50 protein-coding genes (2 of these 50 cut by a window edge) are annotated in these 57671 nt (G+C 60.1%); 23 read left to right on the top strand and 27 right to left on the bottom strand.

Annotated features, from left to right (window positions below):
• Nucleotides 1-1128, bottom strand: the 5' portion of a protein-coding gene (locus DHV10_RS19450; RefSeq protein ID WP_109488052.1) for a M61 family metallopeptidase. 804 nt of this gene lie to the left of the window's left edge; the window shows 1128 of its 1932 coding nt (coding positions 1-1128); the start codon lies at nucleotides 1126-1128; the stop codon falls past the left edge of the window.
• 74 nt (nucleotides 1129-1202) lie between these two features.
• Complete coding sequence (locus DHV10_RS19445) at nucleotides 1203-1664, bottom strand: hypothetical protein (RefSeq protein ID WP_204101476.1); 462 nt, start codon at nucleotides 1662-1664, stop codon at nucleotides 1203-1205.
• A gap of 197 nt (nucleotides 1665-1861) precedes the next feature.
• Between DHV10_RS19445 and DHV10_RS19440 the strand changes: the two genes are divergently transcribed.
• The 4 genes from DHV10_RS19440 to DHV10_RS19425 all read left to right on the top strand — a co-directional run bounded on the left by DHV10_RS19440 (nucleotide 1862) and on the right by DHV10_RS19425 (nucleotide 9349).
• On the top strand, nucleotides 1862-3322 hold the full coding sequence (locus tag DHV10_RS19440; RefSeq protein WP_109488051.1) for a circularly permuted type 2 ATP-grasp protein: 1461 nt from the start codon (nucleotides 1862-1864) through the stop codon (nucleotides 3320-3322).
• Nucleotides 3323-3354: 32 nt separating this feature from the next.
• The gene (locus DHV10_RS19435) at nucleotides 3355-4317 is read left to right on the top strand and encodes an alpha-E domain-containing protein (protein WP_109488292.1); all 963 of its coding nucleotides are present in this window, start codon (nucleotides 3355-3357) and stop codon (nucleotides 4315-4317) included.
• An 11-nt stretch (nucleotides 4318-4328) separates the two neighbouring features.
• Nucleotides 4329-5312 carry a transglutaminase family protein gene (locus DHV10_RS19430; protein ID WP_109488050.1) on the top strand — a complete coding sequence of 328 codons (984 nt, stop codon included), beginning with the start codon at nucleotides 4329-4331 and terminating at the stop codon, nucleotides 5310-5312.
• Nucleotides 5313-5605: 293 nt separating this feature from the next.
• Entirely contained in the window at nucleotides 5606-9349 is a 3744-nt protein-coding gene (locus DHV10_RS19425) for a TonB-dependent receptor (RefSeq protein ID WP_109488049.1), read from the top strand.
• Nucleotides 9350-9430: 81 nt separating this feature from the next.
• Here the strand turns inward: DHV10_RS19425 and DHV10_RS19420 are convergent, their stop codons facing one another.
• From DHV10_RS19420 to DHV10_RS19395, 6 genes are all read right to left on the bottom strand, one after another.
• Nucleotides 9431-11020, bottom strand: coding sequence for a ribulokinase (locus tag DHV10_RS19420; RefSeq protein ID WP_109488048.1), 1590 nt, complete (start codon nucleotides 11018-11020; stop codon nucleotides 9431-9433).
• Nucleotides 11021-11103: 83 nt separating this feature from the next.
• Nucleotides 11104-12048: a flagellar motor protein MotB gene (locus DHV10_RS19415; RefSeq protein ID WP_109488047.1), complete on the bottom strand. Its 945-nt coding sequence runs from the start codon at nucleotides 12046-12048 to the stop codon at nucleotides 11104-11106.
• Nucleotides 12049-12057: 9 nt separating this feature from the next.
• A complete protein-coding gene (gene motA, locus DHV10_RS19410) occupies nucleotides 12058-12936 on the bottom strand; it encodes a flagellar motor stator protein MotA (RefSeq protein WP_109488046.1) in 879 nt (292 codons plus the stop codon).
• Complete coding sequence (locus tag DHV10_RS19405; protein ID WP_109488045.1) at nucleotides 12936-13814, bottom strand: sensor domain-containing diguanylate cyclase; 879 nt, start codon at nucleotides 13812-13814, stop codon at nucleotides 12936-12938. The genes motA and DHV10_RS19405 overlap by 1 nt, the downstream gene beginning before the upstream one ends.
• 167 nt (nucleotides 13815-13981) lie before the next feature.
• Nucleotides 13982-15484 (bottom strand): ATP-binding protein, encoded by a 1503-nt coding sequence (locus DHV10_RS19400; RefSeq protein ID WP_109488044.1) that lies wholly within the window; start codon nucleotides 15482-15484, stop codon nucleotides 13982-13984.
• Nucleotides 15485-17137, bottom strand: coding sequence for a response regulator (locus DHV10_RS19395; protein ID WP_109488043.1), 1653 nt, complete (start codon nucleotides 17135-17137; stop codon nucleotides 15485-15487).
• A gap of 438 nt (nucleotides 17138-17575) precedes the next feature.
• On the opposite strand from DHV10_RS19395, the gene DHV10_RS19390 reads away from it, so the two are divergent.
• Both DHV10_RS19390 and DHV10_RS19385 read left to right on the top strand, forming a co-directional pair.
• Nucleotides 17576-18283 (top strand): response regulator transcription factor, encoded by a 708-nt coding sequence (locus DHV10_RS19390; protein ID WP_109488042.1) that lies wholly within the window; start codon nucleotides 17576-17578, stop codon nucleotides 18281-18283.
• A gap of 104 nt (nucleotides 18284-18387) precedes the next feature.
• On the top strand, nucleotides 18388-18726 hold the full coding sequence (locus tag DHV10_RS19385; protein ID WP_204101475.1) for a DUF309 domain-containing protein: 339 nt from the start codon (nucleotides 18388-18390) through the stop codon (nucleotides 18724-18726).
• A 28-nt stretch (nucleotides 18727-18754) separates the two neighbouring features.
• Here the strand turns inward: DHV10_RS19385 and DHV10_RS19380 are convergent, their stop codons facing one another.
• Entirely contained in the window at nucleotides 18755-19732 is a 978-nt protein-coding gene (locus DHV10_RS19380; protein WP_239461938.1) for a zinc-dependent alcohol dehydrogenase family protein, read from the bottom strand.
• A 165-nt stretch (nucleotides 19733-19897) separates the two neighbouring features.
• Nucleotides 19898-21517 (bottom strand): L-glutamate gamma-semialdehyde dehydrogenase, encoded by a 1620-nt coding sequence (gene pruA / locus DHV10_RS19375; RefSeq protein ID WP_109488040.1) that lies wholly within the window; start codon nucleotides 21515-21517, stop codon nucleotides 19898-19900.
• 441 nt (nucleotides 21518-21958) lie between these two features.
• Here pruA and DHV10_RS19370 point away from each other — a divergent pair, with 441 nt between their 5' ends.
• Nucleotides 21959-24262, top strand: a complete 2304-nt coding sequence (locus DHV10_RS19370) for a DUF3300 domain-containing protein (RefSeq protein ID WP_162601690.1) — start codon at nucleotides 21959-21961, stop codon at nucleotides 24260-24262.
• A gap of 62 nt (nucleotides 24263-24324) precedes the next feature.
• Here DHV10_RS19370 and DHV10_RS19365 read toward each other — a convergent pair whose 3' ends face one another.
• Together DHV10_RS19365 and DHV10_RS19360 are read right to left on the bottom strand one after the other, a co-directional pair.
• Entirely contained in the window at nucleotides 24325-24885 is a 561-nt protein-coding gene (locus tag DHV10_RS19365; RefSeq protein ID WP_239461937.1) for a dihydrofolate reductase family protein, read from the bottom strand.
• A 38-nt stretch (nucleotides 24886-24923) separates the two neighbouring features.
• Entirely contained in the window at nucleotides 24924-26117 is a 1194-nt protein-coding gene (locus tag DHV10_RS19360) for a serine hydrolase domain-containing protein (protein ID WP_204101474.1), read from the bottom strand.
• Between the two features lie 77 nt (nucleotides 26118-26194).
• On the opposite strand from DHV10_RS19360, the gene DHV10_RS19355 reads away from it, so the two are divergent.
• Complete coding sequence (locus tag DHV10_RS19355) at nucleotides 26195-26800, top strand: TetR/AcrR family transcriptional regulator (protein WP_109488037.1); 606 nt, start codon at nucleotides 26195-26197, stop codon at nucleotides 26798-26800.
• A gap of 23 nt (nucleotides 26801-26823) precedes the next feature.
• Here the strand turns inward: DHV10_RS19355 and DHV10_RS19350 are convergent, their stop codons facing one another.
• Nucleotides 26824-27651, bottom strand: a complete 828-nt coding sequence (locus tag DHV10_RS19350) for an isocitrate lyase/PEP mutase family protein (protein ID WP_109488036.1) — start codon at nucleotides 27649-27651, stop codon at nucleotides 26824-26826.
• A gap of 336 nt (nucleotides 27652-27987) precedes the next feature.
• Between DHV10_RS19350 and DHV10_RS19340 the strand changes: the two genes are divergently transcribed.
• Together DHV10_RS19340 and DHV10_RS19335 are read left to right on the top strand one after the other, a co-directional pair.
• Nucleotides 27988-30987: a VWA domain-containing protein gene (locus DHV10_RS19340; protein WP_162601689.1), complete on the top strand. Its 3000-nt coding sequence runs from the start codon at nucleotides 27988-27990 to the stop codon at nucleotides 30985-30987.
• 54 nt (nucleotides 30988-31041) lie between these two features.
• Nucleotides 31042-31407, top strand: a complete 366-nt coding sequence (locus tag DHV10_RS19335) for a hypothetical protein (protein WP_109488033.1) — start codon at nucleotides 31042-31044, stop codon at nucleotides 31405-31407.
• A gap of 27 nt (nucleotides 31408-31434) precedes the next feature.
• Here DHV10_RS19335 and DHV10_RS27290 read toward each other — a convergent pair whose 3' ends face one another.
• From DHV10_RS27290 to DHV10_RS19325, 3 genes are all read right to left on the bottom strand, one after another.
• Nucleotides 31435-31593: a hypothetical protein gene (locus tag DHV10_RS27290; RefSeq protein WP_162601688.1), complete on the bottom strand. Its 159-nt coding sequence runs from the start codon at nucleotides 31591-31593 to the stop codon at nucleotides 31435-31437.
• Entirely contained in the window at nucleotides 31586-32863 is a 1278-nt protein-coding gene (locus tag DHV10_RS19330; RefSeq protein WP_109488032.1) for an ABC transporter permease, read from the bottom strand. The genes DHV10_RS27290 and DHV10_RS19330 overlap by 8 nt, the downstream gene beginning before the upstream one ends.
• 151 nt (nucleotides 32864-33014) lie before the next feature.
• Nucleotides 33015-34199, bottom strand: a complete 1185-nt coding sequence (locus DHV10_RS19325) for an alpha/beta hydrolase family protein (RefSeq protein ID WP_162601687.1) — start codon at nucleotides 34197-34199, stop codon at nucleotides 33015-33017.
• Between the two features lie 6 nt (nucleotides 34200-34205).
• Here DHV10_RS19325 and DHV10_RS27285 point away from each other — a divergent pair, with 6 nt between their 5' ends.
• The 7 genes from DHV10_RS27285 to DHV10_RS19295 all read left to right on the top strand — a co-directional run bounded on the left by DHV10_RS27285 (nucleotide 34206) and on the right by DHV10_RS19295 (nucleotide 41911).
• Nucleotides 34206-34496 carry a hypothetical protein gene (locus DHV10_RS27285; RefSeq protein WP_162601686.1) on the top strand — a complete coding sequence of 97 codons (291 nt, stop codon included), beginning with the start codon at nucleotides 34206-34208 and terminating at the stop codon, nucleotides 34494-34496.
• Nucleotides 34497-35432, top strand: a complete 936-nt coding sequence (locus DHV10_RS19320) for a GntR family transcriptional regulator (RefSeq protein ID WP_109488030.1) — start codon at nucleotides 34497-34499, stop codon at nucleotides 35430-35432.
• 56 nt (nucleotides 35433-35488) lie between these two features.
• Nucleotides 35489-38005: a penicillin acylase family protein gene (locus tag DHV10_RS19315; RefSeq protein WP_109488029.1), complete on the top strand. Its 2517-nt coding sequence runs from the start codon at nucleotides 35489-35491 to the stop codon at nucleotides 38003-38005.
• The gene (locus DHV10_RS19310; protein ID WP_109488028.1) at nucleotides 38002-39897 is read left to right on the top strand and encodes a glycosyltransferase family protein; all 1896 of its coding nucleotides are present in this window, start codon (nucleotides 38002-38004) and stop codon (nucleotides 39895-39897) included. Before DHV10_RS19315 ends, DHV10_RS19310 begins: the two co-directional genes overlap by 4 nt.
• 344 nt (nucleotides 39898-40241) lie before the next feature.
• On the top strand, nucleotides 40242-41120 hold the full coding sequence (locus tag DHV10_RS19305; RefSeq protein ID WP_338042630.1) for a polyprenyl synthetase family protein: 879 nt from the start codon (nucleotides 40242-40244) through the stop codon (nucleotides 41118-41120).
• 90 nt (nucleotides 41121-41210) lie between these two features.
• Nucleotides 41211-41570, top strand: a complete 360-nt coding sequence (gene panD / locus DHV10_RS19300; protein WP_109488026.1) for an aspartate 1-decarboxylase — start codon at nucleotides 41211-41213, stop codon at nucleotides 41568-41570.
• 14 nt (nucleotides 41571-41584) lie between these two features.
• Nucleotides 41585-41911 carry a metal-sulfur cluster assembly factor gene (locus tag DHV10_RS19295; RefSeq protein WP_109488025.1) on the top strand — a complete coding sequence of 109 codons (327 nt, stop codon included), beginning with the start codon at nucleotides 41585-41587 and terminating at the stop codon, nucleotides 41909-41911.
• Between the two features lie 148 nt (nucleotides 41912-42059).
• Here the strand turns inward: DHV10_RS19295 and DHV10_RS19290 are convergent, their stop codons facing one another.
• Nucleotides 42060-42419, bottom strand: coding sequence for a hypothetical protein (locus tag DHV10_RS19290; RefSeq protein WP_109488024.1), 360 nt, complete (start codon nucleotides 42417-42419; stop codon nucleotides 42060-42062).
• Between the two features lie 74 nt (nucleotides 42420-42493).
• Nucleotides 42494-42802: a hypothetical protein gene (locus tag DHV10_RS19285; RefSeq protein ID WP_109488023.1), complete on the bottom strand. Its 309-nt coding sequence runs from the start codon at nucleotides 42800-42802 to the stop codon at nucleotides 42494-42496.
• A 190-nt stretch (nucleotides 42803-42992) separates the two neighbouring features.
• Between DHV10_RS19285 and DHV10_RS19280 the strand changes: the two genes are divergently transcribed.
• Nucleotides 42993-44075 carry a hypothetical protein gene (locus tag DHV10_RS19280; RefSeq protein ID WP_109488022.1) on the top strand — a complete coding sequence of 361 codons (1083 nt, stop codon included), beginning with the start codon at nucleotides 42993-42995 and terminating at the stop codon, nucleotides 44073-44075.
• A 233-nt stretch (nucleotides 44076-44308) separates the two neighbouring features.
• Here DHV10_RS19280 and DHV10_RS19275 read toward each other — a convergent pair whose 3' ends face one another.
• Nucleotides 44309-45805 carry a DUF1593 domain-containing protein gene (locus DHV10_RS19275; protein WP_204101473.1) on the bottom strand — a complete coding sequence of 499 codons (1497 nt, stop codon included), beginning with the start codon at nucleotides 45803-45805 and terminating at the stop codon, nucleotides 44309-44311.
• 143 nt (nucleotides 45806-45948) lie between these two features.
• Between DHV10_RS19275 and DHV10_RS27280 the strand changes: the two genes are divergently transcribed.
• Entirely contained in the window at nucleotides 45949-46593 is a 645-nt protein-coding gene (locus DHV10_RS27280; RefSeq protein ID WP_162601685.1) for a hypothetical protein, read from the top strand.
• A 116-nt stretch (nucleotides 46594-46709) separates the two neighbouring features.
• Nucleotides 46710-46994, top strand: a complete 285-nt coding sequence (locus tag DHV10_RS19260; RefSeq protein WP_109488019.1) for a hypothetical protein — start codon at nucleotides 46710-46712, stop codon at nucleotides 46992-46994.
• Between the two features lie 71 nt (nucleotides 46995-47065).
• On the opposite strand, the gene atpC is transcribed toward DHV10_RS19260, so the two are convergent.
• From atpC to DHV10_RS19225, 7 genes are all read right to left on the bottom strand, one after another.
• The gene (gene atpC, locus DHV10_RS19255; protein ID WP_109488018.1) at nucleotides 47066-47488 is read right to left on the bottom strand and encodes an ATP synthase F1 subunit epsilon; all 423 of its coding nucleotides are present in this window, start codon (nucleotides 47486-47488) and stop codon (nucleotides 47066-47068) included.
• Between the two features lie 83 nt (nucleotides 47489-47571).
• On the bottom strand, nucleotides 47572-49014 hold the full coding sequence (gene atpD, locus DHV10_RS19250; protein ID WP_109488017.1) for a F0F1 ATP synthase subunit beta: 1443 nt from the start codon (nucleotides 49012-49014) through the stop codon (nucleotides 47572-47574).
• Nucleotides 49015-49136: 122 nt separating this feature from the next.
• The gene (locus DHV10_RS19245) at nucleotides 49137-50210 is read right to left on the bottom strand and encodes a F0F1 ATP synthase subunit gamma (protein ID WP_109488016.1); all 1074 of its coding nucleotides are present in this window, start codon (nucleotides 50208-50210) and stop codon (nucleotides 49137-49139) included.
• Between the two features lie 94 nt (nucleotides 50211-50304).
• On the bottom strand, nucleotides 50305-51837 hold the full coding sequence (gene atpA, locus DHV10_RS19240) for a F0F1 ATP synthase subunit alpha (protein WP_109488015.1): 1533 nt from the start codon (nucleotides 51835-51837) through the stop codon (nucleotides 50305-50307).
• Between the two features lie 169 nt (nucleotides 51838-52006).
• Nucleotides 52007-52549 (bottom strand): ATP synthase F1 subunit delta, encoded by a 543-nt coding sequence (atpH, locus tag DHV10_RS19235; protein WP_109488014.1) that lies wholly within the window; start codon nucleotides 52547-52549, stop codon nucleotides 52007-52009.
• Nucleotides 52549-53310 carry a F0F1 ATP synthase subunit B family protein gene (locus tag DHV10_RS19230; protein ID WP_162601684.1) on the bottom strand — a complete coding sequence of 254 codons (762 nt, stop codon included), beginning with the start codon at nucleotides 53308-53310 and terminating at the stop codon, nucleotides 52549-52551. Before DHV10_RS19230 ends, atpH begins: the two co-directional genes overlap by 1 nt.
• Nucleotides 53307-53765: an ATP synthase F0 subunit B gene (locus DHV10_RS19225; protein WP_109488012.1), complete on the bottom strand. Its 459-nt coding sequence runs from the start codon at nucleotides 53763-53765 to the stop codon at nucleotides 53307-53309. Before DHV10_RS19225 ends, DHV10_RS19230 begins: the two co-directional genes overlap by 4 nt.
• 627 nt (nucleotides 53766-54392) lie before the next feature.
• Between DHV10_RS19225 and DHV10_RS27570 the strand changes: the two genes are divergently transcribed.
• Nucleotides 54393-54998: a hypothetical protein gene (locus DHV10_RS27570; RefSeq protein WP_204101472.1), complete on the top strand. Its 606-nt coding sequence runs from the start codon at nucleotides 54393-54395 to the stop codon at nucleotides 54996-54998.
• 228 nt (nucleotides 54999-55226) lie between these two features.
• The gene (locus DHV10_RS19215; protein WP_162601683.1) at nucleotides 55227-55724 is read left to right on the top strand and encodes a hypothetical protein; all 498 of its coding nucleotides are present in this window, start codon (nucleotides 55227-55229) and stop codon (nucleotides 55722-55724) included.
• 55 nt (nucleotides 55725-55779) lie between these two features.
• Here DHV10_RS19215 and DHV10_RS19210 read toward each other — a convergent pair whose 3' ends face one another.
• Complete coding sequence (locus DHV10_RS19210; protein WP_239461936.1) at nucleotides 55780-57375, bottom strand: S10 family peptidase; 1596 nt, start codon at nucleotides 57373-57375, stop codon at nucleotides 55780-55782.
• Nucleotides 57376-57522: 147 nt separating this feature from the next.
• Between DHV10_RS19210 and DHV10_RS19205 the strand changes: the two genes are divergently transcribed.
• Nucleotides 57523-57671 carry the 5' portion of an alkaline phosphatase family protein gene (locus DHV10_RS19205; protein ID WP_162601682.1) on the top strand. 820 nt of this gene lie beyond the right edge of the window, so the window shows 149 of its 969 coding nt (coding positions 1-149); its start codon is at nucleotides 57523-57525; its stop codon lies beyond the right edge, outside the window.

Below are 57671 nucleotides of genomic sequence, written 5' to 3'. Positions count from 1 at the left end.
GCGTGTGTAGTCCAGCTCGGCGGCTGTTGCTGCCAGCACGTCCTTGTATTCCTCAGGCGTTTTCAGTCCCGAACGCGCCGCCAGCACATTGCCCCAGTACTCCGTCATACCTTCGTAGACCCACAGAAGGGCGCCCTGCATGGGTGTCGCGAAGTCCGGCTGGTACAGCCCTACGGGCCGACGATACTTACCGTTCCATGAGTGCGTGAACTCGTGCGAGAGCAGATCCGAGTCCGGCAGCTGATGGACGTCATCGGCATATGCCTTCTCGCCGACGCCGTTGTCCGACGATTGCCCGTGCTCCAGTCCCATTCCGCCGGCTACGTCCGAGAGTGTCAGCAGGAAGTGATAATCGTTGTAGTGGTGCGAGGCATAGAGCGCATCCGCTTCACGCACGAGGTTGGCGACTTCGGCCAGCACCGCCGGGCGCAGATTTGCGTCCTCCGGCGCATCGGCTGCGACGTCGAGATAGTGCTTCGGCGAGATTGTTGGCGCAAGCGGATACTCATGGAAGTAGAGCCCTGTCAGGATGGGCGAGTCCTGAAGCTGTTCTACAGTGGTCGCCGCAAACTTGGTGGTTGCCCCGGCCGTTGGTACCGGGTAATCTCCGCCGCTGACTGGTTTGAGCGCTGTGCCGATACCCCAACCCGCGGGCACCTTCACCGACGGCTGTATCGGTATGTCCTTCACCGGCACGTTAGCCGGATACAGCATCAGCGCCTCCCACTCGAGAGCCGCGAGACGCTGCGAGACCCGTCGGGTGACGATCGAATCGAGATGAGCGTGCAGTGTCGTCACACCCGCCGGAACAGTCAGATGGAATTCGTAGAGATTCACGTCGTCGCGCCGCCACTCGAGTGGCTTGCCGTTGGCAGTGAACACGACGCCCGTAATCGCGTTCGCCGTGCCGGACGGCATGTGGTGCCCAGGGATCCACTCTGGCGAGATCAGAGTGAGCGCCCCCGCGGAGACGGGGAAGTCGATTTCGGCATGAAAGAGCTTGCGTGGGGCATCCGACAGGTCGGCTGTGATTTCGATGGGCGCTTTCTGAGCACTCGCGGTGGAAGCGCCTAGCACCATCAGCAGAAGAACAGGGGATTGCGCAACAAATCGCTTCAACGAGAGCATCAGGGCGGGGACCTCCTCAAAAGATCAGGTTATCCCACTCTAGGGAAGTAGCCCTCATCGCCCGCGGTGCACCGTCAGTCAAAGTTGAGAAAGCTTTTGATTCTGCCGGCGATTGTCGGCGGCTCTTTGTCATGTGCCAGCGCCATGCGTCCGCCTGCGGGGAGCCAGACTTCTTCGCCAGTTGAGCTGGCATTGAAGAGCCCCAGTTGGTGCTTCTCCGCAAGCCGAGCTACCGTCATATAGGCGGCCTCAGACTTCGAATAGGAGAACGACGCAAAGATGAAGTCCCTGCCGATTGCATAGTCAGTGCTGGAACCGTCGTCGCGGGGGCGATCATCCAACGAGATCGGCCTGTTCATGGGGGGAAATGACTGAGCCATGTCCTTGAACCATGCCTGTAGATGCGGAGAGGCGATGGCCGGATCATCGTATCCGTGGTCTTCGTTCCACTTGGTCTGCCGCGAGTACCATTCCAGGAACTCGTCGTGTCCCGTTGGAACGGCTTCCGGCTCGAAGACCATCAGATCGTAACTCATATTCAGATGCTATCCCTTCGTCCTGCCGCTGGCTCTCTCGTTCGGCAGAAATAGCCCCACAATCGCAGCAAAATATTTCCCTGATTGTGCCCTTATGCTCCGCGTGTTACAAGCAGAAGAACAATGGCAACATATCCGGGCTGGGGAATGAGCAATAGCCGTTACTTAGAAGCGGGATCAAGAAAGACGAAAGACGCATGAGTTCCGGGCCTGTCGCAGAACTGCAGGAACTCTACGGAGATTATCCCCTCGACCACGCATACGACGAGATGCGTGAGCCGGCCGGTGAAGTGCGCCCTGCGTACCGGGCACTGGCTGAAACGCTCGCCCGTCTGCCGCAGCAGGAACTGCAGCGAAGGAAGCAGTCTGCGGAGTTATCCTTTCTAACCCAGGGGATCACCTTCACCGTTTACGGCCGCGACGAAGGCACCGAGAAGATCTTTCCCTACGATCTGCTTCCACGGCTTATCACGTCGCAGGAATGGGATCGTGTCGAACGGGGACTTACTCAGCGCATCACAGCGCTGAACCTGTTTCTGCGCGACGTCTACTCTGAGGCGAAGATTCTCAACGATCAGGTCGTGCCGCGCGAACTGATCTACAGTTGCAAGCACTATCGACGCCAGATGAGGGGACTGCAGGTCCCGCGTAACGTATACATCTCCGTTGTCGGATCCGATCTTCTTCGGCTCGACAGCGGCGAATTTGTGGTTCTTGAAGACAATCTGCGGGTGCCCTCGGGCGTGAGCTACATGCTCACCAACCGGCGCGTGATGAAGCGTACGTTCCCGCAGCTCTTCCACAGCTACGGTGTTCGTCCCATCGAGCACTATCCGCAAGTCCTGCTTTCGACGCTTCGCTCGCTTGCTCCAGAGGGCCGTCCTGAGCCGAATATCGTCCTGCTCACGCCGGGCGTGTTTAATTCTGCCTATTTCGAACACACATATCTTGCGCGCCAGATGGGCATCGACCTGGTGGAAGGTCGCGATCTCGTCACCCACGACAACATCGTCTACATGCGGACGACCGATGGCCTTAAGCGTGTTGATGTTATCTACCGCCGCGTGGACGATGACTTCAGCGATCCGCTGATCTTCCGCAGTGATTCCATCCTTGGATGTGCCGGGCTGTTCAATGCTTACCGCGCCGGCAATGTTACTGTGACCAATGCTTTCGGGACCGGGCTGGCTGACGACAAGGCCCTCTATGCCTACGTGCCCCGCATCATTCGCTACTACCTGAACGAAGACCCGATCATCAACAACGTCGAAACCTACCTTCTGACAGAAGACAGCGAGCGCCAGCACGTGCTTGCCAATCTAGACAAACTTGTCGTCAAGGCGGTCGGCGAGAGTGGCGGGTACGGTATGCTCATCGGTCCGCACTCCACGGCGAAGCAGCGTGAAGAATTCGCGGAGCGTATCCAAGCCAATCCGCGCAACTATATCGCCCAGCCGACTCTCGATTTCTCACGCGCGCCCTGCCTGATCGGCGATCGTCTCGAGCCGCGGCACGTCGATCTGCGGCCTTACATCCTCTACGGCGACAAGATCAATATCGTGCCCGGGGGCTTGACCCGAGTTGCGCTCGAAAAGGGCTCGCTCGTCGTCAACTCATCCCAGGGCGGCGGAAGCAAGGACACATGGGTGCTGGAGTAATCGTCATTCATCGATCACCGGAGGCGACAAAGATGCTTTCTCGCGTTGCGGACAGCCTCTATTGGATGAGCCGCTACCTCGAGCGTGGGGAAAACACCGTGCGCCAACTCGACGTTGCGATGAGCCTGATGCTCGACTCCGGCGGAGCCAGCGCCGAAACGCACTGGAACCGCCTGTTTTCGGCCCTTGGTAAGCCTGCCGGTTTTGAGTGGAATGGCGACGTAAACTCCAACGCGCAAAAACTCGTGTTCGACAAGCATCACCCGGCATCCGTCGCCTGCTGCATCGATGCGGCTCGCGAGAATGCCCGTCAGATTCGCGAAGAGATCTCCACCGAACAATGGCAGCGGCTGAACCGCCTCTACCACCAGATGCATGCGCCCAGTACGGAGACTCAGTTCCGGGCGAACCAGAATGACGTGCTGGGCTCCATCATCGATGCCATCCACCTATTCAAAGGCGTCAGCGATACGACAATGATTCACGGCCAGGGATGGCACTTCATTCGGCTGGGCCGTTATCTCGAGCGCGCTTACGCAATCGCGACGCTCCTCGAGGTTTATCAACCGCACCTTTTTCACAGCTCAGGCGGAGAGATCTCGGGCTATCAGTACCTCGAACTCGTTGGCCTGCTGCGATGCTGCACAGCCTTCGAGGCCTACTGTCAGGTCTACACGGCGGACCTGAGCCCCGATCGCATTCTCGAATTTCTGCTCCTCAATCGCGATTTCCCCCACGCCATTCGCTACTCGGTCGATGGCGTGAGGCAGGCCATTCAGTCGATCCAGCACACCGGCGGTCGGCGTCCGCCTGACGAACTCACCGCGAACATCGGCCGCCTCCACGCCATGTTGAGCTTCACCTCCATCAACGAAATCCTGAACGGAGACGCCGCCGCGTTTCTCCATACCATTCGCCAGCAGTGCATGAGCATTCACGAGCTCATGTACCGCTTCTACATCCAGTATTCGATCCAATCAGCCCTGGCAATCTAGAGCCCTTCGCGATGAACTTCTACTCCATTCGCCATTTGACGCGCTATCGCTATTCGCAGGCGGTAAGCGAGAGCATCATGGAAACGCGTATGCATCCGCGGTCCGACTCGCAGCAGCATTGCCTGGCCTTTTCGCTTTCCGTCAGCCCCCGCTGCCGCGTCTTCACCTATCGCGATCACTTCGGCAACAACGTCCATCATTTCGACATCCCGGGGGAGCACAGCCAACTGGTCATCGTGGCCGAGTCTGTTGTGGAACAGCAGACGGTTCCAGACGTCCCGGCGTTCCTCTCGTTCGATGCGTGGCAGGCTTTGGACTCTATGGTCAGCTCTGGCGATTATTGGGAGATGCTGTTACCCAGCCAGTTTGCCGCTGAGACTCCCGCTCTGCTCGACCTCGCCGCGCAACTGGATGTTACCCGGCGGGATGACCCTCTCATGCTGGTTCACGAATTGAATCAACGCCTCTTCGAATTTTTCGAATATGTGCCGCGCTCGACGCGGGTGGACTCGCCGATCGATGAGGCAATTACGAACAGGCGCGGGGTCTGCCAGGACTTTGCGCACACGATGATTGCGCTCCTTCGCCATGTCCGCATTCCGGCCCGTTACGTTTCCGGGTACCTTTACCGTTCCCGGGAAGATCATGACCGATCCACTCCGGACGCCAGCCACGCCTGGCTCGACGTCCTGATGCCGCACCTCGGCTGGGTCGGATTTGATCCTACAAACAATCTGGTGGCGCATCATCGGCATATTCGTACAGCCGTGGGACGTGACTATGCGGATGTTCCGCCCACGCACGGCATCTACCGCGGCAAGACCTCGAGCGAGCTTTACGTCGCCGTTCACGTGGACGCCAGAGAAACTGCCCCGGCGCTCGACAGCAAAATGCCCATTCCTGAGGACTGGTCGGTCCTCGTGGAGCGCGCCCAACAGGCGCCCGATTCCCCCGCTCCTTTAATCGATTTGCAGCAAATGCAGCAACAACAATGAGACAAAACCCGCTTTTCGCGTGACGAAATCTGGGCCTGCAAGGGAAGCAGGAATTCTTATTGAATCTTGATCGGTCGAGCGAATAAATTAAGGTGAAATCCCCCGACGCGGCGATCGGTGCCTGCGTCCGCAGTGAAAGTACCAAAGCGACAAATCTGATCCCGCGGCCTGTTCTCGAAAGAAAGAGAGCGAAGATTCTCCAGTTTCACTCAGGCATTTGCGCGGGTACGGGTCCAGCGGTCCATTGCAGAGAACAACAACGAATAAGCACGTCCCTTTTTGGAGGAACAGCCGTGAAGAAACCCCTCGCGGGATGGATACTTCTCTGTATCCTTTCCACCGCCACTCTTTGTTTCGGCCAACTCGCTACCACCTCACTCCGCGGAACAATCAAGGATCCTTCCGGAGCGCTCGTTCCGGGCGCCAAGGTCACCCTCACCGACAAGGCAACTGGCAAAACCATCTCGGCAATGGCCGACAACGCCGGGCAATACGCCTTTGCGCAAATCGCACCATCCCACTACAACATCACCGTCGCTGCGGTAGGTTTTGGAGAGCAGACGAAGTCTGCTGAACTCCTGGTAAACCAGCCGGCAACAATCGACTTCGCACTCACCGTGCAATCGAGTACGGTCACGGTGGACGTGTCTGCTGAAGCGCAGACCCTGAATACCAGCGACGCTTCGCTTGGAAACTCCGCTAACAACGAGCTCATCCAGGCGCTTCCCAGCGAGACACGCAATGTTCCGGACCTGCTCTCATTGCAACCGGGTGTTCTGTACCTCCCCAACTCTTCTGACAGCCGCACCGGTGCAGTGAACGGCGGAAGAGCCGACCAGGGCAACGTGACCATTGATGGTGTTGACGACAACGATCAGGTTAATGGCTACGCGTTTCAGGGTGTCTTGCGTGAGACGCAGGACTCCATCGAAGAATTCCGCGTAACTACCAGTAACGCCAACGCAGACGCGGGCCGCTCGTCGGGCGCGCAGGTCAGCATGGTCACCAAGTCCGGTACCAATAAATTCCACGGAGCGGCATACGAGTATTATCGGCCACCGCTGACGGCTGCGAACAACTGGTTTAACAAGCAGGCTCAGGTGAATGAGGGTTTGCCGAACGTGCCGACCAAGGTCCTTCGCAACATCTTTGGAGCATCATTCGGGGGCCCGATCAAGAAAGACAAGCTCTTCTTCTTTGGGAACTTTGAAGCTACCCGGCAGGCGGAAGATGCGCAGGAAGTGAGGACCGTCGCAACCTCAAGCTATGCGGCCGGAAACCTCACCTTCGTTGATGCAAACGGAAATGTGCAGACACTCAGTAGTGCCGCCGTTACTGCACTCGATGCAAATTGCCAGATCTGCAACAGTCCGGATTATCCAAACCCTCCTGGACCGAATCCCAATTCGCTGGCCTACTTCAATTCAATGCCGAAGGCGAATGGGACGCTCACCGGCGACGGATATAACCGCGGTTCATTTTCGTTTGCCTCTCCCAATCCGGTCCGCAACAACACGTCGATCGCGCGTCTGGACTTCACTCCGAACGATCGCCATCGCATTTTCGTCCGCGGCAACCTGCAGAAAGATACAGTCCTCCAGCCGGAGCAGTTTCCGGGACAGGGTCCGTCTTCGACCGACAAGAGCAATAACAAAGGAATTGTTTTTGGCGACACCTGGACCATTACGTCCAACCTGATCAACGACATTCGTTATGGCTATGTTCGTCAGGGGAACAGCGCGACGGGCGTGGGTAAGGGCGATTATGTCGATTTCCGGTTCATGGATTCTCCGACCGCTGAGACTCGCTCGACGTTCACCACGGTTCCGGTCAATAACATTGTCGACAACCTGAGCTGGACGAAATCTAAACACAGCATCCAACTCGGCGGGAACTGGCGGCTCATCCATCAGAATCACAGGTCGGACTCAACGACCTGGCAGCACGCGACCACGAATCCGTATTGGCTTGGCGGGAATCCGCCTTCGCCGGCAGCAGGGGTTTCGGACGGATTCGCAAATTCCTACGAGATCGCATTTGCCAATCTCGTGGGCACCGTTCCTGAACTGGACAATTCGTTCAACTACCATGTCGACAGCGCGACAACTGGAACTCTTCTGGCTGATGGATCATTCCTCAATCGTCACTTCAAGGCGAATGAGTTCGAGTGGTACATACAGGATGCCTGGCGCATAAAACCGAACCTTACGCTCACCTTTGGTGTTCGCCATACGCTGCTGCAGACTCCGTATGAGAGCAGCGGCCAGCAGGTGGCGCCCACCATCGACACGCACTCCTGGTACCTGCAGCGCGAATCAGCCGCACTGAAGGGGCAGGTGTATGAGCCCGACATGCAGTTCTCGCCCAGCGGTCCCAATTACGGCAAACCCGGGTTCTGGCCGAAGTCTAAGAACAACTTCGCGCCGCGTCTTTCGGTGGCCTACTCGCCGGATTCGAAGACCTCAATCCGCGCCGGAGCTGGTATCTACTACGACCACTACGGCGAATCACTGGTCAACATCTTTGATCGTGAGGGCTCGTTCGGAATCAGTTCGTCGGTTACCAACTCGGCCGGCGTATATGGGATCGAGGGAAATGCAAAGCACCCACCATCGCCTCGCTTCACCGGCAGGAACACTCTACCCAACATCGACAATGGCGGGGCGGCGCAGACCCAGACGTATCCCTTCACTGCTCCTCAGGGCAACTTCGCAATCACCTGGGGTCTCGACAACAAGCTGAAGACGCCGTATTCCGAAAGCCTGGATTTCTCAATTCAGCGTCAGACTGTCGGCGGGTTCACGATTGAAGCTTCCTATGTTGGCCGCCTGGGTCGGCACCTGCTACAGAACCTCGACCTGACTGAGCCGGTCGACTTCGTCGATCCTCAAGGCGGTGGGGATTACTATGCAGCCGGCACGGCATTGTCCAAGGCTGTCGATCAAAACGGAGGCGCCGCTTCGGTCACCTATGACGACAACGGCAATGCCGTTTCTTACCCAGCAGTTTCGACTATTCCCTACTTCGAAGACATCTTCCCGTTCATGAAAGATTTCGACTTTGTCGGGGAGAGCGCAACCCAGGCGATCTACAACTATGAATGGGCCCCGTATCGCGCTCAGTACGGTGCAACGACCGCGCTTGCGGACCTGGACTTTTTCTGCGTCTACCTCAGCTCGGCACAATGCTCGAACTATCAGTCCAAGTTCTGGCAGGATCAGTTCTCGTCGCTATATGCACTCTCCACCATCGGGAGAAGTTCCTATCACGCGGGCCAGATCACCCTTCGTCATCCGATGAGCCACGGGCTCCAGTTCGACTTCAGCTACACGATGTCCAAGTCGATTGACTGGGGATCGGATGCTGAGCGCGACACGGAGTTCACCGGCGAGTACAACTTCGACAACATCATCAACACCTGGAAACCCTACCTGAATCGAGGTGTTTCAGCGTTCGACACGAAGCATCTGATCACGGCCGACTGGGTTTATCAGCTGCCGTTCGGTAGAGGGCGGCAAGTGCTCGGGAACAGCAGCACCCTTCTGGATACGTTCATCGGTGGGTGGCAGTGGTCCGGCATCAATCGGTGGTCGAGCGGGCTGCCCTTCTCAGTCTTTGAGCCTGGCTGGTCAACCGACTGGCAGATCGAAAGCTATGGCGTAAACGTAGGGAACGCCAAGATCCACAAACACATCGACAAGAACGGTAATCCTCAGTTCTTCGGAGATGCCGCCGGGATCAACGCAGGCACTTCAACTGGCGGTCCGATTCGTTTGCCGTATCCTGGTGAAACCGGTCAGCGCAACAACTTCCGCGGCGATGGCTACTTCAACATCGACTCGGGCCTGGCCAAGACCTGGAAAATTCGCGAGTTTGGAACTTTGAAATTTGCGTGGGAAGTCTACAACGTGACGAACGCTGTTCGATTCGATCCCAAGTCGATCGACAACGGTCTCACGAACGGTAGCCTCGGTATCGCAAGCTCGCTGTTGACGGCGCCGCGCCGGCAGCAGTTCAGCCTGCGCTACGACTTCTAAGCAGCACCAAAACGGAAATGCCGGAGGAGCATTGCTCTTCCGGCATTCTTCTTTTTGAGGTGTTGTCGCGGATACGTCGAGTCAGGCCTCTGCGCTCCGGGCTGCTGCGGCGATCTCGCGCAGCTCGGGTAGAACGCGCCCAAGTGGCATGGCAGCCGCCTCGCGCCGCCGCCCAAGGGCGAAGTACACGTCCTTGTAGAGCGTGTAGAGTCGGTCGTACGTTGCCGCCGCTTGGCGGTCCGGATCAACTGTGCGGAAAGGCAGGCAGACTGCGGCCTGCGCCTCTTCCACTGTCTTGTAGATCCCCGCGGCAAGCAGGGCCATGATGCCCGATCCAAGGCTGGTGGGGATGCCTGCAGGAACCAGCACTGGCTTGTTCAGCACGTTGGCATAGATTTGGTTGAGGACTTCATTCTTCTGCGGAATTCCGCCGGCGTTGATTACGCGGTCGACGCGCACTCCGTGCTCCGCCATGCGCTCGAGGATAATGCGCGTGTGAAATGCCGTTCCTTCGATGGCCGCGAAGAGTTCGTCCTGAGCAGTGCTCACCATGTTCCAGCCGAGGGTGACGCCGCCAAGCTCCGGATTAACGAGCACCGTGCGGTCTCCGTTATCCCAACTCAGGCGCAGCAAGCCTGTCTGTCCGGCTTTGAACGACTCAAGTCCTTTCGACAGATCGTGTACCCGCGTTCCAGCGCGTTGCGCGATAGCCTCGAAGATGTCTCCGGTTGCGGAGAGTCCGGCCTCAATGCCGATGTAGTCGGGATGAACGCTGCCCGGCACCACTCCGCACACACCGGGTACGAGTTGAGCATCACGGGCAATGCCGATGATGCAGGTCGAAGTTCCTACTACGTTGACCACATCGCCTTCACGAATGTTCGATCCGATGGCATCCCAGTGGGCATCAAAGGCGCCGACCGGGATGGGAATCCCGGCGCGAAGCCCGAGTTTCTCAGCCCATTCAGGCGATAAATGTCCGGCGATTTTGTTGCTGGTCTGATAGTCGCCGCCGAGTTTGGCGCGGACGCCCTTAAGCAGGGGGTCGACCGCAACCAGGAAATCTTCGGGTGGCAGTCCGCCCCATTTCGGATTCCACATCCACTTGTGGCCCATCGCGCAGATACTGCGTTTTACGTCGTGCGCGTTCTTCACGCCGCTCAGCGTGGCCGCCACCATGTCGCAGTGCTCGAGTGCCGTGGCAAACGCTTCGCGCTTACCGGGGTTATGGCGCAGCCAGTGCAGCAGTTTGGCAAAGCCCCATTCATGCGAGTAGATTCCGCCGCACCAGTCGATCGCCTCGAGTCCCATCTCGTGCGCCTTGCGCGTGATCTCTTCGGCTTCAGCGTGCGCACGGTGATCGCACCACAGGTAGTACTCGTCCAAGGGCTCGAGATGCTCGTCTACTGGAATGACGCTCGATCCTGTTGTATCCAGAGCGATCGCCTGTACGGCGTCGCCACTGATTCCCGTATTCGCGAGCACGTCCCGGGTGGCCACTGCCAATGCTGCCATCTGGTCAGCGTGCGATTGAGTTGCAAAATCTGGATCCTCACGCCGACGGTGCAGCGGGTAGGATGCCGACGCCGTTCCCGCAGGACCACATTCACTGTCTACTAATGTCACGCGCACGCTTAACGTGCCGAAATCCACTCCGGCTACTACAGCCATTTCCTGCTCCTGCGGTAAACGCTTTCCTGCTTGTCGACCAGACTACACCAAGCACCGGGGCGCGCAAGGAGCCTCCATTTTGCTCACTTGTCTCCGAATTTGGGCAGCATGCTCCGAACGCGCCCCAGCCATCCTTTCTGACCAGGAGCGGGCTTTGACTGGGCGTTGGGAGCGGGTTCTGCGGAACGAGATGCCGAGCCTCCGCCTGATTCGGATGTGCCTTTGATCTCCTCCGGCGCAGCAGGAGAGGATGGCTGCACGCCGGACAGATCGTGGATCGGCTTGTTCTGTTCGACCGGCACGCCTGGCTGGTTCTTAACCAGAATGGAGATGCGGCGGTTCGATGCATCGTACGGATTTCCTTTCACCCGCAGCAACTGATCAGCGTAGCCGCGCACCTGCGTGACCTGATCTGTTCGGACTCCATCCTGCTGCATAAGGCGTCGCGCCGCGTTGGCGCGGTCCGCGGATAACTCCCAGTTCGAGTAAGTGGCAGCCTCCAGGTAAGGTGCTGCATCGGTGTGTCCCTCGATAAGAAGGGAATTTGGCAGGGTCTTCAGTTCGCTGGCAAGAAGGGCCAGCAGTTCCTGTCCGCTGTCGCTCAGACGCGCACTGCCGCTCTGGTAAAACGTTCCGTTTCGATCCTCCAGCAACTCAACGCGCAGCCCTTCAGGGGTGATGGTGATCTCAATCTGCTTTGAAAGCTTCTCGAGATCCTTCTTTGCTTTGATCTGCTGTTCGAGCTTCTCTTTCAGCTTCTGCATGTCCCTGGCAGCTGCCGCACTGACGGCTTCGCCTGTTCCCGTCATTGTGGTTCCCATCAGCGATGCCGTTCCCTTTGGATCGTTGAAATAGCCGGCGACTGCTTTCTTGATTTTTTCGCTCGAATTCATCAGCCAGAGCACGATGAAGAGCGACATCATCGCCGTGACAAAATCGGCGTAGGCCACCTTCCAAGCTCCGCCATGATGCCCTGCGTGCTTGCTCTTCTTCTTGATGACGATGATGGGCGCTGTCTTTGAAGCCATGCCGCGCCCTCAGGCTGCCTTCGTTGCAGGCGCTTCGCCCTGCTGCTTGCAGAACTTCTCCATCTCGTCGAAGGTTGGCCGCACACGCGCAGGGATGGCGCGCCTCGCCATCTCGACGGCGATGATAGGCGCCGAACCCTTCAGAAAAGCCAGCAGCAAGACGCGCAGCACATGCAAATACTCATTGTGCTCCTCTGCAGCTTTCGTCATGTTGGCGCTGAGCGGCCCGACGAGCCCGTAGCACAGCAGCACGCCAAGAAAGGTTCCCACCAGTGCTGCCGCCACCTTGTGTCCGATCTCTTCGGGCGGTCCTCCCAAGGCACCCATCGTGATCACCACGCCGAGCACTGCCGCGACGATTCCAAGTCCGGGCAAAGCATCTGCCACGGTGGTGAGCGCGTTGACCGGCTCCGTCGCCTCGTGGTGATGGACCTCCATATCCAGCTCCATCATTTGGTCCATGTCAAACGGATCGACGCCACCGGTGATCGCCATGCGCAGCGTATCGCAAACGAAACTCAACGCGTGATGATCACCGAGAAAGTCAGGAAAAGCCTTGAAGATCGCACTCTCATTGGGCTTCTCCACGTCGCTCTCCACACTCAGCAGGCCTTCCTTGCGGACCTTGTTCAGGAAGAGGTACATCATCTTCAGCAGGTTCAGGTAGCGATCTTTCGTGAGTTTGGAACCTTTCAGAACGCCCATCAAGCTCGAGACGATCCCTTTCAGGATGTGCATGGGATTGGCGATCAGCAAACTGCCCAGTGCGGCGCCGCCTATGATCAGCAGTTCAGCCGGTTGCACGAGAACGGGCAGGTGTCCCTTCTCCATCAGGAACCCTCCGACCACCGCGCCGAACACAAGAACAATGCCGATGATTGCGAACATTACCCTCTCCCCTGTGCACATGAAACATGGTTTCCGCCTGAATGAATGCTGTTCAGCATGGCGGATTGCGCTCGTTCCAGAAGCGAAGAGAGGGGCACACCCGATTCAGCCTGTGCCGCACCGATGCTCACGGTAAGGGAAACGCGATCGCCCCACCAGCGGAACTCCGCAGTTCGGGCCAGGCCTGCGAGCGTCTGTGCGTGACTTGCAAGGGCGGCTGCATTGCGCTCGTGCGAGAGCACCAGGAAATCACTTGAGCCCCACCGGCCGATCTCCTCAGTCGGCTTGAGCCCGCTGGCAAGCGTGCGTTCGATGCTCTCAAGCATTGCCTCACACGCGCGCAAACCATGGGTACGGCGCAGTTCAGCAGCCTGGTCAACGGCGATCCATATCACGCCAAGCGGCAAATCTCCGCGATCGAAGTCCTCGTGCAGGCGCGTCAGACGGTCTTCCAGCTGCATCTGGCTTTCGCTGATCCTTGCGTCGTTTGAGTCTCCGTGCGGGAGGGAATCAATGTTGTCCGCCGGATGGAACAACACAGCCGAGCCGATTCGGCTTCCCATCCCGTCTCGGAGCGTCATCACGCGCGCGAAAACCTGCAGTTCGTAACCCAGTGCGTGCCGCATCCGGACCATACTTCCGCGATCATGCGATGCTTCGATATCTGTAGCACGGACCCACCGGCTGGCCCCACCAACCACCATCAGGTCGAGCAGGTCACGAACCGGCCTGCCCATCACATCTGCGCTGCCATACCCGGTAATCGTCTCCGCCGCACGATTCCAGTACGCCAAGCCCCCACCGATGTCGGCCAACACAGCTCCCTCGGCCAGAGCGTCGAGAGCTGATTCGAGTAGAGTGGTGCGATCGGCAGGCACGGGTTCCTTCCACTCCGTTCATCGGCGCAGGAGAAAAGGGAATTAGCACGATAGAGATCGGAACGGCGATTAGAGTAGGGGTCGAGGAATCAGTTGAGAACCGAGGATGGGGAGTGAATCTGAGGTCAAAACTGAAAGCCCAACGAACATCCGGGTATTCGTAGCAGCTACTTACCGTTGACGGAGGCAATGCCTTTCATGGGCAGACGCACCTCGAATCGCGTATTGCCCGGCTCGGACTTCACATCGATCTTGCCGCCGAACTTCTGCGTCACGATGCGGTGTACGATTTCGAGTCCCAGGCCAGTTCCAGCCCCCTGCGGCTTGGTTGTAAAGAACGCCTCGAAGATTCTTGGCAGAACATTTGCAGGAATCCCAGGCCCATGATCGGTCACGCTTACGGCCAGCCAGCCGGGGTCATTGGCCTTCCCGGTTGCTGGCTCGGTCCAAGTGGCGATTTCGATGCGCCCCTGTGCCGGAGAGGCGTCGGCGGCGTTGTCGATGAGATTCGTCCAAACCTGACTTAGTGCCGATCCCCGCGTTTGAATCACGGATGGAAATGCCTCGAAAGTCTTCTCGACTGTAATTTGCTTTACGCGCAGTTTGTGTCCCAGGATCGTGATCGTGCTCTGCAGGCTGTCGTGTACATCCAGTTCTTTTAACGGAGAACGGTCATCGTACGCAAACTTCTTCACAGCCATTGCCAAGTCGGAGATGCGTGAAATGCTTTCCTCGATCGAGCACACGAGCGACACGCTCGACACCAGCGCGCCCAGCCAATTCAGAGTGTCTGAAAAGCTCTGCGCATCGAAGAACTCCCGCGCACACTTCAGCTCCTCCTGTTCAAATCCCATGGATACGAGCGCGGGAGCAATGTTGAAAGCATTCTCGACGCCGGACTCCTGAAGCCACTCGCCGAGCCTTTCTTCTTCATCGGCCTGCTCGATAGAACTGAGCGCTCTGCACTGGCAGCCTTTCACCGCATGTGTGAGCAGCCTGTGCATGCAGTCGAGTTGTTCGGGGGTTTTGGATCTCTTGGAGGAGCGCAGGCTGAGGTCTTGCAGCTTCAACATGTTCTCGCGCAACTGCGATGCCGCTCGTTTTGCTGCCGAGCCGGGATTGTGCAACTCGTGCATCAGTCCTGCTGCCAGTGTGCCGAGCGATACGAGTTTCTCGCGATGCAGTGCCTCTGCCTGATAAGCGGACAGGCGGGCTGCCATGTCCGCAAGGATTACCTTGCGCGCTCCGGGGCAGCACGACATCAGTTGCCAGAACTGCTCGCCGCTGAAGCGCACCAGGGTCGAATCTTCAATGGCGGTGATCAGGAAGGCGGCATGCGATTTGCCGGTCAGAAACGGAGTCTCACCGAAGCCTTCGCCGCTCTGCGCTGTTCCGACAGTCGTTCGCGAGCCATCCGGCTCCACGCGATCAGCCTGGCACTTTCCGTGTAATAGCAACCAGTAGAACATCGACGTGTTGCCGGGCTCTGTCAGCGTCGCTCCGGCCTTCGCTGTGATGCGTTCTACGGCGTCGATTCCCTGGAGCGCATCGATCGAGGTCGAAGAAAAGGGACGGGTCTTCGTCAGTTCTCCTGCGATTTGCCGAAAGGCAATCGAGTCGACAATGATGCTCTTTCCGCCCTCGTTCATGTTTGCTGCTTCGTTCTCCATCTAGAATCCAGCGAGGTATTGATGCGCGAACTGCACCGCGATCGATCCCTCCCCCACGGCCGACGCCACTCGCTTGACAGAGCCGTGCCGGACATCCCCGGCCACGAAAACTCCGGGAACGCTGGTCTCGAGCAGGAACGGACCGCGATTTTCCTTCCATCCGCCGACCGTTTTGCCGTCCTGCATCAGATCGGGTCCGGCCAAAACAAACCCCTTTTCGTCGCGCAGGATACTGTCAGGTAGCCATTCCACACCCGGCTCCGCACCGATAAATACAAATAATGAGTTGGTGTTTACGCAATACTCGCCTTTCGGCCCCCGCAAGCGCAAGGCCTCAAGCCGCTCTTCGCCCTCTGCCGCGATTACCTGGGTTTGCGTCTCCACCGAGATATTGGATGTGCGCTCGATCTCATCGATTAAGTATTTCGACATAGTCGCCGAAAGACCGGTTCCCCGGACGAGCATCGTGACTTTCCGGGCAAATTTGGCGAAGTGCAGAGCCGCCTGCCCCGCGGAGTTGGCGCCGCCAACGACAAAGACCTCTTCGTCCCTGCAGGAGGTGGCCTCAACCAGCGCCGCTCCATAGTAGATTCCCCTGCCGGTGAGCCGGTCGGAGCCGGGAATTCCAAGCTTTCGCCACTGAACTCCGGGGGCCAGCAGCACCACGTGCGAGGAAACCTCGCGTCCGTCCGCGAGTTGAATGAACCTGTATTGACCGTCGATGCGCAGCCCGACCGCCCGCTGGGTGACGAATTCGGCCCCGAACCGCGCAGCCTGTACATGAGCGCGGCGGCCGAGATCGGCGCCGGTGATGCCGGAGGGGAAACCCAGATAGTTTTCAATCCGGGAACTCGACCCGGCTTGTCCGCCAGGCGCCTCGGGCTCGATAACCAGTGTTTTGAGGCCTTCGCTTGCGCCGTAGACAGCCGCGGCGAGTCCCGCGGGACCGGCACCCACCACGACCATGTCGTAGAACTCCTGCGTGGCATGCGTGCTCAGGCCAACCTTGGCAGCCACAGCGTCAGGGTTGGCCTCCGACAGGGCACTGCCGTCACCGAACAGAACCACGGGCAACTGATCCGTCTTGAGTTGCCTGTCGCTCAGGACCTTCTGCGCCTCCTCTGACGTGGCCGCATCCATCCAGCGGTAGGGCACGTGGTTGCGCGAGAGAAAGTTGCGCAACTTGTAGTCGGCGAGAGCCCACCGATTCCCGATGACACGCAATCCTTCAAAAGGCGGGCGGTACCCGGCCTTCCAGTCATCCAGTAGGTCGTTCAGAACCGGATAGAGCTTTTCCTCCGGCGGATCCCAGGGCTTGTTGAGGTAGTAGTGAATCCGGGCGGTATTGATCGCCTGGATAGCTGCCTCTGTATCCGCGTATGCGGTCAGCAGGACTCGCTTCGCCTCCGGATAGACCTCCCGGGCACGTTCGAGGAACTCTACGCCCGGCATTCCCGGCATCCTCTGGTCGCTCAGCAGGAGCGCAACGGGCTCCTCGCGAGCTTTCAACTGGCTGAGGGTGTCCAACGCAGCCTGCCCGCTCGCCGCCCGCATCACGCGGTAATCTGCGCCATATTGCCGCCGGAGGTCCTGGACAACGGCCTCCAGCACGCTTACGTCATCGTCAACTGCCAGTAGATTCGGCCTCGCCATCTTCTTCCCAGTCTAATGTTTCAGCCGAACTCAATCGGCTTTTGTTCCGATCAAAGCTGCCGCGCTGGACGCGATCAAAACGGTCGCAATTTAGCTTTCAATAAACCACACTACAGGTACCTTGTGCCAAAACGGTAAACAGGATGAGCGGGCAACCCGGAAGGATTCTCCGTGACGATTTGTCACTTGGGCGGTACTCTAAGTTTCGGGGTATTACTAAGGTGCAGGTACCCTTGAGCAAAGAGAGTGACGAAAGTCCTGTGTATGATTTCCACTGCACCTAGTGGGAGTTTTCCCCGACGTTTTGAGGGGCGTCTGCCGATAACCGAAGTGAGGCAGAAGAAGCACCGCCCGATGTTTGGCAGCACCCGGCCCGTGAGAGAAGGGAAGCCGGTTTCGGCCCAAAGTTGACGTTCTACAGGCGATGAGGCGCAAAACATGAACAAAGTCATTCTCGCGGATTCACAGGCAATTTTCAGAGCGGGGACAGCCAAGGTCCTCGCAATGGACGAAGATCTCCGGATCATCGCCCAGTGCACCGACCTTGACAGGATGATGCATGCGATTACCACGTTCCCTGGCTCCATCGTGGTGTTTGCCGCATCGCTCCGACCCGATATGGCCCGTCTGCGTACGCTTCTGGAAGCCTCCAACAGCCGCGGCATCGTGATCGCAGAGAACACCGAGGCGGCGTCCAGCTACCTGCAGCAGGGCTTCCGCGGCGTGGTCTTCCGCAATGTAACCGGACAGGCCCTCGTTGAGTGCGTTCGCCGTGTGGCAGCGGGCGATACCTGGGCTCCCCCGCAGCTTCAGCTCCCCGATTCCCCCGAAGAAGATATGGTGGGTACACGCGTTCGCGACCGTCTTACGCCCAAGGAAATGCGCATCGTGGCGCTCATCGTTCAGGGCTGCAAGAACCGCGAAATCGCCTTGCGCCTCAAGACGACCGAGCAGGTCATCAAGAACTACCTCCGCTCCATCTACGACAAGACCGGCGTCAGCGACCGTCTCGAACTGGCTCTGTTTACCATTCATCACCGCGTGCTCGCCCAGGCGGCGGCGGAAGTGGGAAGCAAGCTCGAGGCCGAGATGCAGCAGGCTCCGGCTCCCGTAGCGTCAAACTCGCCCGCGCTCGCTCAGTCGTAGTCAACCTACGTCAAGTTGCATCGACCTAAAAGAGGCCGCTGATCCACTCAGCGGCCTCGCTGTTTTCTCCTATGAGCACCTATTTTGACTGGAACTCGGGCTCGTTGGCCGAGGGGCTACACTGCTACCGGACAGGGCAGTTCTTTGAAGCTCACGAACACTGGGAGCTTGTATGGCTCACCCTGGCTGAGCCGGAGAAGAGCTTCCTGCAGGCCCTGGTGCAGATCTCCGCCGCGTTTCATCATCTCGGCCGTGAAAACCGTATCGGCGCGATTTCGCTGCTGGCGCGTTCACTGCGGCGTCTCGACGCAAGCCCGGCTGCCTTCTGCTACATCGACGTCGAGTCTCTTCGTGAGCAGGTGCGGAACTGGCTCGGAGCACTGCGCGAGGGAGAAGAACTCCCGGGCGCAGTGCCGGACTTCCGGGTCATTTCAGGCAGCTGAGATCTTTCCAGGCCTTACGGAATGGTGATCACAACCTTACCGACCTGCTGATTCGACTCGAGGTATCGGTATGCCTCGACGTATCCTTGTACGCGAACGACTTCGCAATCTTTGGAACGAAGCGGCCGTCGGCGAGTCTATCGTAGACGTACTTCCTGGCGATTTCGAGGCGCTCGGGGACTGACGTGATCGCCATGAGCGTGTAGGCCCGCAAGATGCATGCGTTCCGGAAGGACTCGCGAATCGGGAAGGGTGTTGGCTGCATGGAGAGATTGCCGTAGACGAAGATCTGTCCCTCATTGGCTGCGGCCGCGGCGAGCTTCTCGACGAACGGTCCAGCGACTGGATCGAAGGTGATCCGCACGCCTTTGCCGCCGGTGATGTCCATGACGCGCGATACGTAATCCTCTTCTTCGCTGGCGATCACGTGATGAGCTCCGAGTTCGAGCAACTCGGCTTTCTTTGTCGAGCGGCGCGTGACCGCGATGGCTGTGGCTCCAGCATCGCGAACAATCTGGATTGCGGCGAGTCCGACGCTTGAAGACGCCGCGGGTATGGCGACGTAGTCTCCCTTCGTCACGTTCCCGTAGAGCACCAGTGCGCCATAGGCGGTGAGGTATTGCATCCACACCGAAGTTGCCTGCTCTGCGGTCAGGTTGGACGGATACTCGGTGACGGCGCGGAGCGGCACGAGTGCCTGCTCGCCCAGCGTACCGTACTGGTTCATCGAGAATCCGGGGATTGTTGCAGCTTTTTTACCGACCCAGGCCTGATCCACGCCTTCGCCAACGGCATCTACAACGCCGGCAACTTCGTACCCGATCCGGGCCGGCAACTTCGGCTGCTCCAGATACTGCCCGCGCGTAAATAATGCCTCTGCGCGGTTCAGTCCCGCCGCCTGCACACGCAACCGCAACTCGCCTTTTCCGGGCTGCTGGGGCGCGGCATCTTCGATCTTCAGGACTTCAGGTCCACCAAGTTCATGAAAGCGAACAACTGTCGGCATTCTTCTTCCTTCCTCCGCGCCTTGGATGAAGCAGAGAGGCGGAGGGTGCGGTTCATTCATGAATTCTTCGATGAAATGGTGGTTGTCCCGCGGTGGCGTTGAGCAACGTAACAAAAAGGTCCCGAGCTAAGCGGGACCTTCACGAACAATTGCTTTCCCTGGGCTCTAGATTCCTACCCGTGACGGCGCCGAGCCGAGTTTTTCAGCGACGCTTTTGGCCTGTGTAAACAGCAGCAGGTAATCCGGGCCGCCGGCCTTTGAATCCGTGCCGCTCATATTGAATCCGCCGAATGGATGGGCGCCCACCATCGCCCCTGTGCACTTGCGGTTCAGGTACAGGTTGCCGACATGGTATTCGCGCGTCGCCACATCCAGAGCCTCACGAGAACCTGTATAGATGGCGCCTGTGAGTCCGTACTCCGTATTGTTCGCGACCTTAAGAGCCTCTTCGAATCCATTCACCTTGATGATCGCCAGCACCGGTCCGAATATTTCTTCCTGCGCGATCACTGCATCGGGAGCGATATCTGCAATCACAGTCGGCTCGATGAAGAAGCCGCCCTCGGCGTTCTCGACGGCTTTTCCACCCGCGACCAGGCGGCCTTCCCTCGTGCCGATCTCGATGTAATTGAGAATCGAATCCATCGCCGCTTTGTTGATGACTGGCCCCATGTTCGGGTTGATAGCAGGATCGCCGACCTTCAGCGCTGCGACCTTCTCTCTCACTCGTTCGACGAAGACGTCATAGACCGGAGCGTCCACGATCGCACGCGAGCAGGCGGAGCACTTCTGACCGCTAAACCCGAAAGCACCCGCGACGACGCCATCAACCGCTGCATCGAGATCTGAATCCGCCATCACGACAGTTGAATCCTTGCCGCCCATTTCCAAAATGGTGCGCTTGATCCAGATCTGTCCCTTCTGGTGCTTCGCCGCGCGCTGGTGGATTTCGAGCCCCACATCACGCGAGCCTGTGAAGGCGATGAACCGCGTCTTGGCGTGCTCGACAATTGCGTTCCCGAAGCTTGCTCCAGATCCAGGGCAGAAGTTGACGACGCCGCCGGGCATTCCTGCTTCTTCCAACACCTCGATGAACTTCGCTGCGATTGTGGGCGAGTCGCTCGATGGCTTCAGGATGGCCGTATTCCCCGTAACCACAGAAGCCACAGTCATACCGGCCATGATCGCGAACGGAAAATTCCAGGGCGGAATGACCGCGCCCACTCCCAATGGAATGTACATCAGCTGGTCGTGTTCGCCCGGAAGTTGAATCGGGGTCTCAGATTTGGCAAGCCGATGCGCCTCGCGCGCGTAGAACTCGAGAAAGTCGATTGTCTCTCCAACGTCGGCATCCGCTTCCACCCAGTTCTTGCCTACTTCGTAGGTGAGCCAGGCGCAAAACTCAAACTTCCGATCCCGGATGATCGACGCAGCGTTTAGCAGCAATGAGGCACGCGTCTCGACGGAAGTCCGGCTCCACGTCTCGAACGCCTCCAAGGCCGCCTGCATTGCCTTCTCGGCGTGCTCGGCTCCCGCCTTCTGGTGGATCCCAACGACCTGCGAGGGGCGGGCGGGGTTCAACGACCTGATCTTCCCGTCGGTTCTCAGGCGGTGTCCGCCGATGATGAGGTCGTACTCGTGTCCTAGACGGCTCGCCACAAGATCCAGCGCGGCCTTCATTTCGCGGGCTGTCTCAGGATCTTTAAAGTTGGTAAACGGCTCATTGCGGAACTCGCCCTTGGGCGAGCGCGGCTGTATCTGGGTGGGGAGAGTCACAGTTGCCATAGCGAAAACGATTGTAGTCCTTCTGGGTGGGGGTCGGTGCGGCCGGAGCCGCCTGTCATTGGACTCACCAACTCGCAGTGGAGAGGCTTTTTCTAGAGCCCGCCGACGCTGCGTCCAGGTACGTATGGCTCGTGCCAGAGCCTCGGGCGGAACAAAGCGTCCCGGTTCGGTGTGTGTCGGAACTGATCGCCCATGATCTGCCCTGCCGCCTGCCGCGCGAACAAAATTGTTACATTCGCGAAACTAACTCTCCCGGCCAGGGTTGCTAGTTAGGTACCTCGTCCGGTTTGAGTTCGCTGTAACCGAGTCTTGGCACAAGAGCATTCGGCGACGACAATGCTGGCGGTCCGGTCGATCTAGAACCAGCGCATCGCGCGAATTCTGTGAGGGAAAATGTCACCCCTGTCGGTTTTGAGCTCTCCGCGCACGGTCTCCTGCTCTTTGATTTCACGTACTCAGCAACTGGCTCAAAGCCGCCGATGGAAGTCGAGCAGCTCGGCGCTCGCTGCCCTCGCCCTGGTTCTCGCCTCTTCGTACGGCAGTGGTCAACAACCATCACCCATTCCCAACTGGACCCCGTCCTCTCCGGGCACTTCGACAGGCCAGTACAACCCCAACCAGGCGTACGGCTACGCCAAGCAGCCGTCGGATCAGGCTCAGGTGGAGCAGCCGCCCGCGTACGAGCAGCCGCCCGATTATCCTCAGCAAAACGAACAGCCGCAGTACCAGCAGGCGCCGAGTGATCAGCAGCAGTATGCGTACGCGCCTGCTCCAGACCCGAATTCGGACCAGACCTGGGGAGTTCCCGACCAAGGCCCCGCTCCGAACTATCAGCCACAGCAGGCCCTCACTCCCGATCGTCTCGAACAGTTGCTCGCGCCGATCGCCCTGTACCCGGACAACCTTGTCTCGATGGTGCTGGCGGCTTCCACATATCCTGCAGAGGTGTCATCGGCAGATCAGTGGCTGCACATGCAGGGTGGAGCGCCCCCGGAGCAGATCGCAGCCGGGGCAAACGCCCAGACCGGGTGGGATCCCAGTGTTAAGGCCCTGACAGCTTTTCCCCAGGTTCTCGACATGCTCGCGGAGAACCTGCAGTGGACGACGGACCTTGGCAACGCTTATTACAACCAGCCCCAGGACGTAATGCAGAGTATCCAGGTCCTGCGTGGTCGCGCTCAGGCTGCCGGTAATCTGCAGCAAACACCTCAGCAGGAAGTTGTTGTCGACCAGGGCGAGATCCAGATCGCGCCGCCAACTCCGGAAGTAGTCTACGTTCCGCAGTACGACCCATGGGTCGTGTATGGCCGTCCGCTAAACCCATATCCCAGCTTCGCTTGGGTAGGTGGATTTGGTGGCCCTTACATTGGCTGGAGTTCCGGTGTTTACCTTGATGCGTTCGCGGCGCTTCCCTTCGGCTGGCTCGGCTGGGGTCTCGACTGGACCGCTCACGCAATTTTCTTCGGCGGCGATGTCTGGTGTCCGCACGGTTTTGTCGGCCGTGATTGGGGCTTTGAGCACGGTGGTGCTCGCTACTGGGGCTATCACGGCGAAATGGCCCGGTGGCGCGAGCGCGGCGGTTGGGGCCGGCGCGATGGATGGGGTGGCCGCGGATGGGAAGGGCACACCTTCCGCTCCGGTCTGGACCGCGAGCGTCTGGGTCACGGCGGTTACGACGGCGGTCGTTGGGGACGAAACGGGGGGCACGACGGAGGCAGTGGCTGGGGTAATCGCGGCGGCTATGGCGGCCAGGGCGGCTCATGGGGCCACACCGGCGGCGGGGGCGATGGAGGGTCGTGGGGCCACAACGGCGGTGGCCAGGGCGGCTATGGCCATAACGGCAACGGTGGGCAGGGCGGATCCGGCGGCCAGAATGGCGGCGGCTCGTGGGGCCATAATGGCGGCGGCCAAGGCGGGAACGGCGGTCAGAACGGCGGAAGCTGGGGCCGAAACGGAGGCGGTCAGAATGGAGGCTCCGGACGCGGCGGATATGGGATGCCGAGCGGAGGCTCTTACAGCCACGGCGGAGTAGAGAGCCGAGTGCCCAATGGCAGGACTCTAGGGTTCGGAAATGGTTCCAACGACGGGTACGGCCAACACGGCTACAATCACGGGCCTCAGCCGATCGGGCGTCCCCAGCAACCGTATGGGGCATACGGTCAGCAAGCCTGGAATCACGCTCCCCAAGTCATCGGGCGTCCGCAGCAGCCGCAATATGGGAGTGGCCAGTCCGTCGGACATCAAGGTTATGGCTACTCGGCTCCGCAGCATGTCTACGGCGGCAACTATGGGCGGCAGAGTGGCGCCTATCCAGGGATGTATGGCTCGCGTCCCAGCATGGGTGGCGGCCAGCAGTACCGGATTCCGGGTTCCGGCTACAACTACGGCGGACGCTCGAATGGGTACGGCGGATCATCGAGCATAGCTCGAGCACCGTCCAGCGGCGGCTTTTTCGGCGGCGGCGGACACTCCTCGGGCAGCTTCGGGGGAGGCGGTTTCAGAGCGCCCAAAGCCCCAAGCTACAGCAGCCACTCCTGGGGTGGAGGCGGTTCACCCTTTGGCGGCGGTGGCGGACGCTCGTGGGGTGGTGGCGGTGGTTCGCACTTCGGAGGCGGCAGCAGCCATTCCTTCGGTGGTGGCGGAGGCCACTCTTTTGGAGGCGGCGGTGGAGGCCATTCTTTCGGGGGTGGCGGAGGACATTCGTCCGGCGGCGGCGGTCACTCCGGCGGCGGTCATCACCACTAATCAAAAACTCCTTCGCACAAGAGCGGCAGATCGATCTAAGTCTGCCGCTCTTCTCTTTTTGATTAGCCGCGCGCGGAATAGTGAAGATCGACGAAGCCGTTCCGGTACGCTCTGACGTTTTGCAAATCCAACCTCTGCTCGTTGACGAGATTTCCGACAAATCTCAGGCCGCTGCCCAGCAACACCGGTGCTATGGTCAGCCTGACCTCGTCTACAAGGCCGCGTCCCAGAAAGCTCTGCGACAGTATTGCTCCGCCCACGATCCAGACATTTCGGAACCTTGGTGCGACCTCGGTGTCGAGAAAGGCCTTCACGTCTCCTGAATGGAACTCCACGCTCGGTCTGGCCGGCTGCAGTCGTCGCCTTGTGAGCACCAGGCAGGGAGTATCGCCGTAAGGCCAGCCCAATTCCAACGCGTGTTCGTAGGTACGTGAACCCATGACGTAGCAGTCCACGCCTTTCACAAAGGCGGCTATCTCCTCCTCCGCGATCGAGACACCCGCCTCATACACGCCTGAGCTGTCTTCGAGCCAGGACACGCTGTTGTCTTCCCGCGCAATGAATCCGTCCAGGCTCGAGACAATATGCAGCGTCACCTCGGGGCGAGCTTGGTTCTCTGTCACAGTTCGTGCACCTCTAAGCGATATAGGCTCTCCGGATCTTACGACTGGGCGATCGCCCTCTGCACATCATCAATCAGCGCCCACACTCCGATTCCGATCCCGCGGGCCATCTGCGCGAGATCGGCCATATTGTGCGCGAGGAACACAAATGCCGATTGGTCAGTCGGGTCAGCCTCCCACCATCCTCCATAAGCGCCGGGCCAGGTTACGGTTCCAGGATTGCCGCGCCGAAACATGTCCGACTCGTCCTGCTCGAGCACGACAGAGACCCCTAACCCGAACCCGCGACCAACCGCAAACGGTTTGCGTCCAAGGAACACCGAGTTCGCGCGCTGCTCGTGCGTCAGCTGGTTGGTCATCATCTTCCGCAACGTCGCAGGCCGAAGCAGGCGAACTCCATCCACTGCGCCATCACCCAGAAAAAGCCGCGCGAACTTCAAGTAGTCGTCGAGCGTAGACCACAGCCCCACCCCGCCCGACTCGTACGCCATTTCTTTTGGCCGCTCCTCGACTACCACGCCGCCCCACGTTGCACGTTTCATCAGCCGACCCTGCTCGTCGAAACCGTACGCTGAGGCGCGGCGTTCCCGCTTCTCCGGAGGGACCCAGAAGCCAGTGTCCGTCATTCCGAGCGGCTCAAAGATGCGATGTAGCAGTACCTCGCCGAGATGAAGGCCCTCGATCCGCGCAACCAGCAGACCCAGCAGGTCAGTGGAATTCCCGTAGTACATGGCGCTTCCCGGCTGCGCAACAAGGGGCAGCTCTGCAAGGCGGCGGATCCACTCGTCGGGCTCAACGTGACTGTCGATGTCTCCGCCGAGCCTCTCACGATAAGCAGCTGATAGGGGGCTGCGGTGTGGATCTCCGTACGTCAGCCCCGAGCGATGCGTCAGCAGATCGTCAAACGTGATCTGCCGATTTGCCTCAACTGTCTGGTCCAACGGACCGTCGGGCCTCAGGAGCACCCGCATTTTCGCGAACTCGGGCGCAACGCGCGCGATTGGCTCATCGAGGGCAATGCGCCCCTCCTCCACCAGAATCAACGCCGCAACCGAAGTGATCGGCTTGGTCATGGAGGCGATCCGGAAGATCGTGCCCCGTTCGATCGGCAGCTTTCTCTCAATGTCGCGCCAGCCGGCAGCGGCAAAGTGCGTCTGTCCCGCGCGCAGTACCAGCAGAGAGGCTCCCGCAACCTGACCCTCGGCGACACTTTTGCACAGAATTTGTTCCAACTTAGAATCTCGTTGCATTGTGATCGTTCCTTTTTATAGATTACATATAAAATAATTCTATTATAAAATCAAGCGAAATGACCGAACCCGAGCAAACGCCCCCTCAGCCGCCCAGAACTAAAGGTGATAAGCGGGAGCGCACTCGCGCTACCCTCCTCGAAGCCGCTCGCCAGCTGATCCGGGAAAAAGGCCACGACGGCGCAACCCTCGAAGCTATAGCCGAGCGCGCTGGAATGACTACTGGCGCTATCTACGGCAATTTCAAGAATCGCGAAGACCTCTTCATCGCCCTCGCGCAGGCCTATTGGGCGCCTATCAAGCCGAAGGTAAAACCAGGAGCGACGCTTGCCGACCTGATGCGCGCCGTTGCCGACGCCACAATTGCGGCAATCTCCGAGCGCGAGTCTGTCGTTGTCGGTCGACTCACCGGCATGGCCTACGCCATAAGCAACGAAGAGATGCGCCAGCGCGTACTCGCCGTTACGCGCGAAAGCTACGCGTTCGGCGAAGAGTGGATATCCTCTGTCTTGGCGCCTGACCAGCTTCCCATGTCGGCTGGCCAGTTTGTGCGCGTGCTGCACGTCATGATCGAAGGCTTTACCTTTCAGCGGCTCCTGACTCCCGAGCTCATCTCCGACAAGGTGATCCGAGCGGCCTTCGAGGCTCTTGCGAAGACTTTATGAGGCTGTTCCCGGAAGTAGGTTGATTACCGGAACATTGTCATCAACTCGGATATGTACATCGCATCATCCGCAAAGGTGAACGTTCCCTCATCGATCACTTCGCGAGCAGCATGCAGAAATGCGGTAAGCGCAGCTCTGCTGAATCCCGATCCAATGCTGATCCGGCGCGCGCCTAGCTCTCCCAACTCCGACACGGTAAGAAGATTTGCACCTTTCAATCCCATGAGCACATTCACCGGCTTCGTCACGGATGAGCAGGCAGTTCTGATGTCCTCCGCCGATGTCAGGCCCGGCGCATACAGCACGTCGGCACCTGCCTTCTCGTATGCCTGAAGCCGTCGAATCGTGTCGTCCAGGTCTGGCCGGCCGTGCAGGTAATTCTCAGCGCGCGCGACGAACATAAACGGGAAGGGAAGCGCACGCGCCGCCTGCGCTGCTGCGGCAACCCGCTCAACAGCATGATCGAAATCGTAGATCGGATCCGTCCCGGTTCCCGTGGCATCTTCAATCGATCCGCCGACGAGTCCTGCTTCTGCCGCAAGCCGAATCGTCTCTGCCGCATCCTCTGGGCGGTGTCCATATCCGTTTTCCAGGTCAGCCGCCACCGGCAGATCGGTAGCCTCTACGATGCACCTTGCGTTGCTCAGCGCCTCAGCCCTGCTCACCGCCCCGGTTCCATCCTTTCGCCCGAGAGAGAAGGCCAGCCCAGCGCTTGTGGTCGAAAGCGCTTCGTACTTCAGACTTGTGAGAATACGCGCCGATCCCGCATCCCACGGATTACCAACGACAAACGGCTTATTACGCTCATGAAGCTTCTGGAAGAGAACCGCCTTTTCGGCCTGGCTGATCATGGGAACTCCGGGATCGAAATTGGATAGAGCACGCTTTTCGGAATCATAGCTTCGAAACCTGCGCCAAACGGAAACGCAAATCCGGAAACCAAGTGCTGCAGATCGTCTCGCATCTTTTGCGCGTGAAAAGCCTTTGCTGATCGGCATACAATTGCAGGCCAAGGCACGATCTGGAACCCGTTCGCGCGTTCTGCGTACAAAGACCCCGCCAGACCGGCAATTCGATTTCGATATCTTTGCAGTCTTTTGCGCTTCTGGAGGCACGGGATGATCCGCACCGGAGCACTACTCTTACTCGCTCTCTCTTTGACTCCTGCTGCTCAAGCAGGCGAACGCGTGAGTGTGTCGCAGCTCGAAACCATTCTCGCGAAAGCAGGCGCGGAACCAGACAATGGTTTGGCCTCGCGTCTTTCAGCGCTTGAGCTGACTGAGCGCTTCAGCACCACGCGTCTTCAGCACTGGACGCCATCACTTCCCGGCGCTCGTTCCGTGCGGGCTCTTATCGGACTGGCGGATCGCTCCGCTTTTCTTTCGCCGCCACAGGAAGAGCTTGCCGCGACCGCCGTGCCCGACATTGCCGAACAGCGCCGCATCATGAATTTGGTCGCAAAGTACGTCGGCAAATCCATTCCCCAGCTGCCCCGGTTCTATGCCTCAAGAACGGTCACGCACTTCGAGGATGATCCGTCCGCTACCCGCTCTGGTTCCTGGGCAGATACTGATTCCCTGCGCCCTGTTCGCATCTCCAGAAATGCTGTTCTGTATCGTAACGGCGAAGAGGTTGTCGAGCCCGGCCTCTTCAAAGTGAACGCTCAGATTCCGGAAGCCGCCAAGTCCAATGAAGCCGGACTTCGCACCTGGGGAACATTCGGGCCGATCCTCGGTCTCGTCCTCGTTGACGCGGCCCAGAACAAGCTTTCGTTCGCCCGGTGGGAACGCGCTGGATCGGGCAATGCAGCCGTCTTCCGTTACGAAGTGCCCAAAGCGCGATCGCATTATGAGGTCCGCTACTGTTGTGTAGCGTCTTCGTTCGGCCTGGAGAGCAAACCCTTCTCTGAGATGAGCGCCTACCGCGGCGAGATCGCGGTCGATCCCGCTACGGGCGTGATCGAGCGCCTCAGCATCGAGGCGGAACTTGAAAAGGGCGAGCCAATCTCTCGCGCGGCTCTTGTTGTCGAGTACGGTCCAGTCGAGCTCGGCGGCTCTATCTACGTCTGTCCGACGCGTAGCGTGTCGATATCGCTCGCACAAACTCTACGCAAAACCCAGGATTCTACCGGCCGATCGTGGACGGTGATGGGACCCGAGCAACTCCTGCTTAACGATGTTAGCTTCTCGCAATACCATCTCTTCCGCTCCGACGCGCGTCTTCTCAGCGCCGATGAGGAGCGCGCTGCGGGACTTGCTCCGGACGCAACTTTGCCTCAGCCTGATCCTGCCGAGATGCTGCCAGCGGAAGAAGAACTTTCAGACAGCGCGAAACCTTCGGCTGCGGTGGTGGCCGCGAGTTCCGATCAGGCAACTCCAGCACCCGAGGGCGATACGCAGGAGATCTCGACTGCAAAAGCCGCACGTCTACCCGACCGTCCGGAGCAGATACCCGATCCAAATGCGGACGGGCCTCAGTCAGCCGAAGCTACCCTCCGCGTGAATACACGTCTGGTCGATGTGAATGTCGTTGCACTCGACAAGAAAGGCCATCCAATTACCGATCTCAGGCCGCAGGACTTCGAGGTCTACGACAACGGCGTGACGCAGGACGTGCGGTCATTCATGCAGACCACTGCAGAAGCGGTCCCGAAACAAGCCGCAGCTAGTTCAACTCCTTTCAAGGCCGAGTTTTCAAATCACGCTGCGCCGGATCTGCAGGCGCGAACCCAGGAAAGCTCTGTTGTCCTTCTCATCGATCCGAGCAACCTCAGCTTTGGTGACTTCACTGACGCACGCCAGCAGATGCTGCGTTTTTTGCGGACCGTCGCGCCGAGCGAACGGGTAGCTCTTTACGTGATGCGGTACCACAGTTACCTGGTTCTCCACGAAGCGACCACCGATCACGAGGCACTGGCTGAGCAACTCGCGCACTGGAAACCTGATGGACAGGACGTAGCCAATGCGCAGGATGAAGAGAAGCGCAACCGGCAGCAGATCGAAACGGTGCGGAGTCCGGAAGATCACTTGAGCGTGAATGGAAACTACACGATGGATTCGGCTACGCAGCAGGAGGCGCAGGACCCCAAGCTGCGTGAGCTCGGCAGCCGCCCTGGCCCGAATGCGCTCGGGCTTCTCGTCGAAGTGGCGCACCATCTCGCCGCGGTACCAGGCCACAAGAATCTGATCTGGGTCACGAGCGACAACGCGCTCGCGGACTGGAACAAGCTTTCCTACAACATCGACAAGGGCAGCAAATACATCGAACCCATCGCTCTGCGCGCGCAGGAGGCTCTGAACAACGCGCACGTGAGCATCTATCCGCTCGATGCTTCGCGGCTTGAAGCAAACGTCGTGACCGCCGACATTGGTCGCCGAAACGTTGAACTCACGCCAACGTATCAACGTCCTCCCTTTCTTGAACGCGAATTGGAGGGAACGGAGGAAAAGGCTGGAGTTGACACAAATCCCCTTATCCAGAACCGCAACTTTGGCAACGGCAGTCGGCTCGCCGCCTCGCTCGAGCAGGACATTCATTCCATCCAGGGCGTTTTTCGCGAAGTAGCCGATGCAACCGGTGGCCATACGTTCCGACGCTCCGGTAACATCATCGGCGAACTCAATGCCGTTGTGGCAGACGGCCACGCGACGTATCTGCTCGGCTTCTCCCCAAGCCAGCCCGCGGATAATCAGTACCACATGCTAACTGTGAAATTGGTCGGCCATCGCGATGCGACACTCCGGTTCCGCTCCGGTTATCAATACGACAGGGAGGCCGCCAATCTCAAGGAACGATTCGCGCAAACGGTCTGGCAGCCGGTCGATGCGAGCGAAATCGGAGTGACAGCAAAGCTCGTCAGCGACACCGAAGGCGAAGCCCTCCGGGTCACAGTCGCCGGGTCGGATCTGGCGCTCAAGCAGCAGAACGCGGTCTGGGCCGGCAAACTCGATATCTTCCTCGTGCAGAGAGACCAGGAATCTCTTCGCGCCAAGGTCTCCGGCCTCACAGTCGGGCTTCACCTCAAGCCCAACACGTATCAACGCGCAATGACGCAGGGGCTCACGTTCGACCAACGGATCGAGTCTAAGCAGATGGAGGGCTCACTACGCGTGGTGGTGGTTGACGTCACCTCCGGCCGCATAGGGTCCATTACGGTGCCGTCTCGCGCGCTTGTAGCTGCTCGCTGAAGTGGCATTGCATGTCAGAAAGGCCGATAATCGAGGAGTGGAGGTCTCGCTGCCATGGTCGCAGTAGAAACAGGTGGAATCACAGTCTCCTCGGGAATGAAGATGCGCGCAGCGATGGCCCTTGCCGTCGTTGCCGATATTCTGCAAATGGCCCTCTTCCCACTCTTCATTGAAGGCGGGGTCTCTCCAGTCGACGATGTCCTTGATCTGGCGATGGCTGGAATTCTGACGTATCTGCTTGGCTGGCATTGGGAGTTTGCGCCTTCCTTCATTGGCAAACTCGTGCCCGGCGTAGATTTCGTCCCGCTCTGGAGTCTGGCGGTGGGCAACGTTTGGCGGAAGTCGAAGCACATCGAAGCGAACGAGCCGTCCCGGTATCCGGCTCCCGTCATCGAAGGCGAACCGGTCCGCAGGAAGTGAAGGACTCCGTTCCGAACAGGCACGGGCCTAGTGGCGGTAGAACGGCAGCACAATGAGAAACGCTACTGCAATTGCCGCCAGGATTGCGAGCGCAATCAGGCTGTAAATCAGCTTCAAATTGACGCCTTGCATTGGTGCTTCGGGATCGTTGCTCTGGCCGGGTTTCGGTCTTTTCTCATCACTCATACTTCAAGGACTCCACCGGGTCCATCTGTGCCGCGCGTGTTGCGGGCACAGTTCCGAATACGACACCTACCGCTGTCGCAGCTGCCAACGCGATCACTACCGACCACATCGAGATCGGCAGGGGATAATCCGAGAACAACCGGATGGCGAGCGGCACTGCTAAGCCAACGAAACAGCCGACCAGGCCACCCGCGAGCGAGATGATAACCGCCTCCGCCAGGAACTGGAGCTTGATCTCGCGATACGTTGCGCCGAGCGCCTTGCGTATACCGATCTCGCGGATGCGCGAGCGCACGTTGGCAAGCATGATGTTCATGATGCCAACACCGCCTACCGCAAGCGTGACGGCAGCGACCATCACCAGTACGGCGATCAGGGCAATTGAGATTCGATCCGCCATGGCAAGCAATTCGCGGAGGTCGAAGGTTTTGTAGACGGAATTCGGACGGTGCCGTGACTGAATGATGCTCTGTATCTCTCGCGTAGCGTCGGGCACCTCATCCATGCTGCGGATCGTGAAGTAGATCTGCTTCACGTTGTCGGTTCCGGTAATGTAGCGCGCCACAGAGAACGGAATCAGAATCGTCTGGTCGGCGATCTCCGTTTCGCCGAACGTATCGACGCTCTCCTTGAAGGTTCCGATGATCGTGAACGGAATTCCCTGGATCGCGAACTGCTTTCCGACTGCCTCTTCGGAACTGCCGAACATCTCCCGCGCAAATGGAACGGTCACAACCGCGCACTTGATGTGTGCATTTTCGTCCTGCTCGTCGAAGAAGCGACCGGTAAGCACGATGAGATTGCGTACGTCGCGGTACTGCGGGCTCACGCCAAGCACCAGTGTGTCCTTGACCACGCCCCCGCCGAAGCTGATGCGATCGTGTGATTCCAACACCGGGGATGAGGCCACCACACTCGGAACCTGAGCAAGAACGGCTCTTTCGTCGTCGCGAGTGAGGAAGTCGTTGTATGACACTTTCTCCGCGCCTACCGCTCCCCCGCCGGAGTATTCGACTTCGACCTGATTTGTGCCGATCTTCTGAATCTCATTCAGAATGAACTGTCGCCCCGTGAGCCCGATCGTTACCACCAGGATGACCGAAGCCGTGCCGATTACCATGCCCAGAGCTGTCAACGCAAAACGCAGCTTGCTGGCAGCGAAGCTGTCAATCGCGAGCTTCAGGATCTCGCTCAGCATCATGGTGCGGCGAGCGCTCAGCAGCGTTTCCTGGAACGAGTTGTGACGAGCCTGGTCGAGGACTGGATTCATTCTTTCCTACAGGATAGGATGCGCTCCTCAGCAACTCAGCTTCAACAGAATCGACGGTTGGCGCGTGGGCGCAGCCGCATACCCGGTTGTGCGATGCGCCTGCATGGCCGCAGTTTGCTTTCGCTTGGCGTTGGCCAAAGTTGTCATAGCCCTACTGCTTATCGTACTTGTCCAGCCACTTCAGCTCTTCACGTACCTTGATGTACCCATGCCAGGGATTCTTGCCCAGGCCGTGCCCCTCGCCCGGCAGGACCAGGAACGTGTGCGGAATTCCAAGCGACTGCAGTGCGCGCTCCATTGTCTCGCCCTCGACGTACGAAACGCGAATATCCGCGCCGCCCTGGACCAGGTGCGTTGGCGTTCTAACTTTATTGAACTGGAACAAAGCGGCCTCAGACTGGTAGAGCTGCGGATTCTCCCAGGGCCGTCCGCCCAGGTACCACGCGTCGTCCCAGGTCATGTCGTCGTTGCCCCAGTTGGCCGCGTGCTCGACGGCTCCTGCGCCGGTCACAGCCGACTTGAAGCGCGTGGTCTGCGTGATCAGCCAGTTCGTCATGTACCCGCCATAGCTGTACCCGCCAATCGAAAGATGGTTCGGATCGGCATACCCGTCCTTCACAAGTGCATCGACTCCGGCGAGAATGTCGCGTCCCGGCTTCGACACGAGATGCGGAGCGATCCCGAGCATGAATTCGTCTCCATACCCGCTCGATCCCCGATAGTTCGGCCGAAACACGAGCCAGCCATCAGAGGCGGCCAGCGTCGCCCAGTCATACCAGTTGGCGCCGAAGCGGTTGCCATCCGCATCCGCCGGACCTCCATGTATGAAGGTGAACATCCGCAGATGCTTCGCGCCCTTCTCGCCGGGAGGGAAGATCAGCACGCCCTCGACACTCTGGCCGTCATCCGCTTTCCATGTGTAGGGCTGCCATTCCGGCTGCGCGCGCTCTGCAAACAGAGGATTGAAGTCGGTCAGCTTCTTCAAGTTGAATGGCTGCTGCGGATCGGTCATCAGGTAGACCTGTTGGGGATTGTTGATCGTCGAAAATTGAACGAGCAGGGAGTTCGCTCCCTTGGCCGAAACCAGTCCCGCGTAGGTACCAGCGAGCCCAGCCAGTTTGGTGGCCCTGTCTCCCTCAATGAGGTATAGCTGCGCCTCTGTGCCCTTCAGACCCACTGCCACTTCGCGTCCGTCCGCCAGCAGCACATACTGATCGAAAGATCCGTCGAACGACGATCCCAGCCGCTCGATTTTTCCGGACTCCGGGTTCATCCGGTACAGCCTTCCTTGCACGTCACGATAGTTGCCCTCGATCGAGCCATTCGCGGCGTTCACTGCGAAGTGGATCCAGCGTCCATCCGGGCCATCGGCTGCCACGCCGCCTGGGACTGGGCCGAAACCTACTTCTATGGCACTGCCGATAGCGGATTTGTCGCTCCCGGCCATCTCTTCTCCACCAAGCCCATGGGCAACCCCCTCTGGAGCGGCGGAGCAGACGGCCCCGAAGGCAGCCTCCTCGTCATCCCTGTGGTGCTGCTGCTTCTCGCCTGGCTGTTGTTCCTCCATAGCCGGCGCCCCAGGGAGATCAAAATGTCTACAGCTGAGGCTATGCAGATGATGTCGCGTTGGTAGATGATGCGCCTTTGGCTCAACCGCACCGCCGAAGTCTCCCTGCGCGAGCAGCTCATCACGCAGGTGGTGCTCGGCATTCTTTCGAAGGAACTCGCCCCCGGCCAGCGCCTGCCCAGCACCCGCGATCTTTCCCGTCGCTTCGGCATTCACGCCAACACCGCCAGCGTCGCCTACAAACAACTTGAAGACGAGGGCTGGGTCGAGATGCGCCACGGCAGCGGAGTTTTCGTCCGCTCCACGCGGCCGGAAGCGCCGCTCACCCCCGAGATCGCCATCGATCAGATGATTGGCGATCTCGCCGCACGCGCCCGCAAGCTCGGCGCCTCTGAAGCCCTGATCAAATCGCGCCTCCGCCGCTGGCTCGCGCTCGAACCGCCGGCGCGCTGGCTGCTCATCGAACCCGACCCCGAACTGCGCCGCATCGTCCTCTGCGAAATGGAACAGGCCCTCTCACTGCCCGTCCTCGGCTGTGGGCTCGATGAGTGCGCAACGCCGACGATCCTTGACGGCTCCATGCCTACGGTCCTTCCCAGCAAGGCCGCCCAGGTCCGCAAGCTGCTGCCCGCGGGAAAAGAACTCGCGACCCTTCAGATTCATCCTGTCTCCCCCGAACTGCAGTCGTACCTGCAGCGCTACATGCCCGCACACTCAAGTGACCTCATCGGCATCGCCTCGCGGTGGTCAGACTTCCAGCGCATCGCGCAAACCATGCTCGTCGCCGCCGGCTTCTCGACTGAGTGCCTCCTTGTTCGAGACGCCGCAAAGCCCGGCTGGAAACGCGGCCTCAACACCGCCCGAGCTGTCGTGTGCGACGCGGCCATCGAACACGATCTGCCCGAAGGCTCGCACCCAATCGTCTTCCGCCTTCTCCGCGACACTGCCATCGCGGAACTCCGCAAACGCGAAGAAGTGCTGATGACCTCGCCCACCGAGTAGCACATGTGGCTCCTTCAGACGACACAATTGGGGTCAGCGTTATCCTGTTCTAGATCATGCCTCCGCCTGCCGATCGGGAACAAGTTCTTGAACCGACGGATCGCCGATCCGCACGTCGCCGCTGGCCGCGCATCGTCCTCATCGGCGGCTTCTGGTTTCTGACCACACTTGTTCTCCTCGTTGCCATCTTCGTCGTCTGGCTTCGCAGCGCCGCGAAGGCAGCCCTGCCCCAACTCGATGGCGAAATCCATCTCGCCGCGCAGGGCATTCAGGGCCCTGCCGCTCCCGTCATCGTCCAACGCGATCAGCATGGCGTTCCCCACATCAGTGCCGCATCGCAGGAGGACATGTTCGTCGCCCAGGGCTACATCACCGCGCAGGACCGCCTCTGGCAGATGGACGCCTACCGCCGCACCGCGAACGGCGAGCTCGCCGAACTCATGGGCCCCTCCCTCGTGCGCCACGACAAGATGCAGCGCGTCCTTCAGTTCCGCAACGTCGCGCACCGCATCTATGGAAACCTCCCGCCCGACGAGCGCGCCCGTCTCGACGCCTACGCGCGCGGCGTCAACATCTACATCGCGCAGCATCAGGACTCGCTCCCCCCCGAGTTCCGCATGCTCCACTACAAACCCCAGCCGTGGTCCGGCGTCGACTCCATCTCCATCGGCATGATGATGGTCGACATGCTCGACACCCACTGGTACACAAAGCTCGCTCGCGGCCGAATCTCCGCGCAGCTAAACAACCCGAAGCTCGAGTCGGACCTCTACCCCGTCGGCTCCTGGCGTGATCATCCGCCAACCGGAGAACTGATCAACAGCGCCGAGCCGCATCCACAACCCGCAGCCAGCGCGGACGATGATGACGAGCGCACAATTGCCGACCTGACAAACTCATCGGATGTCCCAGCGCATGGATGGGAATCCAACATAGCCGACGTCCGCAAACTCTCTTCTCTCCTCGACCACGGCCGCTGCCCCGACTGCACTCCCGGTTCCAACAACTGGGTCATCTCCGGCGCGCACACCGCCAGCGGAAAGCCTCTGCTCTCGAACGACATGCACCTCGGTCTCAACGAGCCGAACATCTGGTACATGGCCGACCTGCGCGCCCCCGGCTTTCACGCAGCCGGCGTCACGCTCCCCGGCATGCCCTTCGTCATTGCCGGACACAACGAACACGTCGCCTGGGGATTCACCGCTCTCTACGCCGACGTGCAGGACCTCTATATCGAGAATGTCCAGACCGACAAATACGAAGGCGCAGACGCACAGTGGCATCCGCTCACCATCGATCGCGAACTCATCCGCGTACGTGGCGCTCGAGACGTCCACTACGATGTGCGCCTTACTGACCATGGCCCACTGATCGATCCCATTTTCACCAAAGACCCACGTCCCATCGCGCTCAAATGGAACCTCTATGATCCGTCTCTGAATTCGATCCCGCTCTACGCCATCAACACCGCATCCAACTGGACCGACTTCAGCGCCGCACTCAAGCAGTGGTCCTGGCCCTCGCAGAACGTCGTCTACTCTGACGACCAGGGCCACATCGGCTATCACGCAATCGGAAGGTTGCCTATCCGCCCCGCAGACATCTCCAGCGTTCCCATCGGCGATGCGAAGCACGAGTGGCAAGGCTACATGCCGTTTGACGACCTGCCCAACGCCTTCGACCCGCCCTCCGGCTTTCTCGCCACCGCCAATTCGCGTGTCACGTCCGTCAAATCGAAGTACCCGCTCACAAACGAGTGGGCCGATCCCTACCGGGCCGAGCGCATCTACAAACTTCTCCAGGGCCGTGATCACCTAACTCCCGCCGACATGCTCGCCGTGCAAACCGACATCTACAGCGAAGCGGACCAGCAACTCGCGCACCGTCTCGCCACCGCCATCGATCACTCATCAGAGGCCGACGCGCGGCTCCGCCAGGCCGCCGACCTGCTGCGCAACTGGGATGGACGCCTCACCACCGACTCCGTCGCCGCATCGATCGAAGTCAACACGCGCTACGCCCTGCGCCCTATGCTGCTCGAACCGAAGCTCGGCAAAGATCTCTCCAAGCTCTACCAGTGGTCCGAATCGAACTTCGCCTTTGAAGAAATCGTGATGCACGCCAGCCCCGACTGGCTCCCGCCCGACTACAAGGACTGGGACGCACTCCTTACTTACGCACTCCGCCGCGTTCTCAAAGACAACAACGTTCCCTCTGACCTCGGCAAGTGGACCTACGGCAGCTGGCACGTCGTCGACATCGAACATCCGCTCGCAGGTTTCCTACCCTTCATCGGCCGCACCGCCGGCACAGGCCGCCAGCCGCTCAGCGGAGACACCATCACCGTGAAGCAGGTCGGCGAGTCCTTCGGTCCGTCGCAGCGCTTCACCATGGATTGGAGCAACATCGACGGCTCAACCGAGAACATCGTCCTCGGCGAAAGCGGCAACGTCTACAGCCCCTACTATCGCGATCAGTGGAGCGACTACTACAACGGCCGCACCTTCGCGCTCCCCTTCACGCCCGCGGCCGTCACCGCCGACACCCAACACACTCTGCGCCTTCTTCCATGAACACGCCGGGATCAGACCCCACCAACGACCGGGTGCCCCAGGTCCCTCGCACTTGGGGACCTGGGAGAGATTTCAATGGTCGGAATGTCGTTCAGCGTTTCCTCGGCCCCCTCATCATCTGTTTCGCGGCCTTTATCGCCACCACCCCCGACCTCATCTGGGGCAACTCCTGCGGCCACGACTTCGACTTCCACCTAGCCTCGTGGATAGACGCACAGGCCGCATGGCGTCACGGCCTCTTCTACCCGCACTGGGCTCCCAGCCCTAACTGGGGCGCAGGAGAACCGCGCTTCGTCTTCTATCCGCCGCTCACGTGGATGCTCGGCGCTGCATTCGGCACCATCTTCCCCTGGAAAGGCGTCCAACTCGCGATCCTCTGCTCCTTCCTCGCGCTTACTGGACTCGCCACCCGCGCACTGGCCCGCCAGTTCGGCCTCTCCGACGGCCCCGCCACGCTCGCCGGCTGCGCCGCACTCTTTTCCGGCTACTCAATGTTCACCGCCTACGAGCGCTCCGCCTTCGGCGAACTCGCCGGCGGCTTCTGGATCCCGCTGCTTCTCCTCCTCATCCTCCGCGACGGCAACTCGCAGGCACCCGTATTCCGCCGCGCTCTCAATGGCTCCGGTTTCCTTCTCGCGCTCGTCGTTGCCGGCGCATGGCTCTCCAATGCTCCACTCGGTGTGATGGCCAGCTATCTGCTCGCCGCCATCGCACTCGTCCTCGCACTGATCCGCCGCTCCTGGTCTCCAATCCTCCGCGCCACCATCGCAGCAGCACTGGGCATCGGTCTCTTCGCGCTCTATCTCGTTCCCGCAGCCGTCGAGCAGCGCTGGGTGCAAATCCGCCAGGCAGTTGACGACCCCGGCCTCGCCATTGAAAACAGCTTCCTCTTCGCGCGCCACGCCAACCCAAATCTAGAACTGCACGATGTCGAGCTCATGCGCGTCTCCATCATCGCCGTCATCATGCTCGCCATCACCCTGCTCGGTGTCTTCATCGCAGGGCGCCGCGGCAAGCTGCCTAAAGACCGAACTCTCTGGATCCCCCTCGCTCTCATCCCCGTCGCCATCCTCTTTCTCCAGCTCCCCGTCTCGCTGCCCATCTGGAACGCCCTACCCAAGCTCCGCTTCCTTCAATTCCCCTGGCGGTGGCTCGTCGCTCTCGAAGCCCCAACCGGCATCTTCTTTGCCGCCGCACTCTGGCCAACGCGTCTCCTCTTTCGCAACCTCGTGGTTGCGGGTTGCACGCTGCTGTTTCTCGGTACCACCGCGGCATCGCTCCAGATCTTTCACCAGGGCTGCGACGCAGAAGATCGAGTCTCCGGCATGCTCTCCGCCTACCGCAGCGGCCAGGGTTTCGAAGGTGTCGACGAGTACGCCCCTCCGCGCGCCGACAACTCCATTGTTCCCATTGGCGTTCCGGACGCATGCCTGGTTGCGAACGCAACAACTGTCCTCGCACCGGCTTCGCAGGACGGCACCGTACCCGAGTGGGATCCGGCGAACGGCCACTGCGACGCGACTTACTCGTGGTTTCGCAATGAGGGCTCGGTTGACCCCGAACATCGCAAGATTGTCGCCGACATTCCCCACGCCGGCTTCCTGATCCTGCACCTCCGCGACTACGCCGCCTGGCAGGTCCGCGTCAACGACCGACTGCTCGCGTTCGGCGCCAACCCAACCCTCACGCCCCTGCCGCAACGCGATGACGGCATGATGGCCGTCCCCGTCCCGCAAGGTCATGTAGACCTCGCCATCGACTGGACCACGACGCGCGACGTCATCATTGGCCGCTGGCTCAGCCTCCTCTCACTCCTGCTCCTCGCCGCGCTTTACATCGCAGAGCGAAGAGCTTCCTCACCCAGCGCTCCGCCTCCCAAGGTCTCCCTGTGAACTTGAATGAGCCACTATTTTGAAAGGCACGACTTTACAGCTTTCTGCAAAAGTCCGAAACGGCTGGGTTTTGAAAGGGCACAGATTTATCTGTGCCGATAAGGGGGGTGCAAATAGAGCGCGGTTTTAGCCGCTGAGGGACGGTTTCGATGAGTCCTGGCAAGACCGGCGCATCTTTCAGCAAGCTGTTCAGTCGTCCGCTCATGCCCGGCAAGAACGCGGGCTTTAGTCCCTGAGGGATGCTTCTACTCCCACGAAAGCAGTTCTCTCGCGCGCTCCGCAGTTCTTGTCACAGCCTTAGCAATCCGTCACTCAGTTAAAATGAATGCAGGATGCCGACAGATGTGAAATCCCTCATTCAGGAAGGCGCTGATCTCACCGATCGTGCGCTCGAGTCCCTGATCCCCTCCACCGACACCGTCCCGGCCTCCATCCACGGCGCCATGCGCCACAGCGTCTTCGCAGGCGGCAAGCGCCTCCGCCCTGTGCTTGCCATGCAGGCCGCCGCAACCATCTCCGGCTCCGTTCCCGCGGGTATAGAACGGCTCGGTGCAGCCATCGAAATGCTGCATACGTATTCGCTTATCCACGACGATCTACCCGCCCTCGACAACGACGACCTTCGCCGCGGCAAGCCCACCTGCCACGTCGCATTCGGCGAAGCCATCGCCATCCTCGCCGGAGACGCGCTCCAGACCCGCGCCTTCGAAATTCTCGCCGGCCTCGATTCCCCACCCGCCGCTACGGTTCAGATCATCGGCCTCATCGCCCACGCCATCGGCACCGTCGACGGCATGATCGGCGGCCAGGTCCTCGACATTGAAAGCGAACATCAGAAGCCCACGCCCGAGCTCGTCGAAGCCATCCATCGCGCCAAAACCGGCGCACTCATTCGCGTCAGCGTCGTCACCGGCGGCGTCTATGCCGGCGCCACTCCCGACGACGTCGCCCGCCTCGACACCTTCGGACGCAAGGCCGGCCTCGCCTTCCAGATCGTCGACGACGTCCTCGACATGACTGTCGACTCCGCCCACCTCGGCAAGACTGCCGGCAAAGATTTAGCCACCGAAAAAGCCACGTGGCCCGCCGTCTACGGCATCGAGCAGAGCCAGCGCGACGCCGCAGCCCTCATCGATGAAGCCTTTGCCGCTCTCGCTCCTTATGGCTCCCGCGCCGACGGCCTCAAAGCCGTCGCTCGCTACCTGGTGGATCGAAAGAACTGACCCCACATCTAATCAACCACAGAGGACTGCAGGCCCAACGGCCGCGGTACCAGCTGAGGACGCGACGAGAGTCGCGGCCGGGAGCAGTAGATGTTTCGCAAGCTGTTGAAGTCAAAGATTCACCGCGCCACCGTAACCAAATCGGACCTGAACTACGAAGGCAGCATCGCGGTAGACGCAACGCTGCTGGAAGCGGCCGATATTCAGCCCTTTGAAGCCGTTCACGTGTGGAATGTCACCAACGGCAGCCGCCTTCAGACCTACGCGCTGCCCGTCGAAAAAGACGGAGGCGAAATCTGCCTCAACGGCGCCGCCGCCCGCCTTGCTCAGGCCGGAGACCTCGTCATTATCGCCAGCTTCGCCTGGCTCGACGAGAAAGAAGCCGCCGCCGCAAAGCCGAAGCTCGTTTTCGTGGACGCGAAGAACAAGATCGTCGAGGTAAAGTCTTAAGCGTACGGCCAACTATGCTGACCGAAGACCAGATCCTCGCCGCGCTCCGCGACTGCTTCGATCCCGAAGTCAAGCTGAACCTCGTCGACCTCGGCCTCATCTACCGCGTCGAGACGGAACCCGACCCTGACTCCGCGCCCGCATGGCCGCGCCAGCGAGTCAAAATCACCATGACGCTCACCACTGAGTACTGCCCCGCCTCAGGCCTCATCATCGAGCAGGTACACAATCGCCTCGCCACCATTCCCGACATCAGCAAAGTGGAAGTGGATCTTGTCTGGGAACCACGCTGGACTCCCCATCGCATCAGCGAAGCCGGCCGCAAGCAGCTCGGCCTCTGAGAATTCGGATGCTCATCCACGCCGGGTGCCCCATGTCTCCTGCCTTTGGAGACATGGGAGACTACACCCCTCCCCGAAACCTGCAGCTGTGCTCCACCTGTCACGCCGAAGCCTTGGTTAGGGGTGGGATCGGACAAACCAGACAAACCTAAACCGGGATATGCGTCTCCGCGGCTCTTCCCATAGCCCGCCTCAGGGCCTCGCCCTTCTCCGCCACGCCTTCCATCACGTCGCGAACCTGCTCGAACATATTCTGCGCGCGGTCCACATACCCCGGCAGCGCCTCCCACCAGCGCTTCAGCGTCTCCTCGTGATCCATCAGCGCGATCGCAGTGCCCGAGGCAGCCATCACCAGCCCGGCCTTCTTGTGCCCTGTAAGCAGCAGCAATCCACCCGCCACCAGCGAACCGCAGGCGGCCACCTTTGCCCAGTCGTACTGTTCGTTGTGCGCCATTGCAGTCATCCTCGAAGTGCGGTTCTCTGGGTTCGGAAAAGAGGCGATATTCATGCAGTCTCCTTGGTTCACTCAGATGCAGGCCTGGTCGAACGGGCAGCTAGAGAACTCCGCCTCCCGCGCCCACGCTAGTCCAGGTCGAAATCGCGCAGCGGCTTGCCCGCCGGAGCATCCTTCGCCTTCTTCAGCGCTTCGGCAAACTTCTTGTCGAACAAGTCCTCCTTGTTCTTCTCCGCGTCAATCGACTGCCGGAAGATCGACTCCTTCCGCTCATCATGCTCGCGCATGGCCTTGGCCGCGGTCTCGAGGTCTTCAAACATCTTCTTGCGCGGAGCGGACGTGTGGCTGATCACGAGCCCCGTCGTCGCATCCACCAGGATCATCGCCCCGCAGTCCGGACAGGCGACTTGGAATGTGTCTGGCTTTTCATTACCCATAACAGAGGGTATTTTAGGCCCTCCGGCTGGGTCAGCCAAGCGCCCGCCACACCGAGGCCCACCCGCCCCATCTGAACCGGCCGGCGGTTCGCAGAAAGCTTGAACATTCCGGCAGCCTCGAGCGTACATTTCTTCAGGATGTCTATTCCTCCCCCATAACCCTGTCCCGGTTCTCGCGATAAGGAGACTCATGAAAGTCGCTTCTCTCCTCAAGCTCTTCGTTCCCGCTTTGTTCGCTCTCACCCTTGCGCCCCTCTCTACCGCGCAGGCCAACCTGGCCGGAGACTGGAACGGCACGCTCGACGCAGGCGGAAATATCGTCCACGTTGCATGGCGCCTCACCATCGCGCCAGACGGCGCCCCGACTTCGACGCTCGACAATATCGACGAAGGTGTCTACGGCATCAAGGTGAAATCGACGACTATCAAGGGCTCTGACGTGGCCCTCTCGGTCGACGACACCGTCCAGGCCAATGGGCAGGATCTCCACCTCCTCGGCTCCTTCGCCGGCAAGGTCTCAGCAGACTCCAAAGAGGTCACAGGCACCTGGACCCAGGTCGAGCCCCAGCAGGGAGAGTTGGAAGTCCGCTTCGTGCACGCCGCTCAAACCGCCGCACCAGCCGCCGCTCCGCCCACAGCCTCATCTTCCCCGCAAGCTTCCGTCCTCGGCGACTGGTCCGGCACGCTCCAGGCTGGCCCCGCCCAGCTTCGCCTCATTCTGCACATCAAGACCAACGCTGACGGTACCCTCACCGGCACTCTCGACAGCATCGACCAGGGAGCCAATGGCATTCCGATCAGCACGGTCAGCTTCAAAGACGGCAAACTCGAGCTCAACGTAGCCGCGGTGAACGGCACCTACGAAGGCACAGTCGACAAAGACGACATCAAGGGAACCTGGACCCAGGGCCAGGCGCTCGAACTCAACTTCAAGCGCGGGGCGCCGCAAGCAGCCGCGGCTTCCAAGCCAGCCGCTCCCATCGACATCGACGGCACCTGGACCGGCAAGCTCAGCACACCCGGCGGCAGCCTCACCATCAACCTGAAAGTCGCCAACATGGACAGCGGACTTACCGCGCAGATCCAGAGCCCCGATCAATCTCCAAACTGGGCACCGGCCACCTCCATCAGCCGCGAAGGCAATCAGCTCTCAGTCACCTTCAACGCCTTCGGCGCAACCTACAAAGGCAAGATCGCAGCCGACCACTCCAGCATCGGCGGCCAGTTCACCCAGATGGGCAACGACCTCCCGCTCGTACTGAAAAAGATCTAGTTCCACCATCCATGGGTGCCCTTTTCTTGCGGCGCATTTTGTCGAAGGGGTGGGAAGCGAAGTAGCCGGGGCGCCCCAGGTCCGTGTGTTCGGACCTGGGAAACCACGCACCTCAACTCACGACAGAAGAGACCCTCGCGCGCCGGGTGCCCCACATCTCGCTTCTGAGATGTGGGAGACCACAATCTCCAACGGACGGGTGTCTAAATACCTGTATTGAGACCAGTGGAACTCTACTTCGATCCCGTACCCCGCACACGCAGAATCACTCTTCGATACGACGTCAGCCTCGGCGCCCCCTCATCCGTGACCGCCAGAATGACATGCGCCACCCCATCGCCCTTGCATGGAATCATCGGCAGCCAGAACGGCCTGCATGCCCCATCCGCCCGCACCGTCACGCGGGCTGTGTCAGCTCCGCTCAGCGTCACCGCCGCAAGATTCCCATCCATCAACCCCGCCTCGCCATAGTGAAACCACCGGTAGTGGATCGCTTGCCCATCCGGATCGCTGCTCTGGCTTGCATCCAGCGTGATCGACTGACCAACCTGCATATCCATCTCGATCGACTCCGTCCCCCCCTTCCCATTCACCACCACAGTTGGATTGTGATTCGCATGCTTGTAATCCGCCACCGTCCACCTCATCCGCGCCGCGAAGTCGTTCTGGAATGCCTCGCGCCACCGCCAGATCGTTGCCTGGTCCGACGTATGCTCCTTCCCATCCATGCCCACCACCGTGTCGCGCGAATCCACACGCTTGAACTCGTCTCCGCCCTGCGTCCAGATCTCGTGCGTCTCGCCATACGGCTGGCGATAGACATACCGCCCTCCCCAACCGCCCCAGTCCGGCCGTCGATACGCCTCCAGTCCATTAGCGATCAGATTCAGAAACGAAGGCGTATCGCCCTCCATGATGAACATGAACTTCGGATACTTCTTCCCGAGCGGCCCCTTGTTCCGGATATTCGCCTCCAGCCATTCATTCGTCACCGTCGTCGCATCCGCGCCTTCACCGTTTCGGTAGTACTTGTCGCCGCTGATCCCCGTCCACGTCGCCGCCGCATACTCGCCGCTCGTCGGCGTCGATGGCGACACGATGTAGAACAGCTCCGGAAACTCCTTTCGTATCCACGGCCCCGCATCGTCCTGGTCGCTGATCGAATACACCCGTACCCGCGCCAGCAGCTTCTTCATCTCCTCGGGCGTGTGTGCCGCTTTCGCATCCATCAGCGCCTGCGCCAGAGTTCCCGCGCCTCCCCAGATGCAAGTCCACAACGGCCGCCGATCCTCGCGCTCCATCGCCTGCACAATCGCCTTGGACCCCTCCGACGACTTCCCTTTGCCTGTCGCCCCCATCCCGTACGCGCTCTGGCCCGTATGGACCCTGTCACGCAGCTCCGCCGCTTCCGGCCAGCCCTTCGCATGCAGCAGCAGGTTCGGCCTCACCTCGCCGTACGCGTCAATCAGCTCCCGCATCGTCTCCGGATGTGTCTTCTCCCGCTGCCACGTTGAAGTAGTCGCAATCATCGCCTCGATATCGAACTCATTCGAGTACATCAGCAGCCGCACAAACGACATCTGGTCGTCGGGCTCATTGCCGATATCGCTGATCACCACCACGCGCGGCTTGCCGCTGAAGCTGTCCACCTGTGCAGGCGGAATCGGCTGCGCCATCAGCATCGAGGTTACAAAGCCGGAAAAAGCTACCGCGCCTATGCGCAATCTCATGCTTCGTTCTCCATACAGTTCGTCACAATCATATGCGGCCCCAGCAACTCTTCCGGTATTCCTGTGTCACAGCCCTCGAGAGACAGCCCTTATTCCGCGCTCAGCCGTTCATAATCAAAAGAACATCCGGGGGTGATTTCAAGATGCACCGCCTTCCTTGCAGGCTGACGTCAGCCGCTCTGCTCTCTGCATGCCTGGCTGCCGCTCAGAACAAGTCCGCTGCCACCGATCCGCTCCCCTCGCCGGAATCTGTAATGGCCCGCGTCGCCGCCAACCAGGACGCCTCTGAAGCCGAGCGCACGCGCTACGTCTACGTGCAGCACGCGCGCATGTCCTCGCGCAAAGGCAAAACCATCCTCTGCGAAGAGATCACCGACTACCGCTTCACCCCCTCCACGGGCGACACGCACGAGCAGTTGCTCAAGGTCGACGGCCGCATGCTGAAAAACAACAAGTACGTCACCTACGACAAACTGCTGCTGCGCGATGAAGAAAACGAAAGGCCGCAGAGGAACAGCAGAAGCAGACGAAAGAAGCTCAGGCTTCAAGCCCGGACTCAGATCCTGACAACAGCAAAGATCAGAAATCCGCGGACAAGAAAGAAAAGAAAAAAGACAAAGACAAGGATAAGGATCCAGTTTTCGACCCCGACAGCGACGAAACCATCGACCGCGACCTCGTCGAGAACATCCGCTGGAACCTCATCCACGACAAATCGAAGGACGGCATCAACGCCCATCTCTTCCCGCTCACCTCAAAAGACCAGGCCAACTACACGTTTCGCATAATCGGCCGCGAGCGGCTCAACAATCACGACGTCTTCCACATCACCTTCCGCCCCAAAAACAAGGACGATTTCGGCTGGAGCGGCGACGCCTACATCGACACGGCCGCCTACCAGCCCGTGCTCATCACCACCGGAATGGCGCGCAAAATCCCCTTCGCCGTTCGCACGCTGCTCGGCACCAATGTCCCTGGCCTAGGCTTCACCGTCACCTACGCTCCTCAAGCCGACGGCGTCTGGTTCCCCGTCACCTTCTCCACCGAATTCAAGATCCACGTCCTCTACTTCTTTCACCGCCAGCTCTTCCTCAACGCCGAGAACCGCGACTTCGAAAAGACCCACGTAACATCACGCATCCTCGAAGACCAGACCGCAGAGGTACCCACCTCGCCTCAGCCGCAGTAGCCAAACGCACGAAGGCCCCGCTCGTTGAGCAGGGCCTTCGTCTTTCTTTCCGCTTCTGCGGGTGCGGAACCCTATTTCTCGTGTGCCGTGGCCAGCTTGGCCTCTGCCTCAGCGATCCGATGGAGAGCCTCGGTGTACTTCTCTTCGCTGTCGCCGGCCTCCTGCCATTCCTTCTGGCCGCGATCGAGCTGCTGCTGCGCCCGCTGTACATCGATCTCCCCGGGCTTCAGCGCATCATTCGCCAGGATCGTCACGCGATCCGGCAGAACCTCAACGAATCCCCAGCTCACGTTGTACACCTGATCGCCGCCGTCGCGCCCGCCATGCAGCCGCACATCTCCCGCGCCCAGTTCGGCCATCAGCGGAGCGTGCCCGAAAAGCACCTCCATGTAGCCATTCTTCGCCGGGAGCTCAACCGCATCCGCCGTGGTGTCAAACAAAACGCGTTCCGGCGACACCAGCCGTACCCGCAGCGAATTCGTCTCGTCAGCCATAAGTCAGTTCTCAGTTGCCAGTTGTCAGTCTCCAGTTGTCGAAGTGACTGGCGACTGGAAACTGTTGACTGGCAACTCGTTCTTTACGCCGTCTGCTTCAGCTTCTCGGCGGTTTCCAGCACTTCCTCGATGCCACCCTTCATGTAGAAGGCCTGCTCGGGGACATCATCGTGCTTGCCCTCGATGATCTCCTTGAAACTCCGCACCGTGTCTGCAATCTTCACGTACTTGCCAGGAATGCCGGTAAACGTCTCGGCCACATGGAACGGCTGCGACAGGAACTTCTGCACCTTGCGCGCACGTGCCACCGTGAGCTTGTCCTCTTCCGAGAGCTCGTCGATACCGAGAATCGCGATGATGTCTTGCAGATCCTTGTACCGCTGCAGAATCCTCTTCACTCCCTGCGCCACAGCATAGTGTTCGTCGCCAACCACGCGCGCCGACAGAATGCGCGACGTCGAAGCCAGCGGATCGACGGCCGGATAGATGCCCAGCTCCGATAGCGGACGGCTCAACACCGTCGTCGCGTCCAGGTGAGCAAACGTCGTCGCCGGCGCCGGATCGGTCAAGTCATCGGCCGGCACGTACACAGCCTGCACCGACGTCACCGAGCCCTTGGTCGTCGACGTGATGCGCTCCTGCAGCTCGCCCATCTCCGTCGCGAGGTTCGGCTGATATCCCACAGCCGAAGGCATACGGCCCAGCAGCGTCGATACCTCAGAACCCGCCTGCGTGAACCGGAAAATGTTATCCACAAAGAGCAGCGTGTCCGCCCCTTCGCGGTCGCGGAAATACTCAGCGACCGTCAGCCCAGTCAGCGCCACGCGCAGACGCGCTCCGGGCGGCTCGGTCATCTGGCCGTACACCAGCGCGCACTTCGAGTCCTGCCATTTGCCGGGCTTGATCACGCCCGACTCGGTCATCTCCGTCCACAGGTCATTGCCTTCGCGCGTACGCTCGCCCACGCCCGCAAACACCGAATAGCCGCCGTGGTTCTTCGCAACGTTATTGATCAGCTCCATGATGACGACGGTCTTGCCCACGCCGGCGCCGCCAAACAGGCCGATCTTGCCGCCTTTCAAGAACGGCTGGATCAGGTCGATAACCTTGATCCCCGTCTCGAACATCTCCTCATGGGTCGACTGCTCATCGAACAGCGGAGCCGGACGATGGATGGGATCGCGCTGCTTCTCGCCAATAGGGCCGAGTTCGTCCACCGGCTCGCCGATCACGTTGATCACGCGGCCCAGCGTCTCCTTGCCCACCGGAACGCGGATCGGACCGCCCTGGTCGATCGCCTTCATGCCGCGCACCATGCCGTCAGTCGCTTCCATAGCGACCGTACGCACGCGCCCCTCGCCCAGGTGCTGCTGCACCTCGAGAATCACGTTAATGGGCGTCGGCACGTTGAAGCCCTCGCTCGTCACGCGCAGCGCCTGGAAGATCGGCGGCATCGTCGCCTCTTCAAACTGCACGTCCACCGCGGGACCGGAAATCTGAATCACCTTGCCAATGTTTTCTGCCATCGTTATGCCTTTTTGAGCCTCTAGATCTCGTTCCAAGCCGTTAGCTCGTAGCTGTTAGCTCTTAGTTTCGATCTGATTCGAATTCAGCTAAGGGCTAAAAGCTAATGGCTAATAGCTGTCTCTTACACCGCTGCCGCTCCACTCACGATCTCGATAATCTCCTTCGTAATCGCCGCCTGCCGCACCCGGTTCATCTGCAGCGTGTACGAGTCGATCATCTCCGATGCGTTATTCGTCGCCGAATCCATCGCCGTCATGCGCGCTGCATGTTCCGCCGCCACTGACTCCGCCATCGCGTGATACAGCATCGCCGAAACATACTGCGGCAGCAATCCGTTGAACAGCTCTTCCGCCGGCTGTTCGTAGATATAGTCCACGTTTGCCGTGCCAAACTTCTTCGCTTCCTCGTCGGCCTCTTCGGTATCCGCCTCTTCGAGCGTGATCCCTGCGCTCAGCGCCGCGTGCGCAGCGCGTTCCTTCTGCTCGGCGGTCGGCTCTTCCGCGCCCGTGATCTGTGGCTTGCCAATCTCCAGAATCGGAAGCAGCCGCTCCACCACCAGCCTCTGCGCGATCACCGACTTGAATTCGTTGTAGACGATATACGCGGCGTCGATCTCCTCGTGCACATAGCGCGAAATGATGTTCTGCGCCAGGTCGAACACGCGATTCGCTTCCAGCTTGATCAGCATCCCGGGGTGATCGCCCGTGATCTCCACCTTACCCTTGCGCTCGTTCCGAACCTGACGCTTCGTGCCGTTCTCGTCAGTTTGTTCGCTATACGACGCAATCGGATATCTGCGCCGCAGCAGATCGCGTCCCTTGCGCCCGATCGCCTCGACATCGATCTCGATCTCGGGATTGCCCTTGATGAACTGGAACGCGGTCTTCGTGATGTTGGCGTTGAAGGCGCCCGCAAAGCCGCGATCTCCGCTGATGACCACGATCAAGACACGCTTTTCCGGCCGCGTGGCAAACAGTGGATGCCGCAGATTGCCGGTTTCCTCGTCAAAGATGTCCACGCGCCGCGTCAGCGATTCCAGCACGCTCGTGATCATCTCCGCATAGGGCCTCGCCGCCAGCGTGCGCTCCTGTGCGCGGCGCAGCCTCGCCGCCGAAACCATCTTCATGGCCTTGGTGATCTGCCGCGTGTTCTTCACGCTGCGTATGCGCCGCCGTAGATCCAGTACGTTTGCCATATCAGTTCTCAGTTACCAGTTGTCAGTCTTCAGTCGATTCCTGGCCAATCTCCATGCTCTTAACTGACAACTGGAGACTGGCAACTGGCAACTCTTATGCCTTCGCCGTCTGCAACTCCGCTTGGAAATTCGCCTTGTATTCCTTCATCGCCGCGTGCAGCCGGTTGCGGACATCATCGTCCAGCTGCTTCTTCTTGCTAAGGTCGTCCATCAGCGCCGTCTGCGCGCTCGCAAAGTACTTGTGCAGACCGTCTTCAAATGCGCGAATGTCTTTGACCTCGAGATCGTCGAGATACCCCTGCGTACCCGCAAACAGAATCGTGACCTGCTGTTCCCACGTCAGCGGGTGGAACTGCGGCTGCTTCAACAGCTCTGTCAATCTCTGTCCGCGATTGAGCTGCTTCTGCGTCAGCGGATCGAGATCCGAACCGAACTGCGCAAATGCCGCCAGTTCGCGATACTGCGCCAGATCCAGCTTCAGCGTCGAACCAACCTGCTTCACCGCCTTGATCGCCGCCGTGAATCCCACGCGCGATACCGAAAGTCCCACGTTCACCGCGGGACGCACGCCGGAGTTGAACAGGTCTGTCTCGAGGAAGATCTGCCCGTCGGTAATCGAAATCACGTTCGTCGGAATGTACGCAGAAACGTCGCCCGCCTGCGTCTCAATCACCGGCAGGGCCGTCAGCGAACCGCCGCCGCGCTTCTCGCTCATCTTTGACGAGCGCTCCAGTAGGCGCGAGTGGAGATAGAACACGTCGCCCGGATACGCCTCGCGGCCCGGCGGACGACGCAGCAGCAACGAAATCTCGCGATACGCCATCGCGTGCTTCGAGAGGTCGTCATACATCACCAGCGCGTGCTTGCCGTTGTCGCGGAAATACTCGCCGATTGCCGTCGCGGCATACGGAGCGAGATACAACATCGGAGCCGGCTCTGAAGCCGAAGCAGCCACGATGATGGTGTGCCCCATCGCGCCGGCTTCGGTCAGCGTCTGCACGACCTGAGCAATCGAAGACCTCTTCTGGCCGATGGCGCAGTAGATACAAATCAGATTGTTCTTCGCATTGTTGATGATCGTGTCCAGCAGCACGGCGGTCTTGCCGGTCTGCCGGTCGCCGATGATCAGCTCGCGCTGTCCGCGGCCGATCGGGATCATGGCGTCGATGGCCTTCAGACCCGTCGCCATCGGCTCACGAACGCCCTGTCGATCGATAATGCCGGGTGCAATGCGCTCCACCGGGTTCATCTGCGTGGTCGCGATCGGCCCCTTGTCGTCAATCGGAGCGCCAAGCGCGTTCACCACGCGTCCGATCATCGCATCGCCAACCGGCACCGACAGAATCTTGCCCGTCCGCTTGACCTCGTCGCCTTCGCGAATCTCGGTATAGTCGCCCAGTACGACGGCGCCCACCTGGTCCTCTTCTAATGAGAGCGCCAGTCCGGCAATGCCGTGCGGGAAGGCAAGCAGTTCGCCCGCCATCACCTTGTCGAGCCCGTGGAGGCGCGCAATGCCGTCACCCAGCGAGGTGATCGTGCCGACCTCGTCCACCTGGACCTTCGAGTCGTAGTTCGCGATCTGCTCGCGCAGTAGTTGTGTAATCTCGTCTGCTTTGATCTGAGCCATTTTGCAAGTTCCTTGCAGTTCTCAGTCTTCAGTTCACAGTTCTCAGTTGCCGATCACCTGCTGCACCGCGGGCTCCGAGAATCTCTTTCTACTGACCACCAAAAACTGACTGCTTCAATCTGTTCGTTATGTACTGACAACTGAAAACTGACGACTGACAACCGCGGCATTAGCCGCTGACCAATGCTTCCTTCAGCCTCTCCAGCCTGCCGCGAACCGACCCATCCCACACCGTCGATCCGATCCGCACCACCGTACCGCCGATAATTCCCGGATCCAGCTTGAACGTCGGCTCAATCCGCGCTCCGGCCAGCTTGCCCACTCCAGCCACCAGTTCAGCGCGCTCGCCCTCGTTCAACTGCCTTGCTGTCACAATCTCTGCCTGCCGGATTCCCAGCCGCTCCTGCATCTCGGCCCGCCACGCGGCAGCCACTTCATGCACCTCGCCGATGCGGTCGTTGTTGATCAGCACCGCGATCAGGTTACGCAGTTCGCGCTGCAGCCCCAGCTTGGTGTTCAACTTGTCCAGAATCGCAACCTTCTGCGCCGCCGGGACCGCCGGGTTGATAAAGAGATCCCGCAGTTCCTTGCTGCCGTCCCACGTGCCCAGGAAATCATTGAACTGACGATCAAGCCCCGCTGCGTCCAGCTTCGCCGAAGCCACAACGTCGGCGAACGCCCGTGCGTATCGTGCTGCAAATGCCGCGGCCATCAGGCTCTACCTCCGCCATTCATTCCGTCGCGACCGGCCTCGTTCACAAACTGAGCAATGAGCGCGCGATCCGTCTCCGGCGTCAGCACCAGTTGCTTCGCCGCCTGATCGATCGCCAGGTCCGCCGCAAACGTCCGCAGCGAGCGCTTCGCCTGCGCAGCCGCTACGCTGATCTCCGCTTCGGCCGAGGCCACAATCCGCGTCCGTTCTTCCTCGAGAGCCGCCTTGCCCCGCTGCTCGTCCTGCGCAATCTGCTGTTCGACTTCAGTGCGGAACTTCGCAATCTCGCTGTCGAGACTGGCCAGCTTCGCCTCCACCGCGCTCAGACGCCGGTTCGCATCCTCGGTCGTCTTGCGCGCCGATTCCATATCGGCCTGGATCTTCTGCGTGCGCCCGCGCATCAGCCGCGGCATGATCCGGATCAGCGGAATCACGATGCCCAGCACCACCACGCTGACGTTGAAAATCTCAAACGTCCGCGCCGCCGTCTCCACGTCCATGTGCATCAGCTTGGCCAGCGACTCCACAATCGGCGCGTGACGGTACTGATCGTTGTTTTCTTCTTCAGTCTTCGCGGCAGCGGTGCGCGGCGGATTCTTCGCCTCTTCCGCCGGAGTCTCGATAGACGGCTGTGCCGGAGGCTCGGGATGCTGCTGCCCGATTGCCACCCGTTGCGCCGCTGAAAAAAGCGTCAGCAGGCAGAGCAGCAATGCTCCGTAAGTCTTGATTTCAATTCCGAAACGCGTCAAACGATGTTTCAACGGGAACTCCCGGCAGCCAGCGGAAGCAACGCTCGAACCACCTGACTGGCCAACTCTCCCGCCGATCCCTGAATAGCCTGGCGAGCCCGGTCGGTCTCCGCATCGATCTCCGTCCGCGCCTGCGCCACCTTCGTCCCGGCAGCTTTCCGCGCCTCATCGAGAGCAGCTTCGCGCTCAGAACTCCGTTGTTTGGCTCGCTGTTCGCGCATCTTGAAGATCTCAGCCCGCGCCAGCCTCAGCTTGTCCGCATACTCGGCTGCCTTGGCCTCCGCATCTGCAATCGCCTTGTGAGCGTCTTCCACGGCCCCCGAGGTCCGCGCGCGGCGCTCCGCTAACACCCGATTCAGCGGCCCCTGCACAAGAAGCTGATAAGCCGCTACCAGCACCACAAAAAGCAGAATTGTGGGGATCGCACCGAGCAGGAGCGCAACGACTTGTTGAACGATATCTTCCATGCTTTGTTTTCGATTAACTCAGGCAGACAGGGTCTTTCCGGAGAGGTAGAACACCTTGTTTTATCAGGGGCAGAGCCCAACGGTCAACGCCGCATGGCGTTATGTGGGAGGCACTTGTGACTGCGATCACGAACCGGGAATTCGTTGCGAAAAAGAGCTTGATTTCCCGCCAAACAAGCCTAAACTAAACATACCACCTAGACCCGGTTCAGGGTCCAGCGGGCAGTCGGTTTTGGGAAATCCTTCCACTCCCATTACCGACCGGCCCGCCTCTTAGTTTCTGGACAAAATTCTTCCTTCATCACAACCGGTCATGCGCGGGTGCCCCATGTCTCCTGGGTTGGAGATGTGGGAAACGAGACAATCGGGTGCCCCATCCTTGCGACGCCTGTGTTTTTGTCGCAAGGGTGGGAGCTTGGAGACATGGGAGACAAGCCGGATCGGGTGCCCCAGGTCCGTATGTTCGGACCTGGGAATCTAAATACTCCCCTGCCAATACGCGGCTGCGGGTACCCATCCTTTGCTACGCCTTTGTTTTTGTCGCAAGGCTCGGAACCACCTTCCATCTGTGCAACACCCTCCCTCTCCCCCGCATCAGAAGGCAAAGAAAAAGCGAAGGAGAGAACAATGTCCCGCCTCACCACTCCCCAACAAACCTCAACTTCCGAAGCCCTCCGCAACGCCGAACAGCGCGCCGAAGCCGCCGAGCGCCGCGCCGACCAGCTCGAACAACGCCTCGAAGCCCTCGAACAATCCCGCTTCTCGCAGCAAACCCATCAACATCCCGAACGCACCCTCGAACCGGACGCCCCCTCAGCCCCACTCGACGAGAACGAAGCCAACGATGCTCTGTCGGCCCTCCGCAACGAGCCCATGATGGACCACCTGCTCAATGCACTCGACTCCGGGCAGGACATCGGCCACTACGGCCGCCTCGTCTTTGCCATGGTTGCCCACCACTTCCTCCCGGAAGAAACCATGCTGCAATGGCTCACCCGCGACCCCGGCACCAACCCCGAAGAAGCCGCCGCCCTCCTCCGCCAAGTCGAAGGCCGCGACTACAATCCTCCGCGCCGCGAACGCATCCTCGCCTGGCAGTCCGAGCAGCAGTTCCCCATCCTGCCCAACCCCGACGACCCCGACTGCGGCAACGTCTACCGCAATCTCAAGTTCCCGCAGAAGGTCTACGACCACATTCAGGAGTACCAGGAAGAAAAAGTTCAGGCCGAATAGCACGCCGCCGAAGCCGCAGATTCCAGATAACCTGCGGCCTCTTAGCCCCAGCAGATCACGTTTACATCCGGCAGCGACCACATGAAATCCGCAACCTCACCGCATCTTGCTCCGCGAATCCGCGTCTACCCTGCTGTACGTTCTGCGCGGCAGCACCACCGCCCGCGGTAGACGCGAACAACCCGGCATCACCGGCCTCGCGCAGAATCGGAGGATTTCAGAACCTATATGAAAACTAGATTGATCACCATGGCCCTCGGCGGCCTCCTCACCTTTGGCGGCACACTGGCCGCACTCGCTCAGGACACCCCTCCCCCTCCCCCAACCAGCACTCCAAGTCAGGACCAGAACCAGGCCGGCCCTCCCCCACAAGGCCCCGGCGCACGCGGCATGCGCATGGACCCCGATCGCCAGCTCGAGCGCCTCACCCGCGAACTCAATCTGACCACCGATCAGCAGACCCAGATCAAGCCGCTCCTCGTCGAGCGCCAGCAGAAGATGCAGGCCCTCATGCAGGACCAGTCCGCCGCTCCTGAAGATCGCCGCACCCAGGCCCGCAGCATCATGGAAGGCACCAGCAACTCCATCAAGGCTCTGCTGAACGACGACCAGAAACAGAAGTTCGAGGCCATGCAGGAACGGATGCGCCGCAATCGCTCAATGGGCGGCCCCGGCGCGCCCCCGCCTCCTCCCTCCGACAACTCCTCCCCTCAGCCCCAGAACTAAAACAGACAAGCTCGGGTGCCCCAGGTCTCCCGCTTTTGGAGACCTGGGATCCGGATCAGCGCTTCGCCGCCCCCTCGATAAACCTCGCCACATCCGCCCGCAGCTGCTTCAGCGAATCCACATTCAGATAAATCATGTGTCCAGATGGGTAATACCCGAACTGCACATTCCCCCGTAGCTCCGGCTCCAGCATCATGTGGTCCAGGTCATACTCCGTCAGATAAAACGGCGTCGCCAGATCGAAATACCCGTTTGCCGAAAACACCTTCAGATGCGGATTCTTCCGCATCGCCTCGCCGAGATCCCCCGCCACCCACGGAGCCAGTTGCTCGCCGCCCTGCCCCTGGCCTCCACTCGCCGGCTTGTGCTTCCACTCCCACTGGCCGATCGACCCAGCACTCGGCCGATACGCGTCTGTCGTCTCGTACTTAAGCTCCCGCTCCAGGTAGTCGTGAACCGCCGCAACAAAGGCTCCCGTAATCCCCGTCGACGACGCATCGTAGGCCGGGTTCTCCCCAGCCGCATCCGCATCGACCCCTTCGAACCGCATGTCATACCGCCCCAGTGTCCGCCGATCCCCGCGCATCACTTCCTTCCGAAACCGCGTCGGCGACACCCGCAGGTTCGCTTCCTTGATGTACTGCTCACTCAGCCCCGTGAGCCGGCTCATCTCCTTCGCAACCGAGTCCAGTTGCGCCGCCGGCACTTTGTCTCCCTGAAACAGCGCCTGCGCATACGGCCCCGACGCAAACTCCCGCGCCTGCTGCACCCACGTCGCAATATCCGGCGGCTTGTTCTGCACCTTGTTGAAGTACCATGCCGCCGCTGCATAGCTTGGCACATTGCCGATGTAGAGCATGTCGTAGCCCGGCGACCGGATCGCATAGTTCAATATCGACGAGACCAGCACAATTCCATTCAACTGAATGCCGTCATTCGCCAGCAGATCCGACAGCCCCGCCGAGCGCGTCGTCCCGTACGACTCGCCAATCAGAAACTTCGGCGAGTTCCACCGCTGATTCAGCGAAATATATCGTGCAATAAACCGGTCGAACGCCTTCAGGTCCGCGTCAACACCGTTGAAGTCCTTCGCCTGTCCCTTACCCACCGCACGCGAATACCCCGTCAGCGGCGCATCCACAAATACCAGGTCAGTCTTGTCCAGCAGCGAATACTGATTCGGAATCAGCTTGAACGGTGGCCCCGCAGTTGGATTCGGACTGTCCGTCTCAACGCGTACAGGCGAGAACGAACCCATATGCAACCATAACGTTGCCGATCCCGGTCCGCCGTTATACAGAAAACTCACCGGCCGCGTCCCCGCCTCCGCCCCATCCAGCGTGTAAGCCACATAGAACATGCTGCCGTACGGCTTGTCCTCTTCATCCCGAATCAGCAGAGTCCCCGCCGTCGCCGTGTACTTCAGTGATTTGCCTCCAAGCGCCAGCTCATGTTGCGTAACGGAGCTCTTCTCCGGCGGAACTGCCGTCTCCTTGCCGTCCTTCTGATCCTCCCCGCCTTCATGCGGCTTCTGCCCCGACTGCTGCGCTGCCGGTGTCTGCGCCTGTCGCTCCTGCGCGCCAGCCGGTACTGGCAACATCCACCCCAGCCCCACGATCACCCACACTGCTGCCAGTCGAACCCCTTGCATCTCCCGCTTGCCTCCAAAGATGACTGCATCTTAATTCAGCCGCGCTATCCAGCGAATCCTGAACCCGCATCCAAGTTGCTGTGCGCGAGTCTCTGCTCTGCGCGCACCCTCCTGCGGGCCCACCCTATGGAGAACAGGCGGATTTTCATGAACTCCCACACCCCTTGCCGACCTCTCTTCTCAGCTCTTCTCCCCGCGCTCCTGCTCGTTCTCACTTCTCTATTCGCCGGATGCGGCGGCAGTGCCTCCATCTCCGCAAACTCACCCGCCTCCCCCTCGCCGACGCCCCCCGCACC

Source organism: Occallatibacter savannae, assembly GCF_003131205.1.
Lineage (GTDB): Bacteria > Acidobacteriota > Terriglobia > Terriglobales > Acidobacteriaceae > Telmatobacter > Telmatobacter savannae.
Note: the sequence above shows the minus strand (reverse complement) of the source record. Positions and strands in the feature narration are given on the sequence as shown.

Coding starts and splice junctions, on each gene's coding strand:
- atpH (WP_109488014.1), bottom strand. CDS start 52,549: ATGGCCGCGGCATTTGCAGCACGATACGCACGGGCGTTCGCCGACGTT.
- atpA (WP_109488015.1), bottom strand. CDS start 51,837: ATGGCTCAGATCAAAGCAGACGAGATTACACAACTACTGCGCGAGCAG.
- DHV10_RS19420 (WP_109488048.1), bottom strand. CDS start 11,020: ATGGCTGTAGTAGCCGGAGTGGATTTCGGCACGTTAAGCGTGCGCGTG.
- DHV10_RS19285 (WP_109488023.1), bottom strand. CDS start 42,802: ATGGGTAATGAAAAGCCAGACACATTCCAAGTCGCCTGTCCGGACTGC.
- motA (WP_109488046.1), bottom strand. CDS start 12,936: ATGTTCGCAATCATCGGCATTGTTCTTGTGTTCGGCGCGGTGGTCGGA.
- DHV10_RS19395 (WP_109488043.1), bottom strand. CDS start 17,137: ATGGCGAGGCCGAATCTACTGGCAGTTGACGATGACGTAAGCGTGCTG.
- pruA (WP_109488040.1), bottom strand. CDS start 21,517: ATGGCAACTGTGACTCTCCCCACCCAGATACAGCCGCGCTCGCCCAAG.
- DHV10_RS19225 (WP_109488012.1), bottom strand. CDS start 53,765: ATGGAAGATATCGTTCAACAAGTCGTTGCGCTCCTGCTCGGTGCGATC.
- DHV10_RS19355 (WP_109488037.1), top strand. CDS start 26,195: ATGACCGAACCCGAGCAAACGCCCCCTCAGCCGCCCAGAACTAAAGGT.
- DHV10_RS19210 (WP_239461936.1), bottom strand. CDS start 57,375: ATGCAAGGGGTTCGACTGGCAGCAGTGTGGGTGATCGTGGGGCTGGGG.
- DHV10_RS19295 (WP_109488025.1), top strand. CDS start 41,585: ATGCTGACCGAAGACCAGATCCTCGCCGCGCTCCGCGACTGCTTCGAT.
- DHV10_RS19435 (WP_109488292.1), top strand. CDS start 3,355: ATGCTTTCTCGCGTTGCGGACAGCCTCTATTGGATGAGCCGCTACCTC.
- atpC (WP_109488018.1), bottom strand. CDS start 47,488: ATGGCTGACGAGACGAATTCGCTGCGGGTACGGCTGGTGTCGCCGGAA.
- DHV10_RS27280 (WP_162601685.1), top strand. CDS start 45,949: ATGCACCGCCTTCCTTGCAGGCTGACGTCAGCCGCTCTGCTCTCTGCA.
- DHV10_RS19290 (WP_109488024.1), bottom strand. CDS start 42,419: ATGAATATCGCCTCTTTTCCGAACCCAGAGAACCGCACTTCGAGGATG.
- DHV10_RS19350 (WP_109488036.1), bottom strand. CDS start 27,651: ATGATCAGCCAGGCCGAAAAGGCGGTTCTCTTCCAGAAGCTTCATGAG.
- DHV10_RS19445 (WP_204101476.1), bottom strand. CDS start 1,664: ATGAGTTACGATCTGATGGTCTTCGAGCCGGAAGCCGTTCCAACGGGA.
- DHV10_RS19440 (WP_109488051.1), top strand. CDS start 1,862: ATGAGTTCCGGGCCTGTCGCAGAACTGCAGGAACTCTACGGAGATTAT.
- DHV10_RS19390 (WP_109488042.1), top strand. CDS start 17,576: ATGAACAAAGTCATTCTCGCGGATTCACAGGCAATTTTCAGAGCGGGG.
- DHV10_RS27290 (WP_162601688.1), bottom strand. CDS start 31,593: ATGAGTGATGAGAAAAGACCGAAACCCGGCCAGAGCAACGATCCCGAA.
- DHV10_RS19310 (WP_109488028.1), top strand. CDS start 38,002: ATGAACACGCCGGGATCAGACCCCACCAACGACCGGGTGCCCCAGGTC.
- atpD (WP_109488017.1), bottom strand. CDS start 49,014: ATGGCAGAAAACATTGGCAAGGTGATTCAGATTTCCGGTCCCGCGGTG.
- panD (WP_109488026.1), top strand. CDS start 41,211: ATGTTTCGCAAGCTGTTGAAGTCAAAGATTCACCGCGCCACCGTAACC.
- DHV10_RS19415 (WP_109488047.1), bottom strand. CDS start 12,048: ATGGCTTCAAAGACAGCGCCCATCATCGTCATCAAGAAGAAGAGCAAG.
- DHV10_RS19380 (WP_239461938.1), bottom strand. CDS start 19,732: ATGCCGACAGTTGTTCGCTTTCATGAACTTGGTGGACCTGAAGTCCTG.
- DHV10_RS19275 (WP_204101473.1), bottom strand. CDS start 45,805: ATGAGATTGCGCATAGGCGCGGTAGCTTTTTCCGGCTTTGTAACCTCG.
- DHV10_RS19335 (WP_109488033.1), top strand. CDS start 31,042: ATGGTCGCAGTAGAAACAGGTGGAATCACAGTCTCCTCGGGAATGAAG.
- DHV10_RS19215 (WP_162601683.1), top strand. CDS start 55,227: ATGAAAACTAGATTGATCACCATGGCCCTCGGCGGCCTCCTCACCTTT.
- DHV10_RS19400 (WP_109488044.1), bottom strand. CDS start 15,484: ATGGAGAACGAAGCAGCAAACATGAACGAGGGCGGAAAGAGCATCATT.
- DHV10_RS19315 (WP_109488029.1), top strand. CDS start 35,489: ATGCCTCCGCCTGCCGATCGGGAACAAGTTCTTGAACCGACGGATCGC.
- DHV10_RS19330 (WP_109488032.1), bottom strand. CDS start 32,863: ATGAATCCAGTCCTCGACCAGGCTCGTCACAACTCGTTCCAGGAAACG.
- DHV10_RS19430 (WP_109488050.1), top strand. CDS start 4,329: ATGAACTTCTACTCCATTCGCCATTTGACGCGCTATCGCTATTCGCAG.
- DHV10_RS19280 (WP_109488022.1), top strand. CDS start 42,993: ATGAAAGTCGCTTCTCTCCTCAAGCTCTTCGTTCCCGCTTTGTTCGCT.
- DHV10_RS19245 (WP_109488016.1), bottom strand. CDS start 50,210: ATGGCAAACGTACTGGATCTACGGCGGCGCATACGCAGCGTGAAGAAC.
- DHV10_RS19320 (WP_109488030.1), top strand. CDS start 34,497: ATGATGCGCCTTTGGCTCAACCGCACCGCCGAAGTCTCCCTGCGCGAG.
- DHV10_RS27570 (WP_204101472.1), top strand. CDS start 54,393: ATGTCCCGCCTCACCACTCCCCAACAAACCTCAACTTCCGAAGCCCTC.